This is a genomic window from Mesorhizobium sp. AD1-1, assembly GCF_020164655.1.
Classification (GTDB): Bacteria; Pseudomonadota; Alphaproteobacteria; order Rhizobiales; family Rhizobiaceae; genus Mesorhizobium; species Mesorhizobium ciceri.
The window spans coordinates 169423-226758 of record NZ_JAIUGP010000011.1; the positions used below are offsets into that span (position 1 = coordinate 169423).

51 protein-coding genes, 1 tRNA gene and 1 pseudogene (1 of these 53 only partly in view) are annotated in these 57336 nt (G+C 60.4%); 26 read left to right on the forward strand and 27 right to left on the reverse strand.

Annotated features, from left to right (window positions below; all coding sequences use genetic code 11):
• From LB519_RS21005 to LB519_RS21020, 4 genes are all read right to left on the reverse strand, one after another.
• Positions 1-2111, reverse strand: partial view of a glycogen/starch/alpha-glucan phosphorylase gene (locus LB519_RS21005; RefSeq protein ID WP_024503694.1) — the 5' portion only. Its footprint begins 358 nt before the window's first position; 2111 of the gene's 2469 nt are visible here — the first part of the coding sequence; its start codon is at positions 2109-2111; the stop codon falls past the left edge of the window.
• Positions 2112-2343: 232 nt separating this feature from the next.
• Positions 2344-3153, reverse strand: coding sequence for an ATP-binding cassette domain-containing protein (locus LB519_RS21010; RefSeq protein WP_224621066.1), 810 nt, complete (start codon positions 3151-3153; stop codon positions 2344-2346).
• The gene (locus LB519_RS21015) at positions 3129-4190 is read right to left on the reverse strand and encodes an ABC transporter permease (protein WP_013532703.1); all 1062 of its coding nucleotides are present in this window, start codon (positions 4188-4190) and stop codon (positions 3129-3131) included. Before LB519_RS21015 ends, LB519_RS21010 begins: the two co-directional genes overlap by 25 nt.
• Positions 4191-4349: 159 nt before the next feature.
• Positions 4350-5327 carry a sugar ABC transporter substrate-binding protein gene (locus tag LB519_RS21020; protein ID WP_395316708.1) on the reverse strand — a complete coding sequence of 326 codons (978 nt, stop codon included), beginning with the start codon at positions 5325-5327 and terminating at the stop codon, positions 4350-4352.
• 267 nt (positions 5328-5594) lie between these two features.
• On the opposite strand from LB519_RS21020, the gene LB519_RS21025 reads away from it, so the two are divergent.
• The 4 genes from LB519_RS21025 (at position 5595) to LB519_RS21040 (ending at position 9577) form a co-directional block, all read left to right on the forward strand.
• Positions 5595-6821 carry an ROK family protein gene (locus LB519_RS21025; RefSeq protein WP_024503692.1) on the forward strand — a complete coding sequence of 409 codons (1227 nt, stop codon included), beginning with the start codon at positions 5595-5597 and terminating at the stop codon, positions 6819-6821.
• A complete protein-coding gene (locus LB519_RS21030) occupies positions 6821-7267 on the forward strand; it encodes an RbsD/FucU family protein (protein ID WP_224621067.1) in 447 nt (148 codons plus the stop codon). The genes LB519_RS21025 and LB519_RS21030 overlap by 1 nt, the downstream gene beginning before the upstream one ends.
• Positions 7264-8187 (forward strand): carbohydrate kinase family protein, encoded by a 924-nt coding sequence (locus LB519_RS21035; protein WP_224621068.1) that lies wholly within the window; start codon positions 7264-7266, stop codon positions 8185-8187. The genes LB519_RS21030 and LB519_RS21035 overlap by 4 nt, the downstream gene beginning before the upstream one ends.
• 247 nt (positions 8188-8434) lie before the next feature.
• Entirely contained in the window at positions 8435-9577 is a 1143-nt protein-coding gene (locus LB519_RS21040; RefSeq protein ID WP_224621070.1) for a DegT/DnrJ/EryC1/StrS family aminotransferase, read from the forward strand.
• 14 nt (positions 9578-9591) lie between these two features.
• Here the strand turns inward: LB519_RS21040 and cysQ are convergent, their stop codons facing one another.
• From cysQ to cysD, 3 genes are read right to left on the reverse strand one after another with little or no spacing between them, the layout of a single operon-like run.
• On the reverse strand, positions 9592-10383 hold the full coding sequence (gene cysQ, locus LB519_RS21045) for a 3'(2'),5'-bisphosphate nucleotidase CysQ (RefSeq protein ID WP_224621114.1): 792 nt from the start codon (positions 10381-10383) through the stop codon (positions 9592-9594).
• A 10-nt stretch (positions 10384-10393) separates the two neighbouring features.
• On the reverse strand, positions 10394-12331 hold the full coding sequence (cysN, locus tag LB519_RS21050) for a sulfate adenylyltransferase subunit CysN (RefSeq protein ID WP_024503688.1): 1938 nt from the start codon (positions 12329-12331) through the stop codon (positions 10394-10396).
• A 2-nt stretch (positions 12332-12333) separates the two neighbouring features.
• Positions 12334-13239 (reverse strand): sulfate adenylyltransferase subunit CysD, encoded by a 906-nt coding sequence (gene cysD / locus LB519_RS21055; protein ID WP_013532711.1) that lies wholly within the window; start codon positions 13237-13239, stop codon positions 12334-12336.
• A gap of 484 nt (positions 13240-13723) precedes the next feature.
• Between cysD and LB519_RS21060 the strand changes: the two genes are divergently transcribed.
• On the forward strand, positions 13724-15022 hold the full coding sequence (locus tag LB519_RS21060) for an O-antigen ligase family protein (RefSeq protein ID WP_027164098.1): 1299 nt from the start codon (positions 13724-13726) through the stop codon (positions 15020-15022).
• Complete coding sequence (locus LB519_RS21065) at positions 15019-15954, forward strand: NAD-dependent epimerase/dehydratase family protein (RefSeq protein ID WP_224621072.1); 936 nt, start codon at positions 15019-15021, stop codon at positions 15952-15954. Before LB519_RS21060 ends, LB519_RS21065 begins: the two co-directional genes overlap by 4 nt.
• A gap of 35 nt (positions 15955-15989) precedes the next feature.
• On the opposite strand, the gene LB519_RS21070 is transcribed toward LB519_RS21065, so the two are convergent.
• From LB519_RS21070 to LB519_RS21080, 3 genes are all read right to left on the reverse strand, one after another.
• Positions 15990-16526: a sugar transferase gene (locus tag LB519_RS21070; protein WP_224621074.1), complete on the reverse strand. Its 537-nt coding sequence runs from the start codon at positions 16524-16526 to the stop codon at positions 15990-15992.
• Between the two features lie 122 nt (positions 16527-16648).
• Positions 16649-17584: a glycosyltransferase family 2 protein gene (locus LB519_RS21075; protein WP_224621075.1), complete on the reverse strand. Its 936-nt coding sequence runs from the start codon at positions 17582-17584 to the stop codon at positions 16649-16651.
• Between the two features lie 87 nt (positions 17585-17671).
• Positions 17672-19657, reverse strand: coding sequence for a nucleoside-diphosphate sugar epimerase/dehydratase (locus LB519_RS21080; RefSeq protein WP_224621077.1), 1986 nt, complete (start codon positions 19655-19657; stop codon positions 17672-17674).
• A gap of 312 nt (positions 19658-19969) precedes the next feature.
• Here LB519_RS21080 and LB519_RS21085 point away from each other — a divergent pair, with 312 nt between their 5' ends.
• From LB519_RS21085 to LB519_RS21110, 6 genes are all read left to right on the forward strand, one after another.
• Positions 19970-20857 (forward strand): ABC transporter permease, encoded by an 888-nt coding sequence (locus tag LB519_RS21085; RefSeq protein WP_224621079.1) that lies wholly within the window; start codon positions 19970-19972, stop codon positions 20855-20857.
• 7 nt (positions 20858-20864) lie between these two features.
• Entirely contained in the window at positions 20865-21605 is a 741-nt protein-coding gene (locus LB519_RS21090) for an ABC transporter ATP-binding protein (RefSeq protein WP_224621080.1), read from the forward strand.
• A gap of 157 nt (positions 21606-21762) precedes the next feature.
• Complete coding sequence (locus tag LB519_RS21095; protein ID WP_224621082.1) at positions 21763-22869, forward strand: DegT/DnrJ/EryC1/StrS family aminotransferase; 1107 nt, start codon at positions 21763-21765, stop codon at positions 22867-22869.
• A complete protein-coding gene (locus LB519_RS21100; protein WP_224621083.1) occupies positions 22866-23804 on the forward strand; it encodes a glycosyltransferase family 2 protein in 939 nt (312 codons plus the stop codon). The genes LB519_RS21095 and LB519_RS21100 overlap by 4 nt, the downstream gene beginning before the upstream one ends.
• Positions 23801-24751: a WxcM-like domain-containing protein gene (locus LB519_RS21105; protein ID WP_224621084.1), complete on the forward strand. Its 951-nt coding sequence runs from the start codon at positions 23801-23803 to the stop codon at positions 24749-24751. Before LB519_RS21100 ends, LB519_RS21105 begins: the two co-directional genes overlap by 4 nt.
• Complete coding sequence (locus tag LB519_RS21110) at positions 24741-25121, forward strand: GtrA family protein (protein WP_224621085.1); 381 nt, start codon at positions 24741-24743, stop codon at positions 25119-25121. The genes LB519_RS21105 and LB519_RS21110 overlap by 11 nt, the downstream gene beginning before the upstream one ends.
• Positions 25122-25209: 88 nt before the next feature.
• On the opposite strand, the gene LB519_RS21115 is transcribed toward LB519_RS21110, so the two are convergent.
• From LB519_RS21115 to LB519_RS21125, 3 genes are all read right to left on the reverse strand, one after another.
• Positions 25210-26718 carry a glucosyltransferase domain-containing protein gene (locus tag LB519_RS21115; protein WP_224621086.1) on the reverse strand — a complete coding sequence of 503 codons (1509 nt, stop codon included), beginning with the start codon at positions 26716-26718 and terminating at the stop codon, positions 25210-25212.
• Between the two features lie 57 nt (positions 26719-26775).
• A complete protein-coding gene (locus tag LB519_RS21120; protein WP_224621087.1) occupies positions 26776-27903 on the reverse strand; it encodes an acyltransferase family protein in 1128 nt (375 codons plus the stop codon).
• 309 nt (positions 27904-28212) lie between these two features.
• A complete protein-coding gene (locus LB519_RS21125; protein WP_224621088.1) occupies positions 28213-28656 on the reverse strand; it encodes a class I SAM-dependent methyltransferase in 444 nt (147 codons plus the stop codon).
• Positions 28657-28746: 90 nt separating this feature from the next.
• Between LB519_RS21125 and LB519_RS21130 the strand changes: the two genes are divergently transcribed.
• Positions 28747-28980, forward strand: coding sequence for a hypothetical protein (locus tag LB519_RS21130; RefSeq protein WP_224621089.1), 234 nt, complete (start codon positions 28747-28749; stop codon positions 28978-28980).
• Between the two features lie 38 nt (positions 28981-29018).
• On the opposite strand, the gene LB519_RS21135 is transcribed toward LB519_RS21130, so the two are convergent.
• The 6 genes from LB519_RS21135 to rfbA are packed head-to-tail and all read right to left on the reverse strand — an operon-like array spanning position 29019 to position 38194.
• Entirely contained in the window at positions 29019-30131 is a 1113-nt protein-coding gene (locus tag LB519_RS21135; protein WP_224621090.1) for a polysaccharide pyruvyl transferase family protein, read from the reverse strand.
• A gap of 54 nt (positions 30132-30185) precedes the next feature.
• Positions 30186-34769 carry a glycoside hydrolase family 99-like domain-containing protein gene (locus tag LB519_RS21140; protein ID WP_224621091.1) on the reverse strand — a complete coding sequence of 1528 codons (4584 nt, stop codon included), beginning with the start codon at positions 34767-34769 and terminating at the stop codon, positions 30186-30188.
• Positions 34766-35668: a dTDP-4-dehydrorhamnose reductase gene (rfbD, locus tag LB519_RS21145; protein ID WP_224621092.1), complete on the reverse strand. Its 903-nt coding sequence runs from the start codon at positions 35666-35668 to the stop codon at positions 34766-34768. Before rfbD ends, LB519_RS21140 begins: the two co-directional genes overlap by 4 nt.
• Entirely contained in the window at positions 35665-36735 is a 1071-nt protein-coding gene (gene rfbB / locus LB519_RS21150; protein ID WP_224621093.1) for a dTDP-glucose 4,6-dehydratase, read from the reverse strand. Before rfbB ends, rfbD begins: the two co-directional genes overlap by 4 nt.
• Positions 36736-36757: 22 nt before the next feature.
• The gene (rfbC, locus tag LB519_RS21155; RefSeq protein WP_024503666.1) at positions 36758-37312 is read right to left on the reverse strand and encodes a dTDP-4-dehydrorhamnose 3,5-epimerase; all 555 of its coding nucleotides are present in this window, start codon (positions 37310-37312) and stop codon (positions 36758-36760) included.
• Complete coding sequence (gene rfbA, locus LB519_RS21160) at positions 37313-38194, reverse strand: glucose-1-phosphate thymidylyltransferase RfbA (RefSeq protein ID WP_013532727.1); 882 nt, start codon at positions 38192-38194, stop codon at positions 37313-37315.
• Between the two features lie 256 nt (positions 38195-38450).
• Here rfbA and LB519_RS21165 point away from each other — a divergent pair, with 256 nt between their 5' ends.
• The 5 genes and pseudogenes from LB519_RS21165 to LB519_RS21185 all read left to right on the forward strand — a co-directional run bounded on the left by LB519_RS21165 (position 38451) and on the right by LB519_RS21185 (position 40141).
• Complete coding sequence (locus LB519_RS21165) at positions 38451-38708, forward strand: hypothetical protein (protein ID WP_224621094.1); 258 nt, start codon at positions 38451-38453, stop codon at positions 38706-38708.
• A pseudogene (locus LB519_RS21170) lies at positions 38687-38881 on the forward strand (SOS response-associated peptidase); the annotation flags it as partial. The gene LB519_RS21165 and the pseudogene LB519_RS21170, both read left to right, overlap by 22 nt.
• 559 nt (positions 38882-39440) lie before the next feature.
• Positions 39441-39620, forward strand: coding sequence for a hypothetical protein (locus tag LB519_RS21175; RefSeq protein WP_224621096.1), 180 nt, complete (start codon positions 39441-39443; stop codon positions 39618-39620).
• An 11-nt stretch (positions 39621-39631) separates the two neighbouring features.
• A complete protein-coding gene (locus tag LB519_RS21180) occupies positions 39632-39841 on the forward strand; it encodes a hypothetical protein (protein WP_013532733.1) in 210 nt (69 codons plus the stop codon).
• 6 nt (positions 39842-39847) lie between these two features.
• Positions 39848-40141, forward strand: coding sequence for a hypothetical protein (locus LB519_RS21185; RefSeq protein ID WP_013532734.1), 294 nt, complete (start codon positions 39848-39850; stop codon positions 40139-40141).
• Between the two features lie 22 nt (positions 40142-40163).
• Here LB519_RS21185 and LB519_RS21190 read toward each other — a convergent pair whose 3' ends face one another.
• On the reverse strand, positions 40164-41189 hold the full coding sequence (locus LB519_RS21190) for an NAD-dependent epimerase (RefSeq protein ID WP_064995160.1): 1026 nt from the start codon (positions 41187-41189) through the stop codon (positions 40164-40166).
• Positions 41189-41341: a hypothetical protein gene (locus LB519_RS21195; RefSeq protein WP_198327529.1), complete on the reverse strand. Its 153-nt coding sequence runs from the start codon at positions 41339-41341 to the stop codon at positions 41189-41191. Before LB519_RS21195 ends, LB519_RS21190 begins: the two co-directional genes overlap by 1 nt.
• 474 nt (positions 41342-41815) lie before the next feature.
• On the opposite strand from LB519_RS21195, the gene LB519_RS21200 reads away from it, so the two are divergent.
• On the forward strand, positions 41816-43003 hold the full coding sequence (locus LB519_RS21200) for a Fic family protein (protein WP_224621098.1): 1188 nt from the start codon (positions 41816-41818) through the stop codon (positions 43001-43003).
• A 92-nt stretch (positions 43004-43095) separates the two neighbouring features.
• Here LB519_RS21200 and LB519_RS21205 read toward each other — a convergent pair whose 3' ends face one another.
• Positions 43096-43686 carry a biotin transporter BioY gene (locus tag LB519_RS21205; protein ID WP_027164125.1) on the reverse strand — a complete coding sequence of 197 codons (591 nt, stop codon included), beginning with the start codon at positions 43684-43686 and terminating at the stop codon, positions 43096-43098.
• Between the two features lie 117 nt (positions 43687-43803).
• Here LB519_RS21205 and LB519_RS21210 point away from each other — a divergent pair, with 117 nt between their 5' ends.
• Positions 43804-44712, forward strand: a complete 909-nt coding sequence (locus LB519_RS21210) for an MBL fold metallo-hydrolase (protein WP_224621100.1) — start codon at positions 43804-43806, stop codon at positions 44710-44712.
• Between the two features lie 31 nt (positions 44713-44743).
• Here the strand turns inward: LB519_RS21210 and LB519_RS21215 are convergent, their stop codons facing one another.
• Together LB519_RS21215 and LB519_RS21220 are read right to left on the reverse strand one after the other, a co-directional pair.
• The gene (locus LB519_RS21215; RefSeq protein WP_024503644.1) at positions 44744-45529 is read right to left on the reverse strand and encodes a DUF1499 domain-containing protein; all 786 of its coding nucleotides are present in this window, start codon (positions 45527-45529) and stop codon (positions 44744-44746) included.
• Positions 45530-45609: 80 nt separating this feature from the next.
• Positions 45610-47238: a fatty-acid--CoA ligase gene (locus tag LB519_RS21220; protein WP_224621102.1), complete on the reverse strand. Its 1629-nt coding sequence runs from the start codon at positions 47236-47238 to the stop codon at positions 45610-45612.
• Positions 47239-47420: 182 nt separating this feature from the next.
• On the opposite strand from LB519_RS21220, the gene LB519_RS21225 reads away from it, so the two are divergent.
• The gene (locus LB519_RS21225) at positions 47421-47777 is read left to right on the forward strand and encodes a hypothetical protein (protein WP_013532740.1); all 357 of its coding nucleotides are present in this window, start codon (positions 47421-47423) and stop codon (positions 47775-47777) included.
• A 147-nt stretch (positions 47778-47924) separates the two neighbouring features.
• Positions 47925-48314, forward strand: a complete 390-nt coding sequence (locus LB519_RS21230) for a DUF427 domain-containing protein (RefSeq protein WP_013532741.1) — start codon at positions 47925-47927, stop codon at positions 48312-48314.
• 35 nt (positions 48315-48349) lie between these two features.
• Here LB519_RS21230 and LB519_RS21235 read toward each other — a convergent pair whose 3' ends face one another.
• The 3 genes from LB519_RS21235 to ppdK all read right to left on the reverse strand — a co-directional run bounded on the left by LB519_RS21235 (position 48350) and on the right by ppdK (position 53159).
• The gene (locus tag LB519_RS21235; protein ID WP_013532742.1) at positions 48350-49090 is read right to left on the reverse strand and encodes a polysaccharide deacetylase family protein; all 741 of its coding nucleotides are present in this window, start codon (positions 49088-49090) and stop codon (positions 48350-48352) included.
• A 168-nt stretch (positions 49091-49258) separates the two neighbouring features.
• The gene (locus LB519_RS21240; protein WP_224621104.1) at positions 49259-50362 is read right to left on the reverse strand and encodes a glycosyltransferase family 9 protein; all 1104 of its coding nucleotides are present in this window, start codon (positions 50360-50362) and stop codon (positions 49259-49261) included.
• A gap of 118 nt (positions 50363-50480) precedes the next feature.
• A complete protein-coding gene (gene ppdK, locus LB519_RS21245; protein ID WP_224621105.1) occupies positions 50481-53159 on the reverse strand; it encodes a pyruvate, phosphate dikinase in 2679 nt (892 codons plus the stop codon).
• 222 nt (positions 53160-53381) lie between these two features.
• On the opposite strand from ppdK, the gene LB519_RS21250 reads away from it, so the two are divergent.
• The 4 genes from LB519_RS21250 (at position 53382) to LB519_RS21265 (ending at position 57281) form a co-directional block, all read left to right on the forward strand.
• Positions 53382-53726, forward strand: coding sequence for a VOC family protein (locus tag LB519_RS21250; protein ID WP_013532745.1), 345 nt, complete (start codon positions 53382-53384; stop codon positions 53724-53726).
• A gap of 127 nt (positions 53727-53853) precedes the next feature.
• A tRNA-Gln gene (locus LB519_RS21255) sits at positions 53854-53928 on the forward strand.
• A gap of 221 nt (positions 53929-54149) precedes the next feature.
• Positions 54150-56240, forward strand: a complete 2091-nt coding sequence (locus LB519_RS21260) for an O-antigen ligase family protein (RefSeq protein WP_224621107.1) — start codon at positions 54150-54152, stop codon at positions 56238-56240.
• Positions 56241-56408: 168 nt separating this feature from the next.
• On the forward strand, positions 56409-57281 hold the full coding sequence (locus LB519_RS21265) for a phytanoyl-CoA dioxygenase family protein (protein ID WP_024503632.1): 873 nt from the start codon (positions 56409-56411) through the stop codon (positions 57279-57281).
• Positions 57282-57336 lie beyond the last annotated feature (55 nt).

Consider the following 57336-nt stretch of genomic DNA (forward strand, 5'->3'; position numbering starts at 1 on the left):
AAGATGAAGATGTTGTCGTCGCCGACGCATTCCTTGATCTCGACATTGGCGCCGTCGAGCGTGCCGATGGTCAGCGCACCGTTCAGCGCGAACTTCATGTTGCCGGTGCCCGACGCTTCCATGCCGGCGGTCGAGATCTGTTCGGACAGATCGGCGGCCGGCATCATGATCTCGGCAAGGCTGACATTGTAGTTCGGCACGAACACCACCTTCAGCAGACCGCGCACGGCCGGATCGCGGTTGATGACCTTGGCGACATCGTTGGCGAGTTTGATGATCAGCTTGGCATTGTGGTAGCTGGGCGCCGCCTTGCCGCCGAAGAATTTCACGCGCGGCATCCAGTCGCGCTCGGGATGCGAGCGGATCTGGTCGTAGAGGGCGATCGCCTCGAGGATATTCAGAAGCTGGCGCTTGTATTCATGGATACGCTTGATCTGGATATCGAACAGCGCCGAGGGATCGACCTTGATGCCGAGCCGGTCGGCGACGAGGTTGGCCAGCCGCGCCTTGTTGGCTCGCTTGACGGCGGCGAACTTGTCGCGAAAGGCGGCATCGCCGGCGAAACCGTCGAGATCCTTGATGGCGTCGATGTCATCGAGAAAGCGGTCGCCGATCGCCTCGCGGGCAAGCGACGTCAGCCCGGGATTACACTGGATCAGCCAGCGCCGCGGCGTGATGCCGTTGGTCTTGTTGTTGATGCGATCGGGATAGAGCTTGTGCAGATCGGCGAACACCGTCTCCTTCATCAGGTCGGTGTGAAGCGCCGAAACGCCGTTGATCGAGTGCGAACCGACAAAGGCCAGATTGCCCATGCGCACCCGGCGGTCGCCATTTTCCTGGATCAGCGAGATGCGGCCGATCTGCTCGTCCGAGAACTGGTTGGACGCACGCGCCTCCAGAAGCACTTCGGCGTTGATGGCATAGACGATCTGCATGTGGCGCGGCAAAAGCCGCTCGAACAGCGGCACCGGCCAGCTTTCCAGCGCCTCGGGCAGCAGCGTGTGGTTGGTGTAGCCGAAGGTGCGCTGGGTGATGTCCCAGGCCTGATCGAAGTCCATGCCGTGGACGTCCATCAACAGGCGCATCAACTCCGGCACAGCGATGGCCGGATGGGTGTCGTTCAGGTGGATCGCAGCCTTGTCGGGCAAGGACTTCAGGTCGCCATATTGGCTGAGATGGCGCTGGACGATGTCCTGCAGCGATGCGGTGGAGAAGAAATATTCCTGCCGAAGCCGCAGTTCCTGCCCGGCCTTGTGGGAATCGGCGGGATAGAGCACGCGCGACAAGGCATCGGCCTTGTTGCTTTCGGCGAGCGCGCCGATGTGGTCGCCGGCATTGAACTTGTCGAGCAGGATCGGATCGACCGGCATGCCCGACCAGAGCCGCAGCGTGTTGACGCGGTTGGCCCGCCAGCCGACGACGGGCGTATCATAGGCGACGGCCAGCACATGCTCGGTCGGCTTCCAGACATGGCGTTCGAGGCGGCCGTCCTTGGAGGTGATCGATTCCACCGAACCGCCGAAACCGACCTCGAACGAGCGCTCACGGCGTTCGAATTCCCACGGGTTTCCGTGATCGAGCCAGGTTTCAGGCAATTCGACCTGCCAGCCGTCGTGAATCTCCTGGCGGAACATGCCGTTGGCATAGCGGATGCCGTAGCCATGCGCGGGAATGTCGACGGTCGCCATGCTTTCCATGAAGCAGGCCGCAAGCCGCCCGAGGCCGCCATTGCCAAGTGCGGCATCCGGCTCGAGTGCGGCGATGAGATCGAGATCGACGCCCAGGGACGACAGGGCCTCGCGCATGTTGTCCATCAGGCCGAGATTGGAGAAGGCATCGCGCATCAGGCGGCCGATGAGGAACTCCAGAGACAGATAGTAGACGCGTTTTTCCTTCTGATCGTACGCCTCCTTCGTCGCCTGCATCCAGCGATCGACGATCCGGTCGCGCACGACCTTGATCGAGGCGGTCAGCCAGTCGTACTGGGTCGCAACGGTGGTATCCTTGCCGACCCGGTATTTGAGGGCCACCAAGACTTCACGTGCGAGTGTCTTGGGATCAGGATTTTCGAGCAGTGGAGGAAGGGGTTCGGATGTCATCGCGCTCGTCATGATGCCTCTCGTGCGGTTGCCATGATCATACCGGCTTTCATCGCTCCTCCCAGCCCATGCTAGCTGATACCGCTATATATTCAATCGATTTAAACAAGCCCGAACCGGCACGCCCCCTGCGGCAATTTGGCAATTCGCAAGTGTAACGCGCCAAGACGGTCGCGCGACGCGCTTCAAATTCCTGTTCCGTGCTTGCCGTGCCGCCAACCCTCCAGCACTTGGGCGACATGTATCAGGCCGCCAGCGCTGCCTCGGGCGGAACCTTTGCTCCGGTCATGAAGGCCACGGCATCGGACATCGTATATTGCTTGGGATCGATGACGCAGAGGCGACGGCCGAGCCGGTGGATGTGAATGCGGTCGGCCACTTCGAACACATGCGGCATGTTGTGCGAGATCAGCACGATCGGCAGGCCGCGCTTCTTGACGTCGAGGATCAACTCGAGCACGCGGCGGCTTTCCTTGACGCCAAGGGCGGCCGTCGGCTCGTCCATGATCACCACACGACTGCCGAAGGCGGCCGCGCGCGCCACCGCAACGCCCTGCCTCTGGCCGCCCGAGAGCGTTTCCACAGCCTGGCTGATGTTCTGGATGGTCATCAGGCCAAGCTCGGTAAGCTTGTCGCGGGCGCGCTTTTCCATCGCCGGACGGTCGAGCATACGCAGCCAATCGCCCAGAAAACCCGGTTTGCGGATCTCGCGGCCAAGGAACATGTTATCGGCGATCGAGAGCGCCGGCGACAGTGCCAGATTCTGGTAGACGGTCTCGATGCCGGCTTCGCGTGCCTCCATCGGCGATTTGAAGGCGACGGGTTTGCCTTCAAGCCGGATCTCGCCTTCGTCGGGCACGGCCGCGCCGGAAATCGCCTTGATGAGCGACGATTTGCCGGCGCCGTTGTCGCCGATGACGGCGAGGATTTCGCCGGGATAAAGGTCGAAGTCGGCATTGTCGAGGGCGGTGACACGGCCATAGCGCTTGATCAGGCCACGCGCAGTGAGGATGGGTTCCTGGGTCATGGTCATGCCGACACCTTTCTGATCCATTGGTCGACTGCCACGGCGCCGATGATCAGCACACCGGTGAGCAGCACCTTCCATTGCGGATCGGCGCCCAGCATGTTGAGGCCCATGGAAACGACGCCGACGATCATCGCGCCGAACAGCGTGCCCAGGATGGAGCCGCGTCCGCCGAAGAGGGAAATACCGCCGATCACCGTCGCGGTGATGGCCTGCAGATTGTAATCGGTGACGGCAGCCGACGGCGAGATCGAGCCGTTGCGGCCGATGGAGACCCAGGCCGCGAAAGCGGCGATCAGGCCGGCCAAGGTGTAGACCGTCATCAACACCTTCTTGGTCTGGATGCCCGACAGCTTCGCCGCCTCCTGGTCATCGCCAACGGCGTAGACATGGCGGCCCCACGCCGTGTGATTGAGCACGTACCAGAGGATCATCACGAGCAGGACCGTGGCAATGACGCCGAGCGTCAGCACCGCAGTGCCGACCTTGAAGCTGATGGCAAAGAGATGCAGCAGCGGCGCCTGGGTATCGACGTCGGTGTCGCGGATCGTCTCGTTGGCCGAATAGATGAAGTTCGTGGCCATGACGATGTTCCAGGTGCCAAGCGTCACGATGAAGGGTGGTAGCTTCATGTAGGCGACAAGCACCCCGTTGAGCAGCCCGCAGGCGGCGCCGGCGGCAAGCCCGATCGCCACTGCGAGCGCGCTCGGCATGCCGTAGGAGACCGCGCAATTGCCCATGATCACCGCTGAAATCACCATGATCACACCAATCGACAGGTCGATGCCTGCGGTCAGGATGACCAATGTCTGCGCAGCCCCCAGAATGCCGATGATGGCGATCTGCTGCAGGATAAGCGTCAGCGTGTAGGACGAAAAGAAACGCCCACCGATGGTGATGCCGAAGACGATGATCGCCAGAACCAGGACGATCAGCGGCACCGCGGCCGGCGTCGAATGCAAGAAATGCTGGATACGCTTGACGGCCGATTTGTGCTCGTCAAAAGCAGCGACGCTGGTGTCGCTGCTCGAGAGAACCTTCTCGAATTCCTGAGCTTGAGCCATGTTTTCTCCCCGTAGGCTTCAGCCAAACGCCGACGCCAGTCCACGCCTTTCCGGTCTGCTGCCGGGATTGTTCGCGGTCACGCGAGCCATCGTCCACCCGAAGCGGCCGGGGATCAAGCCCCGACCGCTCAGGTTCCTTGGATGCCGGTCAGAACGGCATCAGCCCCAGCACTTGGCGAGGCCTTCCTTGGTGTCGATAGACTTGACGCCGGTGGCCGGCTTGTCGGTCACCAGGTTGACGCCGGTGTCGAAGAAGTTCTTGCCTTCGGTCGGCTTCGGCTTGGTTCCGTCCTTGGCAAAAGCGGCGATCGCCTCGATGCCGAGTGCAGCCATCTGCAGCGGGTATTGCTGGGAAGTGGCGCCGATGACACCTTCGGCCACCGACTTCACGCCGGGGCAGCCGCCGTCGACGGAAACGATCAGCACCTGGCTTTCGAGGCCGACAGCCTTGAGCGCCTGGTAGGCGCCGACAGCGGCGGGCTCGTTGATGGTGTGGATGACGTTGATGGTGTTGTCCTTCTGCAGGAGGTTCTCCATCGCCTTGCGGCCGCCCTCTTCGTTGCCGTTGGTGACGTCATGGCCGACGATGCGCGGATCGGTCTCGTCGCCGATCTTGTTGGGATCTTTTACATCGATGCCGTAGCCCATCATGAAGCCCTGGTCGCGCAGCACGTCGACAGTCGGCTGCGAAGGCGTCAGGTCTAGGAAGCCTATCTTGGCGTCCTTGGCCTTGTCGCCGAGCGTGGCGGCGGCCCAGGCCCCGATCAGCTTGCCTGCTTCGAGATTGTCCGTCGCGAAGGTCGCATCGGCGGCGTCGATCGGATCGAGCGGCGTGTCGAGAGCGATCACCAGCAGGCCGGCATCACGCGCCTTCTTCACGGTCGGCACGATGCCCTTGGTGTCGGATGCGGTGATCAGGATACCCTTGGCGCCATCGGCGATGCAGCTTTCGATCGCCGCGACCTGGCTCTCGCTGTCGCCGTCGATCTTGCCGGCATAGGTCTTGAGGTCGACGCCGAGTTCCTTGGCCTTCGCGGTCGCGCCTTCCTTCATCTTGACGAAGAAGGGATTGGTGTCGGTCTTGGTGATCAGGCAGGCGCCGACACCGGCCGCGGATGCGGACGAGGCAAACGCCATCAGCCCCAGAGCCGCGGCGGCAAACACGGTCGATTTCAACAATTTTGTATTGGTCACGATTTTCCTCCCAGTGGAACCATTCCGATGCCGGCCAACCGGCACCTGCAGCGCATCCAACGAAATTCTCCCAGCGTGGACGCTGCCTTAACAGACACCAGGCCGAAGCCCCTGTCAATAATTAAATCACTCTTATTTATTATTGACAGCATTGCTTCGTTCACCCATTCTGGCCCAAAAGCATTGAGGGGAAACGACGGGAGGAACAGGGTGGAAACGGCCATTGCGAGGCACGGTTCGCCCGAGGTGAATGACAGTCTCATTCACCGCGGCACCAACCAGAGCGGCATGCGCGACCACAATGAGCGGTTGGTGCTGTCGCTGGTGCGTCAACACGGCAGCCTGGCAAAATCCGACATCGCCCGCATGACCGGACTTTCGGCGCAGACGGTTTCCGTCATCATGCGCGAGCTGGAGGAAGAAAGCCTCCTGCTGCGTCAGGCGCCGTTGCGCGGCAAGATCGGCCAGCCTTCCATCCCGATGGCGCTCAATCCCGAAGGCGCTTTCTTCATCGGCCTGAAGATCGGCCGCCGCAGCGCTGAACTGGTGTTGATCGACTTCCTTGGCAATGTCCGTTCGATGCTACAGCATTCCTATCGCTACCCGGCGCCGCGCGAGACGGTGGACTTCGTCAGCAACGGCATGCGGCAGATGCGCGGCGAGCTCACGCCCGCGCAAGACAAGCGCATCGCCGGGCTGGGCATCGCCATGCCGTTCGAATTGTGGAACTGGGCCGATACCGCCGGCGCCCCGCGCGACGTGATGGACGAATGGCGTCACCGCGACATCAGGGCAGACATCCAGGCGCAATGCGATTTTCCGGTCTATTTGCAGAACGACGCCACGTCGGCCTGCGGCGCCGAACTCGTCTTCGGGCAGGCGGGCGCTGCGCGTGACTTCGTCTATTTCTATATCGGCGCCTTCGCCGGTGGCGGCATTGTGCTGAACGGCCGGCTTTTCGGCGGCCCGACCGGCAATGCCGGAGCGCTCGGCTCCATGCCCGTGCCCGGGCCGGACGGCAAGCCGACCCAACTGATCGATGTCGCTTCCATCGCCATGCTCGAAAAGGCGCTCAATGCGCGCGGCATCGAGGCCTCGCATCTGTGGACCTCGCCGGAAGACTGGGGCGAGATCGGACCCGAACTCGACGGCTGGATCGCCAGCGCCTCAAGGGCGCTCGCTTACGCCATCGTCGCCGCATCCTCGATCATCGATTTCGAAGCGGCGGTGATCGACGGCTGGATGCCGAAGGCGGTGCGCCGCCAGCTGGTCGACGCCATCATTGCGGCAATCGCCACGATCGACGGCGAAGGCTTGAAGCTGCCCGCCATTCGCGAGGGAACCGTCGGTATCCATGCCCGGGCGCTCGGCGGCGCCAGCCTGCCGCTTTCCGAACGCTTCCTGATCGGCTCGACGACGATTTCCAGGAGCGCCTGATGCTGATCGGAATTCCGGCGCTGCTCGGTCCGGAGCTTCTGGCGATCCTGCGCGGCATGGGCCATGGCGACGAAATCGCCCTTGTCGACGGAAACTATCCGGCGGAACAGCAGGCAACCCGGTTGGTACGCGCCGATGGCCACCCTCTTATCCCGGTACTCGACGCGATATTGAGTATCCTGCCTGTCGATGACGCCGTGCCGGAGGCGCTGTTTCGCGCCTCGGTCCGAGGCGATCCCTCGCTTGCCGATCCTGTCCATCATGAGATCGAAGCGATCTGCGCCAAACGGGTACCAGGCCGCAAGGTGGTTGCGCTGGCCGGCGCCGACTTCTATGCACGGGTCAAATCGGCGCATGCCATCGTCGCGACAAGCGAGCCGCGGCTCTACGCCAACATCATCATACGCAAGGGCGTGATCTATCCGCCGGAGACCAAGAAGCCATGATCCTCTGCTGCGGCGAAGCCCTGATCGACATGCTGCCGCGCACGACGACAGCGGGCGAGCCGGCCTTTGCGCCTTATGTCGGCGGCGCCGTGTTCAACACGGCAATCGCACTTGGCCGGCTCGGCGCGCCGGCCGGCTTCTTTTCCGGCCTGTCGTCGGATCTGTTCGGCGGCCAATTCCGGGATGCGCTTGGGGCGAGCAAGGTCAGTTCCACTTATGCACACACCTCGCCACGGCCAACCACGCTGGCCTTCGTCAAGCTCACCAACGGCCAGGCGACGTACACTTTCTATGACGAGAACACCGCCGGACGCATGCTGACGATCGACGATTTGCCGCAGCTCGGCAACGAGATCGAAGCCATGCTGTTCGGCGCCATCAGCCTGATTTCCGAGCCCGCCGGCAGTGCCTATGAAGAGTTCATGCGGCGCGAGCATGAAAGCCGCGTCATGATGCTCGACCCCAACATCCGGCCGAACTTCATCCCGGACAAGGCCAAGCACCTCAAGCGCATTCGCACCATGATGGCGATGGCCGACATCGTGAAACTGTCGGACGAAGACCTGAACTGGTTCGGCGAAGCCGGCTCGCATGAGGATGTCATCCGCAATTGGCTGGACCGCGGCCCGAAGCTGATCGTCGTCACCCATGGCGGCGAAGGCGCGATCGGCTACAGCAAGGAGCACGCCGTCACGGTGATGCCCGAAAGGGTCGAGGTGGTCGACACGGTCGGCGCCGGCGACACGTTCAACGCCGGCATCCTCGCCTCGCTGCATGAGCAAGGCCTGCTGACGAAGGCGGCGATTTCCGGACTGTCGGAAGACGCCATCCATAAGGCGCTGGCGCTCGGCGCGAAGGCGGCGGCAGTGACCGTGTCGCGGGCCGGCGCCAATCCACCCTGGCGACATGAAATCGCCTGAGCAACGCTCAACATAAGTTGAGCCCAATCGATCACTTTATGTTTCGCAGGGGCTCTTTCCAAGGCTATAAGGGCGGGATGGCGCCCGACGAAGCCCGGATTTCCGGCATCTGACTGACATTCGCCGGGAAAACTGGTAACGGACTGCGACACTTCCGCAATTTAGGGCTCCGCCTGCCCGGCTTTCTCGGCAAGCGCAACTCTGGTACCAGCGGCCGATTATCTGGCTAACCCATTTTGAGGCCGACATGCAGTTCATCGATCTAGGCGCGCAGCGCGAACGAATCCGCGACCGGCTGAAGGCCGCGATCGACTGTGTCGTCGACGAGGGCCGCTATATTCTTGGCCCGCAAGTCACCGAATTCGAGAACAAGCTTGCCGCCTATATCGGCACCAAGCATGTCGTGGCCTGCGCCAACGGCACCGACGCGCTGCTGTTGCCGCTGTTTGCAGCCGGCGTCGGCCCGGGTGACGCGGTGTTCGTGCCGAGCTTCACGTTCGCCGCCACCGCCGAAGTGGTGGCGCTGGCCAAGGCCGAGCCGGTGTTCGTCGATGTCGACCCGCACAGCTACAACATCGACATCGCCAGCCTCGAAGCGGCCATTGCCATGATCAAGAAGGAAGGAAGGCTGAAGCCGAAGGCAATCATTCCCGTCGATCTGTTTGGCCTTGCCGCCGATTACGAGGCGATCATGGCGATCGCCAACCGCGAAGGCCTGATGGTGATCGAGGATGCCGCCCAGTCGATGGGCGGTTCGCTCGACGGCAAGATGTGCGGCTCCTTCGGTGCGGTCGGCTCGACCAGCTTCTATCCGGCAAAACCGCTTGGCTGCTACGGCGACGGCGGCGCGATGTTCACCAATGACGATGCGCTGGCCGAACAGCTTCGCTCGTTCGCCTTTCATGGCAAGGGCGAGACGCAGTACGACAATGTCCGCGTCGGCATCAATTCGCGGCTCGACACGATACAGGCGGCGATCCTCATCGAGAAGCTGGCCATTCTCGAAGACGAGATGGTCGCCCGGCAGGTCGTGGCAAAGCGCTATGCCGATGGGCTTGGCGACGTCGTTACCGCCGCCCGCAATCTGGACGGCAGCCGTTCGGCCTGGGCGCAATACGCTATCGAGACGCCGAAGCGCGACGGGCTGAGGGCGCATCTCGGCGAAAAGGGCATTCCGTCTGTCATCTACTATGTGAAGCCGCTGCATGCCCAGGTCGCTTATGGCGACTATCCGCGCACGCCGACCGGCCTTGCCGTTTCGGAAGACCTGCCGAAGCGGATCCTGTGCCTGCCGATGCACCCTTATCTCAGCGAAGCCGACCAGGACCGCATCATCGAGACGATCCGCAACTATATAGGCTCGAATTCGGCGCAGGAAGCGGCCGAGTAAGCTACCGGGCCTTCTCAGGCGGGGCTGACCCCTGCCCCGCCGCTGGCAATGAAATGCGGATTGGCGAAATCCTCGTCGTCGCTTTGCCGGCGCTTCCCATAGACCAGAGGCTGGCCATCGAGCGTGCGCGTCATGCCACCGGCGGCGCGCAGGATGGCGTCGCCTGCCGCCGTGTCCCATTCCATGGTGCGGCCGAAGCGCGGATAGACATCAGCCTCGGCACTGGCGAGAAGGCAGAATTTCAAGGAGGAACCGACCGAGACGATTTCGGCGGCACCAAGGTCGCGAATATAGGCCTCGGTTTCCGGCGTGTTGTGGGAACGGCTGGCGACGACGGCCAGAGGCGCCACGGCCGTTCTCACCGAGATCGGCTGTCGGCCGACGATCTGGTAGCCGCCATCGATTTCGAGAGATTCCGCCCTTCCCGGCAGGCCGGAAAAGAAGCGGCCCGTGCAGGGCGCAAAGACGACGCCGACCTCCGGCACGCCATCGCGAACCAGCGCTATGTTGACGGTGAAATCGGTGCGGCGGTTGACGAATTCCTTGGTGCCGTCGAGCGGATCGATCAGGAAGAAAGCCCCATTTAGGTCGGGCGGCACGATACCGGCGGAAGCTTCTTCCTCGGCCACGCAGGGGATATCGGGAAATGCGGCACGCAGTCCGGCGAGAATGATCTTTTCGCTCTCGCGGTCCGCCTCGGTGACCGGCGAGGCGTCGGACTTGCGGTCAACCGCACAGCCGGCGTGGAACACGCGCATCACCTCGCGCCCGGCCGACAAGGCCAGGCGCTCGAAGATTTCAAGCATCAGCCTGTCGTCAGATGCCGCCGCCGCTATCGTATTGGTCTTCGGCAATGTCGCGCTCGTTCAGCCAGTGTTCCAGGGCGTCGACCATCTCTTCGGCCGATTTGCCGAGTGTCTGCAGATGGATCTCCGGGGTTTCCGGCGCTTCATAAGGGGAATCGACGCCGGTGAAATTCTTGATCTCGCCATTCAGCGCGCGCGCATAGAGGCCCTTCGGATCACGCCTGGCGCATTCCTCGAAGGGCGTATCGACGAACACCTCGACGAATTCTCCGTCGGCCATCAATTCACGTGCCATGCGCCGCTCGGCGCTGAACGGCGAAATGAACGAAACAATGACGATCAACCCGGCATCGGCCATCAAACGCGCCACCTCGGCGACGCGGCGGATGTTCTCGACGCGATCGGCATCGGTAAAGCCAAGATCGCGATTGAGACCGTGACGGACGTTGTCGCCGTCGAGGATATAGGTATGACGGCCGGTGGCGAACAGCTTCTTTTCGAACAGGTTGGCGATGGTCGACTTGCCGGATCCCGACAGCCCGGTGAACCAGAACACGGCGGGCCGCTGGTTTTTCATGTCGGCGCGCACACGCTTGCCGACATCGAGCGACTGCCAATGGATGTTTTCGGCGCGGCGCAGCGAGTGCAGGATCATGCCGGCGCCGACCGTGGCGTTGGAGATGCGGTCGATCAGGATGAAGGCGCCGGTTGTGCGGTTTTCGGCGAAGGGATCAAAGGCGATCGGCGTCCGCGTCGAGATGTTGCAGATGCCGACTTCGTTCATTTCGAGCGACTTGGCCGCTTCATGGGCAAAGTCGTTGACGTTGATCCGGTATTTCAGATCGGTGACGGTGGCGCTGGTCTGGTCGGTCTCGGTGCGCAGGATGTAGGAGCGGCCCGGCAGCAGCGCATGCTCGTCGAACCAGACGATGTTGGCGGCGAACTGGTCGGCGACCTGCGGCCGTGCGGCAGGCGAAACCAGCATGTTGCCGCGCGAGATTTCGACTTCGTCGTCGAGGACGAGCGTGACGGCCTGTCCGGCAGCCGCCTGGGCGAGATCGCCGCCATACGAGACGATCCGCTTGACGCGCGAGGATTTGCCCGACTTGGCGACAACGACCTCGTCGCCGGGCGCAACCGAGCCGGAAGCGACCGTGCCGGCAAAGCCGCGAAAGTCGAGATTGGGACGATTGACATACTGGACCGGGAAACGGAACGGCAGTTCGACCATCGCTTGGTCGACCGACACGGTTTCGAGATGCTCGATCAGCGTTGGGCCGGAATACCATTCCATGCTTTCCGACCGACGGCTGACATTATCGCCATAACGGGCCGACATCGGGATCGGCACAATGGTCTGGAAGCCGAGATCGCGCGAGAATTGCCCGTAGTCTTCGACGATCCGGTCGAAAACCGTCTGATCGAAATCGACAAGATCGATCTTGTTGACGGCCAGCACGACGTGGCGGATGCCGAGCAGCGAGGCGATGATCGAATGCCGCCTGGTCTGTCGAAGCACACCCTGCCGGGCATCGATCAGCACGATCGCCAGGTCGGCGGTCGAGGCGCCGGTGGCCATGTTGCGGGTGTATTGCTCGTGGCCAGGTGTGTCGGCGACGATGAATTTGCGCTTCGGCGTGGCAAAGAAACGGTAGGCGACGTCGATGGTGATGCCTTGCTCACGCTCGGCCTCGAGGCCGTCGACCAGCAGCGCGAAATCGATGTCGTCGCCCGTCGTGCCATGCTTGCGCGAATCGCGTTCGAGCGCGGCGAGCTGGTCCTCGAAAATCTGCTTGGTGTCGGACAGCAGGCGCCCGATCAGCGTCGACTTGCCGTCATCGACCGAGCCGCAGGTCAGGAAGCGCAGCAGCGACTTCTTCTCCTGCGCCGCCAGATAGTCGCGAACGCCGTCGGTGGGGGCGAGGCTCTTTGCCATGATGTGGCGCATGGTCAAAAGTACCCCTCGCGCTTCTTCTTTTCCATCGAGCCGGCTTCATCGCGGTCGATCAGGCGACCCTGCCGTTCGGATGTCCGTGCCGTCAGCATTTCGCCGACGATGGCTTCCAGCGTGTCGGCCTCCGATTCGATGGCGCCAGTCAGCGGATAGCAGCCAAGCGTGCGGAACCGCACGAGCCGGTTCTCCACTGTCTCGTCGGGGCGGAGTTTCATGCGCTCGTCGTCCCGCAAGATCAGCATGCCGTCGCGTTCCACCACCGGCCGTTCCTTGGCGAAATAGAGCGGCACGATCGGGATACTTTCCTGCAGGATGTACTGCCAGATATCCAGCTCGGTCCAGTTCGACAGCGGAAAGACGCGGATCGATTCACCCGATGCGATGCGGGTGTTGAATATCTTCCACATTTCGGGGCGCTGGTTCTTCGGATCCCACACATGCTGGGCATTGCGGAAGGAAAAGATGCGCTCCTTGGCGCGCGATTTCTCCTCGTCGCGACGTGCGCCGCCAAAGGCCGCGTCGAAGCCGTATTTGTCGAGCGCCTGGCGCAGCGCCACGGTCTTCATGACATGGGTGTGGGTGTTCGAACCATGGTCGAACGGATTGATGTTGTCGCGCACGCCGTCTTCGTTGACATGAACCAGGAGATCGAAGCCGAGTTTCTGCGCCATCTGATCGCGAAAGGCGATCATCTCGCGGAACTTCCACGTCGTGTCGACGTGAAGAAAGGGAAATGGCGGCTTGGCGGGATAAAACGCCTTCATCGCCAGATGCATCAACACGGATGAATCCTTGCCGACCGAATAGAGCATGACCGGCTTGGCAAAGGCGGCCGCAACCTCGCGGAATATATGGATGGACTCGGCCTCAAGCCGCTGAAGATGCGTAAGCGCTGTTGTCATGGACCGTGGGCGTTCTTTCGTATTTCCAACAGAAGACCTTGCCTCAAATCATCGAGCTTTTGCGCCCGGTTCGAGCCTTGTTTCTGGACAATCTTCCTCGTGCCGGCGTTCTAGCAGATCGCCGTTGTCAAGAACAATGCAAGACTGGCCCGGCCGCACATGGTTCGAGAATGAATTTTCCACGGATACCATCAAACCCGGAAATTCCTGCCCGCAAGCTCAACAACCGAGAAAACGCGGGGAAAATATTGCTTGAATGACCGGCTACGGCTTTCAAGCGACTTCCCTTGGCCGACCGTCGCCTGCCGCCGATTTTCGGTGGCAATCCACCAGATACACTATCGAAAACGGGGGGCGGCCGCTATACCAGCTTCGGCAGCGGGCAAGCGCTTTATGAGGCCTGGGCAATTTCGAGGCGAGCGCATTCAACTTCGCTAAACAAGATCCGCCGCATGAAACTTGCCGAAAACAGCGAGCCCGAAAATTGAGCCGGCTTTCATCCCTCACACAGCAATTCTCGCCTTCGCGGATCAACAACTACTTCTCCATCCTTTGCTTCTTTTTTCCACCGGTTCTGGGGTCGGTGGTCAGCTTTGTGTTCAATGGCGGAGGCCTTTCGTCCGCGCTGCTGATTGCTTTAGGGAAAAGGCGCTTCAACGCCGACCGGCCCATGATCTGGATGACGGTCGCGATCTATGCCTACTGCGCCGCCAATCTCCTGGCGTCCATCGTCAACAACTCGTTTGTCCGGGATGCGCCGCATCTTATCCCGCTCGTCACCTTCCTGTTTTTTCCCGTGTCCTATTCGACCTGGAGCAACACGCAGAAAACCACGCTTGCCCGCATCGTCGTGCTTTCCAGCATGGCCGCCTGCTTTGTCGCGCTGCTCATGGCCGTCATTCAGCAATATTGGATTGGCGTCAGGGCGGAGGGGGGAGCCGGAAATCCGATCGTCTTCGCAACCGTCGTCTGCCTTGCCGTGGTGACGTGTGTGGCTGGCGCCTTGTCCAGTATTGAGCAAGCCCGGACACCCCTCTTCTACGCGATACTGGCCGGGACGATCGCCGTCATCTATTCCGGCTCGCGTACCATCTGGCTGGCACTGCTGATCGCCGGCATAGCCGTCATGTTGATCAACCGGCACAGGCTCAGGGGCAGGAATGCCGTTCGCCTGCTGCTGCTGCTGGCGGCAGTCGGAGTCGTGATCGCCGCTTCCAGCTTCCAGGCGATATCCGGGCGAGTCGACTTTTTGCGCTCCGATTGGGGTGCGCTTGGAGCTAGCGGCAACTACGACACCTCGTTGGGAATACGTGTTGCGCTTTGGGAGATCGGCCTCAAAGCATTCCATGACATGCCACTGTTCGGGCACGGTGTGGGTGCAACCCAGCTTCTGATCAAACAGGGCTTTCATGAGCAGTTCGCGATGGACACAGGCTTCAACCATTTCCACAACGGCTTCCTGACCGCCTTGGTGCAAGCAGGAATTCTGGGCGCCGTGACGCTGGCAGCGATCTTTATCGTTGCTGCTGGAAATGCCGCCCGGGTCTTGCGAAACAGCAGCGATCCGAACGAGCGGTTCGGCGCCACCATGATTATCGTCGTGGTGATCACCTATCTGACGGCCGGAATGACAGGCATCCTGGTCGGCCATGACATTCTGGACTCGGTGCTGATGGTCTTCCTGGTGAGCGGAACATATCTCGCCTCCGGACGCCATGTTCCTTTGCTGGACGAACCGGCACTTGCACCAGTCACGCAAGACCTGTCTCGGGCAAGGCCATGAAGGTTCTGGTCACGGGCGCGACAGGTTTCATCGGGCGTCTTGTCGTGCGCCACTTACGCGAAGCCGGTGCCGAGCTTCGCCTCGCCTCCCGCCATCCCGAGAGGCTTGGTTCGGAGAACGAGACTGTGCCGATGCCCGGCTTCGATGCGCCGGCCGCCGCCTTTCTGGAACTGACCCGGCATATGACTGACGTCGTCCATTGCGCTGGCCTCAACAATGATCGGGGAAATGCAACCGAAGCCGATTACCAGGCGGCCAATGTGGAACTGAGCGCAAGGCTGGCGCATGCAGCGGTGGCCCAGATAAGCGGACGTTTCATTCATCTCTCCTCGATCCGGGCGGTGATCGGCGCGCACGTCAGCGCAACGATCGACGAGGACACGCTTCCTGCCCCACAATGCGCCTATGGACGCTCGAAGCGCGAAAGCGAGATCACGGTTTTGGACGCCTATGCGTCGCATGGCCGCTCCGACGCCGCCGTGTTGCGCCTGCCTCCGGTCTATGGAAGCGGCATGAGGGGAAATCTGGCAACGCTGATGCGCCTTGCCGATACGCCGCTGCCGCTGCCGACGGGTGCCTTGACCGGAATCCGTTCGCTGATGTCTTCCGAGGCCGCGGTGCGAGCAGTGTCGCACCTGCTCAGCCATTCCGGGCCGCTTCGCCCGATCTATGTCGGCGCCGATGTGCCGCCGGTCGCCGTCGACGCCGTCATCACCGCCTTTCGCAGAGGTTTGGGGCGGCCTGTGCGCCTGATGGCGGTGCCGGCCGGGCTGATACGGCCGGTGGTGGCCGCACTCGGCAGGCGGGCGTTCTGGGACAGCCTGACCGCCACACAGATATGCGACCCCGCCCTGCTGGTATCGCAGGGGTGGACGCCCGAAGCCGGCACGCTTGAGCGGCTGGCCGAGCTGGCGCGGCTCAGCAGATCCTGACTTTCTTGCTTGACCATGATCTTTTCATGGTCTGCTCAGCGGTAGAGCGTTCCAAACAGGATCCGAAGATCGAGCCAGAACGACGCGGTGCGGAGGTAGGCAGCATCCGTTTGCGCCAAGAGTTCCGGGTTAGACATGTCGATGCCCCTGATCTGGGCCAGGCCGGTTATGCCCGGCAGCGCCGCCAAAACCCCCAGCCGCCTGCGACACTCGATCAATTCCGTCTGGGTCGGCAGGCAGGGCCGCGGCCCGACCAGGCTCATTTCGCCCTTCAAGACGTTCCAGAATTGCGGCAGCTCATCCAGCTTGAACTTCCGCAAGACCTTTCCAACCGATGTCACGGAATCCGCCGGCGCCTCATGCGAGGGTAGCGACGGCGTCCCGAGATACATCGTGCGCAACTTGTGGCAGCGGAAAAGCCGACCGTCACGGCCGACCCGCACCTGTGAAAAAATAGCCGGGCCCGGCGACGATGCCCGAACGGCAAGGACGGTGAGCGCCAAGACAGGAGATGTCGCCACCAGCAGCAGAGCCGCACCGGCAAGATCGAAGATTTGCTTGGCTGCCTTCATGAACGGCCGATAGTGCTCCCTGCCGAAGTCCCGAGGCAATGCCGCAGGCCAATGCCGTCAATCCGGTCGACGTAGCATGAGCCGATCTCTTGACCAAGCGCGCCACGCAACCGTCGCAATGTTCAGATGCGCCCCAGGACGAAGGCGAGATAGAGCCCCAGGTTTCCGGAAACGGTCTGCCGATAGACGCCGCTTCGGCGCAAGCCTGCCAAGCGGCGGAAAAGGCCGCCGTCGCGCCCGCGGGTGAAAAGGTCGAGGCACGCCGCCGCGTCCTCGGTCAGGAGGTCGCGATTGACGGCGAGGCCATCCAGGTTGAGGTCCGTCCAGCCGGCGAATTCCCCCTTGAACAGGCGGCCAAGCCGGGACACCCTTGCTTTCCAGGATACGTTGGCGCCGACCAGGTTTGCCGCATGCTGCCGGTAGCGCACCAGCGGCCGCGGATCGTAGCGGACGATGCCACCGGCAGCGGTCACGATGAGATAGGCCCACCAGTCGTGGCTGACGAACCCGGTCCGCATGCAGGCCCTGGCCAGCAGGTCGCGTGCCGCTGCGTTGAGCAGGATGGTGTTGCCGCCGGCGATGCTTTGCACAAGCGCGTTGCGAAAGGTTGGCGGCCGGGCAAACAAAGGCGAATGGCCGACAAGGCTTCCCGTTTCCGTCATGGTCGCGGTTCGCGAACAAAACATCAGCGGGATTTTCGCATCCCGGGTCCGCATCCAGTCGATAGCGCTCTCCAGCCTGTCGGGCTCCCAGATATCATCCTGGTCGCAGAAGGCATAGCAGTCCGCCTCGATGCGTCGATCGACGATCATGGAGCGGAAATTGGCGGCGAAGCCTTGCCGCGGCCCCTCGACGAGCGTCATTCGACCCTTGGGCCGCCAGCGGGATTTCCATGCCTCGATGATGGCGGTCGTGCCATCGACGGAGCCATCGTCGGATATCCACAGGTCGACCAGAGGGTGCGACTGCTCGAGCAGGGACTGCAGCTGCTCCTCGATGAAGGCGGCGCCGTCTTTCGTGCCCATCAGGACCGCGATGCGCAGATCATCTTTGCTCACGAGCAAGATCGCTTTCTGATTCTGATTGGATCTATCTCTTTGATTTGGCGCAATTCCCAAGCGCCGTGCGCTTTTCCCGGAATTGTTCTAGGTCGCCTGCCCGGCCGTCTTCGGAATCGCGTCTTGACGTGCACTTGCCCTGGCCTTCTTGGCGCGGTCGAGACCTGCCAATGCGGCGAGCGCGGCAGCCTTGTCCTGGTTTTTCGCCGACTGCTGCAGCGCCGTGAGCGCGACCTGGACATCCGACCATTCCACGACGTCCGTGCTGAGGCCGAAAATCTTCGAGATGCCGAGTTCGACGAGTTCCTCGTCTTCGCCATGCAGCGTTTCGTGGAGTTTTTCACCCGGCCTTATGCCGGTGAACCGGATCGCGACGTCCTTGTATGGGCTCTTTCCGGACAAGCGGATCATCGTTTCGGCCACTTCAAGGATCGGCACCGGCTTGCCCATGTCGAGCATATAGACGGCATAATCGTCTCCGCTCTGCCGCGACGCGGCATCGGCCGCCGACATGATGACGAGATCGACGGCTTCGGCCACGGTCATGAAATAGCGCGTCATGCGCCGGTCGGTGATGGTGACGGGCCCTCCGGCCTCGATCTGCGCCTGGAATATGGTCGCCACCGAACCATTGCTGCCGAAGACGTTGCCGAACCGCACTGCAATGAACTTGGTGGCCGGGCGACGCCCGCTTGTCTCGCCTGCCGGCGTGCCATGCAAGGCGCTGATGATCTGTTCGGCGGCCCGCTTCGTCATGCCGAGCACTGACGAGGGATCCACCGCCTTGTCGCTCGATATCAGGACAAATTGCGCAACCCCGCACTTGGCGGCGACCTCGGCACAGACGAGCGTTCCGAAGATATTGGTCTGGATGGCCGAATCCCAGTTTTCCTCGAGCAGCGGAACATGCTTGAGGGCCGCGGCATGAAAGATGATGTCCGGCCGGAATTCCGTGACGACACGCGTTATCTGGCGCCGGTCCGCGACATCGACGATGCGGACCTTGAGGCGGTCGTGGTCCTTCTCGTCAACATACTGGCTCAGCTGGAAAATGCCGAACTCGGAGTTGTCGGCGACCAACACCGCCTCGGCTCCGAGTTCCAGCGACCGCCTGACCAGCGTCTGGCCGATAGAACCGGCACCGCCGGTCACCAGAACGCGTTTGCCGCCGACAAAGGCGCCGATGCGCTGGATATCGGACGCGACCGTCGGCCGGCGCAGGATCGTTTCCATCTCGACGGTGTCGAGAACCAGCTTTCCGTGCTGTTCCAACTCCGAAAGGCCTGAGAACTGCACCACATTTATGTCGCCGTGCCGGGCAATGCGCACAAGTTCCGAATAGTCCTCGATTTCGTGCTCGGCGCCGCTGCCGAAAATCAGCAAGTCCAGGCTTTTGGTGCCGGTCGCATAGTCTTCCAGGACATCGATCAGGCGCGGCATGGTCGCCACCACGGGAACACCTTGAATCCGCGTGCCCAACGGTGCGCCGCGCTCGGTGGCCATGATGCCTGCGATGGAATAGTCCGCCGGTTGCGCCGTGCGGGTGAAGCGAATGATCAGGTCGGCCTCGCCGAGCCGGCCGACGAACAGAGCGCGCTTGGCCTGCTGGTCGGTCTTGCGGTTCAGAATCCCCCAGCTCGCGCCGTCACGCAGGAAGCGGTAGAACAGCCGGGGTGCCGATATGATGGTGAAGGAGACGAGGAAGAAGACGATGAACTGACGCTCGTTGAGCCCCGCCACCGGCCGGTAAAAACGCAGCAGCAGCGACGCCATGTAAAGAGTGAACGTCAAAATCGCGCAGCTCTTCAGGATGTTGAAAAAGTCCGGCGTCGAGGCGAAGCGCCACACGGTGGTGTAGAGGCCACTGTAGCGGAACAGCAGATGGCTGATGACGACGATGCCCGCCCATGTCGCCAGACCCTCGTTGGAGAACGCTTCGAACGAAAGATTCGACCGCGAAAGAATAAGGCTGAGTGCCACGGCGACCAGGACCATGACCACGTCCTGGACCATGATGAAGGCGCGCCGCATCTGTGGCCTGAGCCCGAACACAGCTTCAAGGTGGGAATTCATTGGACGGCACTAGACTCCAGGCTCAAGGGCATCGACACCAGCGAAGTGCGAACACGAAGATACTCGCGACCAATCCACCTTAAGTGCCATCCCCGGCCCCCGCCGTGGTGTATCGCATACTGCGGGGCGGAGGGCATAGCTAGATGTTTTTTCGGGAAGAGGCGTCCAGTGGAGAACATGGATCATGCTCCGGTGATTGCCGCAAAGGAAACATGATCCATCGCTAATAAGTAAATCACAGCGTTAGCATATGTTCAGTTTTGCCGCAGTTGACTCTGCTCCTCACCGCGTTACGACGCAATGCGTTGCCATATGCCCATCGAAATGGCTATTAGAGACGGGCTTGGTGGTTCGCTATGGCCAGCGAAGAATAAGGCGCCAGAACAACGGATTGCGATACTCCCAGCTATGATTGCGGCACTAAACGGCGCTTTTGACGACATCTCAAAGGCAATGAGATTACACCGGGTCTGGATCGCGCTTGCCCACGAGGACATTGGCGACCAGCACAGACGAACGACGCTCGGCCCGCTTTGGATGCTGGTCAATTATCTGGCATTCATCGGCACTTTCATCTTCGTTTTCAAGACCAAAGACACGGATTCGGCCGGATACACGGCCTATGCTTCGATCGGCCTGGTTGTCTGGTTCTACCTCATGGAGATGATCAGCCTGAGCGTGCCCCTGTTCTCCCGCGAAGCCAGTTTCATTCAAGGCACGAGGCTGCCACTCTTCGTGTATGTGATGCGGCTGACCGTGCAATGTATCATCCGAGCGAGCTATTCAGTGGCGGGTTGCATCGTCATCCTGCTGCTGAGCGGCTTGGGAATCAGCGCTGAGTGGCTTTTGTCGATCCCGGGGTTGTTGCTGATTGTGCTCGCGACCCCTGCAATCGTAACGGTTTTCGCATTCCTGGGCGCATTCTTTCCCGATGCTCAGTTCATCGTCGGCAACATCATGCGAGTCGGCACGTTTCTTACGCCAGTCTTCTGGGCCTATCACGGGCAAGGCGGTATACAGAACTATGCCTATCATTGGAATCCGTTCACATATTTTCTGGAAGTGGTGCGCGCGCCAATCGCGAGCGGCGAATTCCCAATGCATCCCTTTATAGTGACAGCCTACATCTCCTTGGCTTTCTGGGCGGTTGCGTTGCTGCTCCTGGGCGGATATCGCAAGCGCGTCGTTTTCGTGATCTGAGCTCAAGATGATTTCTATCAAGCTGGACAATGTCAGCCTCGCCTATCGCCTCTACGAAAAGTTGACGCTGACGGCGCCTGACCGGCGCCTGGGTGGTCTTGGGGGCAAAATCGGACGCTCCGGCGGCAAGCAGGTCGTGCAGGCGCTGGAAGATGTCAGCTTTGAACTCAAAGCAGGCGACCGTTTGGGCTTGGTCGGTCCAAACGGGGCCGGCAAGACGACACTGCTCAAGGTGCTGTACGGCATCTATCAGCCATCGGCCGGTACAGTAGCCATTGAAGGCAAAGTCGATGCCTTGTTCAACATCAACATAGGATTTCGCCCCGAAGCGACGGGGCGGCGGAACATTGTTCTGAGGGGTTTGATCAGCGGGTGGACAGAGGCCGAGATCCAAGAAAAAATGCCGGAGATCATCGCCTTCAGCGAACTTGGCGACTTTATCGATGTCCCCTTCAAAACCTATAGCCAGGGTATGGCCGCGCGACTTGCTTTCTCAGCGGCGACAGCGCTCGACCCCGAAATTCTGCTAATGGACGAGTGGATCGGCGCCGGCGACGCCCAATTTCAGGAAAAAGCCAAGCGACGCATGGATGAACTGGCCGAGAAGGCGGGCATCATCGTCTTGGCGACTCACAACGAAAGCCTGCTCGAAAGCGTCTGCACCAAGAGGATGACGCTTAAGAACGGAAGGGTGGAAGCCTTCACGACGAAACCTGCAAAGAGGGCTGAAACGCGAGCTAAGTCTTAAAGGTACTCTTCCCGGGTACTATGTGCTCGCAGTTCAGATTTCTAATTCGTCGCACCTGCTGTAGTTGAGCATGCCAACGTTGCGCCCTGCGCACGTTCCTAGAATGAATTGTGCTCGAGCCGTTGAGTTACCGATGACGAGACAAGAATCTATTCCGATGAATGATCTGAAGCGTCTGTATCAGCGCCACCACGTCGAAATCGAGCGTGAGGTGATGAACACGCTACGTTCGGGATGGTGGCTCAATGGCGCGGTCGGCAAAAGATTTGCGGCAAATTTTTCCAGATTCATAGGTGTGTCGGAATGCGTTCTCGTGGCCAATGGGACGGATGCGCTCGAACTTGCATTGGCTGCGGTGACCAAGCGCGACGGCATACGCGGGCGTGAGGTCATCGTTGCGGCGAATGCCGGAGGCTACGCCAGTTGCGCCTGCTGGCACAACGATCTCATTCCGCACTATGTCGATATCGAACCAGCCAGCCAACTCGTGGCCCCTCAATCGGTGCTGAAAGCAGCCAGCGCAAACACCGCTGCGATCGTTGCCACCCACCTCTATGGTGGCGTCGTTGACGTCCGCGCCATCCGCGACGGACTTGAGCAGGCTGGCCTCTCGCACATTCCAATCTTGGAAGATTGTGCGCAGGCGCACGGGGCGAGAATCGGAAGCGACGTTGCAGGCTCGCTGGGGGATATCTCCACGTTCAGCTTTTATCCGACCAAAAACCTCGGAGCCATGGGGGACGGCGGCGCTGTCCTCACCTCCGACACGGCAATCGCCGGGCATGTACGGCAACTGCAGCAATATGGCTGGAGTTCAAAATATCGTGTCGGCGTGCCCAACGGCCGCAACTCTCGCATGGATGAAGTTCAAGCCGCGATACTGGACGTTCTGCTGGGCGATGTGGATAGACGCAACCGGCAGCGGCGTGGCATCCTAGACCAGTACAAGTCGGTTGCCGGGCGTCGATTGCAGTTCCTGGAAGGTGGCGACGGCGCTGTCGCGCACCTCGCAGTGGCGCTTTGCGACGAGCGGGACGCCTTCAGGGCGTTCATGAAAGAGCGCGGCATCGACACCGACATACACTACCCTGTGCTGGATTGCGACCAGGTCGGCTGGGCGGACTTACCGATGATGGGGAGCGAAAATCTCACCGTTTCGAGGGCCAGTGTCAGCCGTCTCTGCTCGGTCCCCTGCTATCCCAACATGAGGGAAGACGAGGTAGAGCGGGTTTGCCTGGCCCTCCGTGAATGGGAGGCAATGTGACCACACGTTCAATCGTTTTCCCGATCTATCGAAATCAGGCAAACATCCCTTCCCTTCTGCGGGCAGTCGCCGATTTCAACTCCAGATATCATGGCGACATCGAGTTCGTCTTCGTCGTCGACGGGTCGCCGGACGAATCCGGCCCGCTGCTGATCAAGGAAATGAAAGGCTCGGGCTATGATTACAAGATCATCTTCCATAGCCGGAACTTTGGTTCGTTCACTGCTATTCGAACCGGGCTCGAACACGCTTCGGGTGACCAGGTCGCTGCGATGGCCGCCGACCTGCAGGAGCCGCCTGAACTGATCGTCGAATTCTTTTCGAAGCTGGAAAAGGACGAGGCTGACGTCGTGTTTGGGCAGCGAACCGGGCGTAGCGATCCGCCCTTGACCAAATTTCTGTCGAGGGCTTTCTGGTCGGCCTACCGCAGGCTCGTCCTGCCCAGCATGCCGAGTGGCGGAGTGGATATCTTCGCCTGCAACCGTCAGGTTCTGGAAGCGATCCTCTCGATCAAGGAGCCGAACAGCTCGCTTGTCATACAACTGTTCTGGGTCGGCTTCAGGCGGGAATTCGTTCCCTATCGGCGGCGCGAACGAGAGCACGGAACAAGCGCCTGGGGCATGGCGCGGCGGTTCCGATACATGATGGACAGCATTTTCTCGTTCTCTGATTTTCCAATAATGCTCACCCTCTGGGTAGGATTTGCCGGCTGTGTGCTAAGTCTTCTATTTGCAGTCGTTACCGTGATTGCACGGCTGCTTGGCAATATCGACCCCGCTGGCTATACGACGCTGGTGCTGCTGATCACGGGCTTCGGTTCGGCCAGTCTTCTAGTCCAGGGGATTCTTGGTTGCTATCTCTGGCGGGCAGTTGAAAACACCAAGTCGCGCCCACTCAGGATCATCAGCCGCGTCGTTGACGGAACAGCCAAATGACCGCCAAGCCATTTTTCGTGCACGAACGGGGTATCTGCGAAAGCTCCGATGTCGGCGACGGAACGCGCATCTGGGCCTTCGCCCACGTGCTGCCTGGTGCCGTGCTCGGCTCGAACTGCAACATCTGCGATCACGTCTTCATCGAGAACGACGTAATCGTCGGCGACGACGTGACCATCAAGAGCGGCGTCCAGCTGTGGGACGGGGTGCGCCTGGGCAATCGTGTGTTTATCGGCCCGAATGCGACCTTCACCAACGATCGCTTCCCACGCTCCAAGGAATATCCCGAGACGTTTCTGCTGACGACGGTCGAGGACGGCGCGTCCATCGGCGCCAATGCCACAATCCTTCCAGGCATAGTCGTCGGCCGCCAGGCGATGGTCGGCGCCGGCGCCGTAGTGACCAAGAGCGTTCCCGCCAATGCCGTTGTGGTCGGAAATCCCGCCGTCATCATCGGCTATCAGACAGGTCCGCAGATCGTGCCCGCGGTCACCCAGAACTCCCCAGGCACAGTTGGCGAGAAAATGTCGCTTGGGGTCGGCGGCAGCGAACTCTGGCGACTGCCGCATTTCAGCGATCTGCGAGGCGAACTCGCCCCGCTCGAATTCGGTGCAAACCTACCGTTCAAGCCGGCACGGTCCTTTCTGGTTTATGGCGTTCCCTCCGACAAGGTCAGGGGTGAGCATGCGCATCGCGAGTGCCATCAATTCCTGATCGCGGCCCACGGCCGCCTGTCCGTCGTCGTCGATGACGGCCATGACAGAAAAGAGGTATCGTTGACCGAACCGTCGATCGGACTTTACATCCCACCCGGGATTTGGGGAATTCAATATAAATTCCAGCCGGACACCGCGTTGCTGGTCATGGCCTCGCACAGCTATGATGCTGGCGATTATATCAGGGACTATGCGAATTTCCTGGATACGGTCAGGCAGGATGGCCGCTGACCGCATCGGCGGAGACGCCGTCCGGTTCCTTGTCGCCGGCGGCCTGAACACCGCCCTGACCAGCCTTGTCTATTTTGCCGGCCTTGTTGTCCTGCCTTCAAGTTTGTCTTACGCGCTCGCCTGGCTGGCGGGACTTGTGTTCGTGATGGTGTTCTATCCCGATCGCGTGTTTCCCGGAGGTCGCACAGGCATCGCCGATCGACTGGCGATCGGAGCGTCGATTGCGGTCGTGTTCGTGCTGGGACTGGCAACTCTTAAAACGCTTGAGAGCGTGTTGCAAAACACCGTAGTTGCCTTCTTCGTCACCCTTGCCATCACGACCATCGTCAACTTCGTGATTTCTCGATGGATACTCCGCAGATCATGCTGACGCGCCAAACCACAATACGACCAGCAATCAATCTCCAAAAAGGCGAGAATTCCCTCACATTTCGTGCCCAATGTCATCCAAGCAAGCACTACAAGCAGACAATCGCAAGTGGGCCGCGAATGATCACTGACCCAGGCGCCGGCCATGGGGCGCGACCCTTACAGTAGGCTTCCGTGTCCGACAGTTCTGGCTGATAGGGTGCCCGCAAGGGAATTCCTGTAAGCTCGGCAATCATCGGAGAGACCGCCCACTGGTATTCCCAATTCGAGTCGTTGAACCCATGTGTCGCGGTCGGGATAGGGACGCCCGCGTCCGACCTCCGGCCTGCGCCAGCTAAGGTTTTCATGTCTGCGAAGTTCGGTTGCTCCTCCAGCCGGGAAACCAGCCGAACCGCCAAGTTGTGATCTCTTACGCCGACCCGCAATTGATCGATCAATATCTGGTTGTCCTGCGCAACAAACGAGAACACGATCACACTAATGACCAAGGTGTAGACCTTCAGCGGAATCAAGTCTCGGACCAGCAGAGCTACAACGATCACGCCGGCCCACACCACGCCCATGTCAGCCAGCACGCGCGACGGCAGCCAGATAATAGTGAAAAACAGAGGGATGCCCAGCATGGCCAGCCCTGCAACAGCCGGAGTGACCAGGATTACAGCGCCCGCGAGGACGGAGTTGCTGAGTTGCGTCGTCGGGCGCCTGAATAGTTCGAAGACGGTAGCGCCAACCATGAGCAAGGGGATGAGGAGTATCGCCTTTGGGACCATCTGATTGCCGTAAATGGTTCCGGTCAGGAAATGTCCGATGAGGAGCTTGACACCCCACGTCCTCAACCGCTCCGGCATTTCGCCTAAAGAAATCGGTATCGAGAACGGATGAGGGGGCAATCCGTGGGTGGCGATTTTCAGGCAAACCACATAGACGGCGAAACCCGCCACGAACGTCACCAGCCTAGCATAAAAGGAACGATCCCACAGGGAGTAGGCGAGTGGCACATCGTCACCGTTGAGCGAGCGCCGAATGACCCTCAAAGCCAGGTCAAAGCAGATGAAGATGGAAAGGTAGTTTAGCGGCACTTGGTAAAACGTCAGGGACAACGCGAATAGCAATGCTGACACCAGCAGCCTACCGGGGCTGAGGTGCGAGACAAGGATCGCTACCGCGGCCAATGCGAAGGCCAGAATGTGGTAGATCGCGATGTTGCGGAAGGTGATGATTTCGGTAGTGTAGGGATGTGCCGCGATAATGACCAGCAGCATCGTCCTTATCGCAGTCGGCAATTCATTGCTCCAAAGCCGAAGAACGGCGTTGGCGGCCCAGACAGACAAGAACACTGAGGCCACGACCGTGATTAACGGTGCCCGCATAGGGTCGTAGCCTATTACGTCGAAGATTTGCGATAGCCAGTAGGTTCCGAATCGACCCTCATCAAGCAATCTTGGCGCGACCCACTGGAAGCCCTGAACAAAAACCCGATAGTCATCTACCGAATATGTAAAGGCAAAAGCCGCCTGCGCACGAGCCAAGGCTACCAATGCTAGGGCGATTAGAAATGATTGCCGCTCGTCACTCTTGACCAGAAGTTCAGAAAACATTGTGCTGGGACCCAAAGCTATCATGCGTCGAGCGTCTAAGGGCGTCGCATGATTTGGTCAACCGCCCGCCAGAGATCGCCTGGAAAAGCGTTTCGCGAGGCCCATGCCGGGCCGCTCGATGTATCGATAGCTCACCAGCGCCAACGGAATCAGTACCGCAAGAGTGCAGATGGTCGAGACGAAGAACGGGACGGATGCGCCGCTGAACGCTGAATAGATCGCGCGATATAGGCCGCACCTCTCCAAGCCGACCAGAACGACAGGGTGCCAGAGATAGAGGCTGAAGCTGGCGTTCCCGAGGGTCTTTGCAACTGGGTTCACGAACCATGTTGTCGGATAAAGCGAAATGCCGACTACGGCTCCAGCGAAAGCCATCGCCCACGCTACGCGCCCGCCTAAACCAGGGAGATAAGCAGGGAATACGATCAGGCCGACAATCACCAACAGGCTGGCACAGAACAGCGTTTGACCGATTAGAGGCGAGGTTTGACGTAGCTTAAGCCAAACGTGATATCCGGCTATGCCGGCTGCAAAATTCACCATGTGGCCAACCAGCGAATATCCACCAAATGCCGCTATTGGTCCGGTTGTCCCTTGGAACGCAGCATCCCAACTAACTGTGACGAACACGACCACGGCTAGGAAGATCAGTGAGCGCGTGAGATCGGTGACTGCAAAAATCAGCAATGGCAGAATGGCATAGAAGGCCATTTCGATGCCGATCGTCCACGAGGCCATGACGTAGCCGGTCACATACTGAGGCGTCAGATTGAAGATGAACAGTGCAGAGCTGACGACGTACCCGAGAGCAAACGGCGAGGTGGGAAACTGCGCGGCGCCAAACATCCAGTAGAGTGGGAAATAGAACGCCATCATGAAATAAAACAGCGGCGCAATCCGAAGGAAGCGGCGCAAGTAGTATTCCCGCAAATCATCCCGCGAGCCAATCTTGCCGCTATAACCGACACACAATCCGAAAGCGCTGACGATAAAGAACAGCGGCACGCCATAGCCAAAGTGCGATCGGACGAACCCTAGATAATCGGGAATCTCCAGCTTCGTCAGCCAGACCATGTGAAAGAGTACAATCGATAGCGCCGCGTAGCAGCGCATTGCAAGAAGGCCTGGCAGATCAATCCGCGCGGTCTTGTTTTCGGTTAACACAGGGCGTATCTCGATATTCATTCCGTCTCGCTTATAATCTCAAACCAACTCGTCCTACTGCCTGTCTGGATTACCCGCAACCATTCGCTTTCTTCGGCTCCGACCTAAGCTTTCACCGGTCCCCATACACTCGCTGCCTCAACCGCCGCCGGCTTATTACCTCGGCACGTTCACGGCCTTTCGCAAGTCGCTAGGGTAAACGGGCCGCCGAAGATCGTTGGCAAGAGGTAGGGTGTCCGAGGCCCTCCAATCAGGGCTGCCCTCCCCGACCGAGTGCGAGAGCTACTTCAAAGCCCGTAGAATATGATGCCGACTAAGCAGAAAAATGCTCTAGCGGGCTTGCTTCCGCGCCAAATATACTTCTGTGAATTCGCCTATTATGCCGTGCCAGTGATCGTGAAAACGGCACACCTCGACGTCCATTCCTGACCACCGGTGGATCAGTTCCGGAAGGTCATAGCCATAGTGAAATGTTACCAGCGAACCAGCATCGCTCACCGGATTCCCATGATATTCCGGCTCGCCGGTGTGCTGGATCGTTCCGTCCGGCCTGTAGAGCGCACGGCGCTCACTGTCGATCTCGCCCTTATAGGTCGGAACGGTGAAGAGATAAGCGCCGCCTGGTTTCAGCGTGCGGGCAACCTCCTTTGTCACCCGCTCCGGCATATTCACATGTTCCATGACATCAAGTGTAATGACGACATCGAAAGTCGCATCGCCAAAGGTCTGCGCTTCTAGGTTCTCGTTTCGAAAGCCCCTGACGGACGAGCCCAAAGGCTCTCCCGGAAAGTACTGCGATTCAACATATCCGGCACATTCCCGCTTCAACTTCGGAGAGATCCCGCGCGGGGTGGGAGACGATTCATGAATAACAAGGTTGCGCCAACGGGGGATATGTCGCGTGAGCGTAAGAGCCAAAGCGCGCTCGCGCGGGATCGATCCACATCTGGAGCAGAGCAGATGATCACGATACCAATCATAGTTGGCGGAAAATTCGACATTGGCTTCACAGATTGGGCAGCAACCTGCCCGGCGGTAAACTGGATGAGAATCAGAATTCATGGAGCACCATCAGGATTTTCAAAAATGAAGCCGTAAACAGCATGCTGCTTCGGTACGAGCTCAGCTCCACGGTGCTACTCTAGCCGGTGGGCAATCCCATTCTCCGAAAGGAATTGGGCAAAACGATCATATAGAACAGTGTACTTGCGCTGAAACTCATCATAGTTACCAGCCTGCACAAGCTCGTGGACGTCCAATTGTCCCACTTTATCGACCGGGATGTGCGGGATGCTCATAAGTTCCGCCATTTCCGTCGTCCTCGAATCGTGGGAAATTATGGTTGCAGGAACACCGTTGGTTAATGCGATCAGGTTTCCATGGAAGCGCGTCCCTATCGAATAGTCAAACTTCGAGATGTACGCATCCCACTCCGCCAAATCAAAGAACATTTTAGCGTTCTCTTTGACGTGCTTTACATAGAGCGACGGATCCATGTCCATGTTCATCTGCCTGAGCACTGCCTCAGCGACCTCAAAATCATCTTCTCGCCCATCTCTGGAAAGTAGTATTTTCATTTCCGGTTCTTCGTTCTGAAGAACATATGGATATCGTTTGTGAGCGGATAATTTCAAAAGATCAGCCTCAACACGCCGGGCAGCTTCGGGATTGCCCGAATGCAGAAATACGTTGCGTGATCCGTTCACTGCAACTCTCAGCTCGGCGTCTCTTCCTGGCCTCTTTATCTTCAAGTCCGAACGCAATTTGCGAAACAAACTTGGGCATCCAACCTCTCTGACGTTCTTTATCCCAAAATCATTCATGACTTCAGCCGTAAAATGGCCACGCACGCCCACCGTCTTGCTGCGTTCGGATATAATCCGGAGGAAGCGTTTACTGCCCTCGGGAATCTCTGTGACTTTGGCACCAATGATGGACGCTTGCGCACCAAGGCCGGCGACCAGGCATGGCAGCTTGGTCGGCTCGATGAAGTCAGCCAAGTAGGACAAATCAAAATTTTTGAAAATGAAATTTGCTGCGGCGATAGCAATGATGTCGAAACGTTCGTTTGCTTCTTGCGGGGAATAGCCCAATCCCTGACCGAACTCTTCAAAGCGAAGTTCCTCGAACAGGGACTGCCCTATCAGAAGGTTTCCAGTGTTATATCCAATGATTTCGAATTTCTTTTCAAAAGCAATCTGCGGATCAGGATGCGGAGCTATTGGCGCCCCCAGAAAAAGAACTCTCACTAAAATCTCCTCGACGCTCTGTAGACATCTAATTCTCCACAGTCACCAGCGTCGTCATTCTTGAATTGGGATACCAAATCGTTCACTGAGTTCACGACCGTAGATGCTCGCCCGTTCGAGGGCGGCAGGTCCAAGATCGTGGCTGCGGATTGTATGGGCCTGTACCTGCCTGATCTCCTGTAGATGCCTGAGATCGAAATTTCCTATGGTTACGCTCGACTGATGCCGGCGGTGTGAATTGAGCGAACGCGGGGAAAAAGCGATCGAACCATTTTCGAGCAGACGCAAATAAGTCACCCAATCCCCGGCGTTGCGCAACGACATGATCTCTTCGCTGTGTTTGGTCAGCGCATTCCTGAGCGCCTCCCTTCGAAACAAGACGCCGCTGACGTTCGGAATGGTGTTCTTGAGGTAAAGTGCCTCGGCGATTTCCTGGCGGCCTTCCACGACGTAGGGTTTTGTCCAGCGAGACCGGTCGATGTCGGACACATAGTCGAGATAGTGTTCGGACAAGATGCGGCCGGCGCCGTCCATCTGGCGCGACTGGCAATAGCTCATCACCACCTCCTCGCGCTCGAAGGCAGGCAGAAGCTCGGCGATAAAATCGGGATCGGCGAGGTCGTCGGCTTCGGCGATCCAGACATAATCGCCGCGCGCCATTTCGACTCCCCGCATCCATTGGCGGAATACCGAGCCTGAATTCTGCGCGTTGGCGACCAGCCGGTATGGAATGTCGCAACCGGCCAGAAATTTCTCGATGACTTCGACACTCTCATCGGTCGAGGCATCGTCAAGCACGATCAACTCGTAGGGCTTTGTCGTCTGATCGACGATGGAACCTAGACGTGCGTCCAGGTATCGGGCGTAGTTGTAATTCGGCACGATGACCGACACCCGCGGCAACGGCTTTTCGGCGTAAATCAGCAGGTCATGCAGGTAGTGGCTGAAGCTGAACTCCTGGCGGACGATATCGCGGCCAACGCTGGCGAGACGCCGGGCTTCGCCCGCATTGTCGAGCAGATTGGTGATAGCCTTGGCCATCTCATCGGTGTCGAATGAGGGGACAAGGATACCGCAATCCCGCTTCAACAAATCCTGGAAGCCGCCAGCGCCTTCGAAGGCAACGACCGGCACTGTGGCATCCAGCGCCTCGAGCACTACCGAGGGGAACGGATCCTCACGCGAGGTCAAGGCATAGATATCCGCGGCGAAATAGTATTCCTGCGGATTTTCCACCAATCCGACAAAGACGAAGCGGCCCTCCAGTCCCGCTTCCTTCACCCGTCGCATTTGCTTGGCGTGAAAGACGGTGTCGACATGGCCGACCCAGACAGCAACCGCATCCGGCCTGGATGCCATAACCTTGAGGCACGCATCGACGAAAAGATCGAGGCCCTTGCGATGGTCGGCATAGCCCGCGCATAGGATGATGCTTGCATTTGTCGAAAGCCCTAATCTTGCGCGGACCTCCTCGCGGACCTGCTGGCGATCATCGCCGTGGTAGGGCGTACGCAGATAGAGTCCTTGCGGCCTGATTACAGACTGGCTGACCGGCTGGCCAACAAACTCTTCAAATCCGGCTTTGACGATCTCGGCTGGGAAAACGACCGTGTCAGCGCTCTCGACAATGGCTGCGGCTGCGTCAGCAAGACCGTAGGACGCCAATATTCCGGGCAGTTCGTGGACGAGGCAAACACTGCGGAACCCCGCCTGCTTCAGCAGCGGGACGAGCTTTCCGGATACGGTGGTATTCACGACGGCGACCTCGGCACCGTTGTTTCTAATGGTGGCCAGGCGTTTCAACACATCGGCATCGCCTTGTTCAGGCAAGTCGATCCTGTGCACGGTCGCGGCGTGGGCGAAACGGCCGAGCAGCGGCCCGTCGCCCAGCACGATGAGATCGGGCTCAAAACCGAGCTGCTTGAATCCCTTGGCCAGATTGAGAGCCAGCAATTGCGCCCCATGCGGGTGGGCGTCGTGAGAAACGATTGCAATCCTGGCCTTGGACTTCCCCTTCGCCGCCTCCAAAGCATCACGAGTCGCTTGCAGATAGGCGTGGCCGTTGACGCTATCGGGCTCCAGGTGAGCGCCTTCCGCCCACTCATTCCAGGCATTGACGAAAATCAGCCGCTCGGATGGCTCGCTAATATGGGCCAAGGTGTCCCCAATGGCATTATCCAGCCATCTGCGATACAGCGCGGGGGTGTTGTTGATGAACACCGTGCCCCCGCGCTTGCGGCGTGCAGTATTGTCCCAGCCCGGGCAAACCGAACGGAAGAGTTTGTATTTGCGGGATGAATAGGTTTCGCTGCGTTGCGGGAATACCGACCAGTCATAGACGGTCGTGGCAAAATCCTCATGCAGCGGCGTCACTGTATGCGTGACATTTGGCGGCGCGGAATTGTTTGGCGGAAATTCCACGGCGGCATCGAACCCGTAACGATGGGGTGGCACAGATTCGAAGGACTGGGTGTAGGCCAGGAAAATCTCGCCGATGCCGTTCTCCCGGCACCAAGTCCGCCAGCGCCGCGCTGTTTCAGCCGCCGCCGGGAGCAGGCTTGGCCGATAGACGAGCAACAGCGGCTTGCCATCGATGCGGATGTAGCGAGGGTCACGAAGATAGGGCGCGACCTCGGCGATGAACGCGAGATCATCCTGAGGGGAGTGATCCTGAGCGATCAGGATCTCCTGGTCCATTCCGTCCCAGCGGCGCGACCAATTCTCGTTGGCCCAGCAGACGCAGAATGGCATGTCGAGGCTCTTATCCTCGAGCCAGCTTTCGAGCGGCTTTTCCAGGAGCCTCTTGCCGCCGAACCAATAAAAATAGAAGCAGAAGCCTTCCACGCCATAGAGCCTAGCCAGTTCGATCTGGCGATGCTGCACGACGGTATCGCGCAAGTCGTAGTAGCCGAGCGTATCCGGCACGTGCGGCTGGTGGTGACCGATAAATTGCGGCTCAGCGGGCCGGACATTGGACCATTCGGTGAAGCCCTGTCCCCACCATTCATCGTTTTCGGGGATCGGGTGGAATTGCGGCAGATAGAACGCGATGACGCGCACCGGCTTCTGGAGCAGTGGCGGCGCATCGAGAAGCGGCACATAGACTGGTTCGGGCGAGAAGATCGGGCCGGAACTGACCAGCGCCCCGCGCAAGACCATCTCGTTGCTGCCCATAGGCGCTTGGGGCGCCTCCATGCTTCTCCAGGCGCGGTAGGCATTCGTAACGCCAAACAGCGAAGGAAAGGTCGAAAACGCCGCTCTCTTCAATTTTCGCTTGAAGTCGATGGAGAGCGGCAGATTGTGCCAACAAGCGTAGGCACCGCGAATCGCCAAGCGGCGGACCCTTATGCGAACATCGCCGATAGCGCGGACCCAGCTCCCAATCCCGCGTAGAGGCTTGGTCACTCGCCAGGACGTGCTGGCATAAACGGCATCGAGAACCTCGTGCAACCGGGTTTCCTCGGATCGCGCATCGTCGCGATCCGCAAGCAGCGAACTTGTCGCCTTGTACGCCATCGACAAATTTTGTTGCAAGAGTTCGACCTCTTTGTCTCTCGCAATGATCTGTGTCCGTCCTAGCGCAATCTCTTCGTCTCTCGCGCTGACTTGTGCCCTTGTGCTTGAGATCTCGTCTTTGTGGGTCCGGATTTGCTCGCGCATTTCAGCCATCTCGCTGGAGAGAGCCTCGATGCGTGCCCCGTGACGGCCCACCAACTTCCTGTTGGTTCCGATCTCCTCCTCCATGGTTGTTGACTTCAACGACCATGGGTTTCCGGTTTGATCGATCGCCTTGCTCTTCGTGTCGTCGAGAGGAACCACGCTCCCGTCGGCGAGCGCCACCCGGCCGTGCACGTTGCGCGCGCCCAGGACGTTTTCCGGAACAGGCAGCTTCATTACAATGCAAAGCGAGTTCAAGAACTCGACGGAATGAACCGACGCGAGAGAAGCCTCATCGAATGTGACTTTGTGCTTGTCGGCGAAAGTGGCCAAGGCATCGACCCGACGGCGATCCAGTCCCCAATGCTCATGGTTGACCACATCAAGCAGGCGCTTGAAAAACGACATTGAGGAAAGCGGATCGTACAGACCGCCCTCGAACTCCTGCCAATAACTGCAATGCAGATCTTCAGCGATGTACATGCCCCCTTCGGAAAGGTGGGGAAAATATCGCGCGAACGAGCGTATTATATCCGAAGACAGGTGGGATCCGTCATCAATGATAATATCGAATTTTTTCGACATCGAGATGATGTCGCGCTCTGTTTCATCGGTATTGGCGTCACCTATGGCGACCTTTATTTTCCGGCTGCCAAAAACGAGATTTCCGCAAGCCAGATTGACATCACAGCCAACGATTATTTCAGCATTGGGGAAGTATTTCTGCCATATCTCCAGTGATCCCCCGTTCTGAACTCCGATTTCCAGGATTCGAACCGGCCTGTCTCGATACTCCGAAAAAATATGGTCGTAGGTGCTGAGATAGATCGACCATTTATCCGACACTTTGCCGCGATGCGCGTCGTACAGGTCACGAAGTGAAAGGGCCTGCTTTGCAGGCCTTGCCGTTTTCGCTTTGGCGCGTGCCTTGCCAGCGGGCATCCCATCGCGCACGGTCTCGGGTGACGAGTGCTTGTTCATGCGGTCAATGCCTGTTTCGTCTCACCGGCTAGAAGCCGGCGCACCACCGCCTCCGTCGACTGCCGCCAGTCCGGTGCATTCCAGCCGAATGCCTCTGTGAATTTCGTGCTCGATAGCCGGGAATTGGCGGGGCGGGGCGCCTTGGTCGGATAGTCCATCGTAGCAATGTCCCGTACCCGCGCCCAGGGACCACCCAACACGCGGCTTGTGTCGAGGATATGGCGGGCAAAGCCGCTCCAGTTGGCCTCGCCGGTTCCGGCCAGATGATAGATGCCGGATGTGGCGGCGCCCTCGTGCAGCCGTGCCGCCGCATGCAGGATCGCGTCGGCGATATCAAGTGCCGATGTTGGATTTCCCCATTGATCGGCCACCACCGCGATCTCGTCACGGTCGGCGGCCAGCCGCAGCATGGTTTTCACGAAATTCTTGCCGAACGGGCTGTAGACCCATGCCGTGCGCAGGATCAGATGGCGCGGATTGGCTGATGCAACCGCCTGCTCGCCGGCAAGCTTGGAGGCGCCATAGACGCTGCGCGGTGCGGTGGCGTCGGTCTCGACATAGGCGCCAGGGGCGGTGCCGTCGAAGACATAGTCGGTCGATAGATGGATGACGGCAACGCCAAGCAGCGCCGCCGCTTGCGCCACCTTGCCGGCGCCGACGGCGTTCACCGGGAATGCCAGATCGGGCTCGTCCTCGGCCTGATCCACCGCCGTGTAGGCGGCAGCCGACACGACGATATCCGGCTTCGCGGCCGCGATGGCTTCGATCACAGTGTCGGGTCTTGCGAGGTCGAGCTGCGGACGGCCAATGGCGATGACCTCAACGCCGTCGGCCGCCTGGCCGGCCTCCGCAAGGCTCGCCGCGACCTGCCCGTCGCGTCCGGTGACAACCAGCCTCACGCCGCCCCCTTGCGTGCTTCGCCCAGCCGTTCACCGGCATAGCGCTGCTCGCGGATCGGTCCCCACCACCATTTGTTGTCGAGAAACCAATCGACGGTCTTGGCGAGGCCGCTGTCGAAATTCTCATTGGGCGCCCAGCCCAGGTCCCGGCCTATCTTCGAGGCGTCGATGGCATAGCGGCGATCGTGACCGGGGCGGTCGGTGACGAAGGAAATCAGGTCGCGATAACTCTTGCCCCCTGCCCGTGGCCGCCTGCTGTCGAGCAGATCGCAGATCGTCTCGACGACGCCAAGGTTCGTCCGCTCGGAATTGCCGCCGACATTGTAGCTTTCGCCCGACAGTCCCCTGGTCGCGACAAGTTCCAGCGCGCGCGCGTGATCCTCGACGAACAGCCAGTCGCGCACGTTGGCGCCGGCGCCATAGACCGGCAGCGGCTTTTCATCGAGCGCATTGAGGATGACCAGCGGGATCAGCTTTTCGGGAAAGTGATAGGGTCCGTAATTGTTAGAACAATTGGAAAGCACGACCGGCAGGCCATAGGTTTCGTGCCAGGCCCGCACCAGATGGTCCGAAGCCGCTTTCGAGGCGGAATAGGGCGAGGATGGCGCGTAGGGCGTTTCCTCGACGAACATGCCGCCATCGAAGGGAAGATCGCCAAACACCTCATCGGTCGAGATATGATGGAAGCGGAAATGGCTCTTCCTGTCCTCGGGCAGGCCGCGCCAGTACTCCAGCGCGGCGTTGAGCATCTTGTAGGTGCCGACGATGTTGGTCTCGATAAAGGTGCCCGGCCCGTCGATCGAGCGGTCGACATGGCTCTCGGCGGCAAGGTTCATGACGATGTCGATATCGTCGCGCTGGAGGATGTCGAGCACGGCCCTTTCGTCGCAGATATCGGCCTGCGCGAAGCGATAATTGTGTGCGTTCTCGATCGGCCGCAGCGAGGCCAGGTTTCCCGCATAGGTCAGCTTGTCGAGATTGGTCACCCGATAGGCCGGGTTGGCGCATAGATGCCGGCATACCGCCGAACCGATAAAGCCAGCACCGCCCGTCACCAGAAAATTCATGCCGCTGTCCTCAAATAACCCATCAGGCGAACACCTCGGCGGCAGCCAGCAGCGGCGCCTTGAGGTCCTTGTCCGAGAGCTGGAACCCGCCAGTCAATGACGGCCATTCGATGCCGATGGCGGGATCGTCGAAACGGATCGACCGGTCATGCGCCTGCGAATAGGTATCGGTCACCTTATACAGGACCTCGGTGTCGGGCACGAGCGTCACGAAGCCGTGCGCGAAGCCTTTCGGCACCAGAATCTGGTTGCCCTTTTCGGCCGACACTTCGAGAGCGACCCATTTTCCGAAGGTTTTCGAACCGCGGCGAATGTCGACCGCAACGTCGAGAATGCTGCCCCGGATGACGCGCAGCAGCTTGTCCTGGGCGCGCGGCGCAAGCTGATAGTGAAGCCCTCGCAAGACGCCCGCCGCGGCGGAATAGGAATGATTGTCCTGCACGAAAGCCAAGTCTATGCCGGCCTGCGAAAAGCGCTCGGCATTGTAGGTTTCGACGAAGAAGCCGCGCGCGTCGCCATGTCGCTTCGGAACGATTTCCAGAACGCCATCGATGCCAAGGGGCCTGACTTCCAGCACCTAGGCCTCCGACAGGTCGACGACACGCCGGCGCAGATAGGCGGCATATTCGTTCTTGCCCAAATGGTCGGCGCGACGCAGAACCTGGTCCACAGTCAGCCAACCCTGTTCAAAGGCGATCTCTTCGGGACAGGCGACCTTGATGCCCTGGCGGTGCTCGATGGTGCGCACGAAGGACGAGGCCTCATGCAGGCTGTCATGGGTGCCGGTGTCGAGCCAGGCATAGCCGCGCCCCAACCGATGCACATGCAACTGGCCGCGCTCGAGGTAGACGTTGTTGACCGCCGTGATCTCGAGCTCACCGCGCGCCGAGGGACGGATGGCAGGGGCAATGTCGACGACGTCGTTGTCGTAGAAGTAGAGACCGGTGACCGCCCAGTTGGATTTCGGCACCTGCGGCTTTTCCTCGATCGTCAGCGCCGTTCCCGTGGCCTTGTCGAAGGAAACCACGCCATAACGCTGGGGATCCTCGACATGATAGGCGAACACCGAAGCGCCCTTTTCGCGCGAGGCAGCGTCGCGGCAAAGCTGCGACAGCCCATCGCCGAAATAGATGTTGTCGCCGAGAATCATCGACACGTTGTCCTTGCCGATAAAATTGCGGCCGATGATGAAGGCTTCCGCCAGCCCGTTGGGCTGCGGCTGCTCGGCATAGGACAGGTCGAGCCCGAACTCCGATCCATCGCCAAGCAGATCGCGAAAAACCGGCAGGTCACGCGGCGTCGAAATGATCAGAATCTCTCGGATACCCGCGAGCATCAGAACGCTCAGCGGATAATAGATCATCGGCTTGTCGTATATCGGCAGAATTTGCTTAGAGACTGCTAATGTTAGTGGATAAAGACGCGTTCCACTGCCTCCAGCAAGGATAATTCCTTTCAAGAAGCTCTCCTTGACATGCCTGAACCCCCCGGTCCTAGCCGCCCGTGCTTAGGTTCCATGCACTGGCTTGTCAATCTCGGCGTTCGTCAAATGACTGGGTCACGATCCGGCGCCAATCCATGGCCAATTCAGGCGACGCATTGCTATCGTCTTGCCAAAGCCGGCCTGACGGGAACAAGCAGATTGTCATCATGGGCGGCGGTCGACTCGCCTCTTCAAGCCCTACGTCAATCACGCCCACAATGATTATCTGGAATTGGCACTTGAAGGTGGCGTTCCTGTTGTCTTTCTGGTCGCAGCTTACGCGATATTGCTTTTTGCGTTTTCCGTTACGGCACGGCGAGATCCGCTGCAGAAAATGGCGTTTCTCTCAGTATCGTTTCTGCTCGTTCATTCCCTGGTCGATTATCCCTTGCGAACGGCGGCACTGGCAATGACCTTCGCCTATATGAGTGGCGTTATCTTTCACAAGGGACTTGCTGAGCGGCTGAGCATGAAAAAGCTATGCCGGTGATCCTGAGGACGCAAGAGGAAACAGAGACTTGGCTGACAGCGCCATGGTCGGAAGCGAAGCGGCTACAACGCACGGCGCCGGATGATGCTCTTGTGATTGTCGAGAAGCCTGCCACACAGATCAAGTTTCCCGAGCAGGCACCAGTACCGCCAAGCCAAGGCTCGTTGTTCTAGATGGCTGGCCTTCGGATACTCTCGGACGTTTCACCGGGCCTTGCGATTGCCGTCTTTCTTACAATCTTGGTCGTGATGTTTTTTCGTCGTAAGCGGCGCTAAGCAAATCGGCGGCACGTGATTGAAATGTTGGGCTGTTAGCGCCAGTTATTCATCCCTCCAGATCACGCGTCGTACCATGCGGATTTCAACAAGTCGCTTCACGCGTATCTTCATGCCCTCCGATGCGCTTGGCAGCAGAATGTCCACATCAAGCTCGCGGCGTTTGCAGCGCTCGCAGCGCATGTGCCGGTCAACGTCCCAAAACGGAATGTCCCCCACCAATTTGGCGAGGTCCCCGGCGAGCTAGTGGCGTGTAATGTTGCAGTTGATGCACCGGACACGGATTAGCTGACCAACCTCATGCGCTCGGCACAGGGTCTGGACAAGGCGGCGCGGTCGTCTGCTCTGTTCCGGGATCGGCCAAAAATAGGAATGAGTTCCTCGCCGAGTCAATTCACTCTTGACATTTATGTTCCCTTTTTGTTCACTACGCCGATGCAGCGTATGGAGTAATGCCATGGATCGAATTGTGACACTGAGCAGCCGCCAGGAGGCTGCCCTCCAGGCCCACGCCGAGGATTTCATTGCAGTCCACAAGGGTGATGTGATGAAAGCGCTCAAGGAAATGATCGTGCTCAACGGGCACCTTCAGGAACGACTTGACGCACTCACCCCGCAGCGCCGCGCGACGCGTTAGGAGTAGGCACCATGGGCACAATGCACTTCGACACCGAAGCCAAATCCGAACTGCACTCTGAAGCGGTGAAGCTGATCGCCCGCTACGACAGCCCTCTTGAGACCGTGAAGGCGCTCATGGCCTACAACTGTGAGCTTGAGACCCAGATACTCGCCATCGCCCATCGGCATCCGGGGATAGTTTCAATCGGGTACGATCCTACTCCGCCTGTGCTGGAGTGACCTTCAATGAGCCGCCTGATCTTTGCAGGAGAGCTTGAGAGCGCCGCCGACCAGATAGCGGACATATCCCGCGCCGACCTTCAAATTGTACTTCGTAGGGCCGCCCTGATGCTTAGAAACGTCGCCGGCGTCGATCTGGGCACGAGAACAGACGAATTACTTTTTGGAATCGCAGCGGAGATGGAAGTTTCCAAGTCCGATTTGATCAAAACGATCGTCAGCGATTGGCTAATTGCCAATGCTTATCTGCCTGTTCCGCTAGAGCTTGACGAAGGCAACGAGACACCATTTAAAATCTGAGCATGAAACCCGGCGTCTTCCGCTATGCCCGCGCAAAATACGCCTTGTACCACTCGACGAACCGCCCGACGCCCTCGGTCACCGTCGTTGTCGGGCGGTAGCCGACCGCCTGCTCCAGCGCCGAGGTGTCGGCGAAGGTGTCGGGCACGTCGCCGGGCTGCAGCGGCAAGAGTTCGACGATGGCTTTGCGGCCAAGCGCGTTTTCCAGCGCCTCGACATAGGCGGTCAGCTTAACCGGGTTGTTGTTGCCTATGTTGAAGATGCGCCAGGGGGCGCTGCTTGTGGCCGGATCGGGACGGCTGGAGTCCCAGGCGGCATTGCCCGTGGCCGGGTTGTCGCTGGCACGGATCACGCCTTCGGCGATGTCGTCGACATAGGTGAAGTCGCGCGTGTGGTTGCCGTTGTTGAACAGCTTGATCGGCTCGCCCGCAAGGATGTTTTTGGTGAACAGGAACAGCGCCATGTCCGGGCGCCCCCAGGGGCCATAGACGGTGAAGAAGCGAAGCCCGGTCGTCGGCAGCCCGAACAGATGGCTGTAGCTGTGCGCCATCAGCTCGTTGGCGCGCTTGGTCGCGGCGTAGAACTGGAGCGGGTGGTCGGCCGGCCTGTGCTCGGAAAACGGCATATCGGTGTTGGCGCCGTAGACGCTCGAGGTGCTGGCATAGGTCAGGTGCGCAACGGCGCTGTTGCGGCAGGCCTCCAGCATGTTGGTGTAGGCGATGATGTTGCTTTCGACATAGGCATGCGGGTTTTCCAGGCTGTAGCGAACCCCGGCCTGGGCGGCGAGATGGATCACCCGGTCGAATGCGTGGTCGGCAAAGCAGGCGTCGACCACGCTCTTGTCGGCGAGATTGCCGCGGATGAAATGATAGCCGGCATTGGTCTTGCGGCTCGCCTCGTCCAGAAGCCGCAGCCTCGCCTCCTTGATTTCCGGATCGTAGTAGTCGTTGACGTTGTCGATGCCGACGACCTCGTCACCGCGCTCCAGCAGCCGCTTGGCTACGTGATACCCTATGAAGCCGGCCGCGCCGGTGACCAGAACCTTCATCAGAAGCGCCCATCCGTGACATGCCTGGGGAACAGACCCTTGATGTCGTAAATGACGCCGGGGGTCTTGCAAAGAGCCTGCAGGCCGTCGACGCCCAGCGCGCGGAACTGCCTGTGGCCGATGGCCACGATAACGACGTCAATGTCCTTCATTCCTCAGGTCCGGACAATTTTCCTCAAAGGCCACCCCCATCACCAGAATCCGACTGCCAACGACCAAGAGCTACGACAGCGCGGCTGCTCCAGCAAGCATCTATTTCTCGGATCAACAGTGCGGGAACTTTTGATCAACAGCATTGCTTGATGCGATTGAAAAGATACCGTCTGCAACGCACCAACGCCGAACGATAGGGCCAATAATGCGATGTAATTTCCAGCACCGCTTCGGCGATCAACCCCTTGGCAAGTCGCCTGGGAGCCGAGACAGATCGATCTAGAGAGCGGAGATATTGCGTTCCGAAGCAGCTGTATGTCGGTGTCGTCGGGACGGCAACCTAGTCAGATGCGTATGGCCGGCGGAAGCCGGCACGGTACCGATCATCGGCCAGAAGATCGGCCAAATATCCTGGAAAATTCGAAATATATCTTTATAATTACGTATTTAGCAGAAGCCAAGATCGGCCAGACATGGAAGAAAGCGTACAGCACATCGAACCGGCACGCCTGACGGATGTATCCGAAACCATATCGGATGCGCTGGCGGAACTATCGGCCACGTCGGCCATTTTGGGCCAAAGCCTGCACCCACGTACCGCTGCCAATCTCGCCGATCTGGTACGCATCATGAACACCTACTATAGCAACTTGATCGAGGGCCATGACACACGCCCGCGCGACATCGAAAGGGCGCTGGCAGGAAATTTCGATCGAGACGAGAACCGCCGGAGCCTGCAGTTAGAGGCGGCCGCCCATGTTCGCCTGCAAGCCGAGATCGATCGTATGGCCGCAGAGAAGCATTTGCCCGAGCCTGCATCCACAGAGTTTCTACGATGGCTGCATGCGGAATTCTATCGCGATGCGGAATCGCCCATGCTGACCATCAAGGGTTCCGGGCGCGAATTCGTCATGGCTAAAGGCGAGTGGCGGTCGAAGCCAGAGCATGACGTCGCCGTCGGCCGGCATGAGCCGCCTTCGAGCGAGCGCGTCGGCGACTTCATGCAGTATTTTGCCAAGCGCTATCACTTCGTTGGGCTGGGCAAAGCCGGACGGATCCTGGCCATTCCTGCCGCGCATCACCGTTTCAACTACATTCACCCGTTCCCCGACGGCAATAGCCGCGTCAGCCGTTTGATGAGCCACGCCATGGCCCATGAGGCTGGGATCGCCGCGCACGGGCTGTGGTCGATCTCACGCGGTCTAGCGCGCGGCGTGAAAAGCCGCACGGACTACAAGCGCATGATGGATCATGCCGATATGCCCCGCCAGGGTGATCTCGACGGACGGGGCAACCTCTCCGAGCGCGCACTCGGCGACTTTACGCTATGGTTCATGCAGGTGTGCATCGATCAGGTGAACTTTATGACCGGCTTGTTCGATCTCGACACGCTCGCGAAGCGGCTGCGTCGCTACGTCGAGCGCAGTGGCCTCAAACCCGAAGCCGCCCGCCTCCTGGAGGAAGCGCTAATGCGCGGCGAATTTGAACGCGGCGAAGCGTCTCGCATTAGCGGACTACCCGAACGCACGGCGCGTCGCGTGTTCAATGAGGTGATCGCGCTCGGTCTGTTGGCGTCGGAAACACCCAAAGGTCCGGTGTCGCTACGCTTTCCGGCCGACGCATTGGATTCACTGTTTCCGGAGCTGTTTCCAGAAACCTAAGTGTGATTACTTGGCAGACGCCACGCTGAAATCCGCCAATCACCCCATGCCAGCCAAGGCTTGATTGCTCAAGCCGCTGGTCTGCTCGGGCTTCAGCCGCGCTTGAGCAGCGTCCAGACGGCCGGCACCAGGCTTGCCGCGAGAGCCACCTTGATCAGGTCGCCGACGATGAACGGCACGACGCCGAACTGCCACGACTTTTCCGGACCGATGAGCAGCGCCAGCCAGGCAAAGCCCATCGCCATCATGACGACTTCGCCAACCAGCATGGCGTTGAAAAGCTTGATCGGGTGGCGGTCCCAGCCGCGATCCGCCGCCCAGCCGACAATGGCCGCCATGACCACGAAGCCGGCGAGATAGCCGCCGGTCGAGCCGAGCATGTAGGCAATGCCGAGACCCTTTTCAGGCGTGCTCTGGAAGACGGGGAAGCCCATGGCTCCCTCCGCCATGTAGAGCAGCAGGGTGGCGACGCCGAGACGCATGCCGAAGGCGGCGGCAATCAGGAGGACGGCCAGCGTCTGCATCGAAATGTCGACCGGCCCGAGCATCACCTTGGTCTTGGCCGACAAGGTCAGCACAAGCGTTCCGGCGATGGCCAGGAAAAGCTGCGTTGCCAGCCGCGCCGCGCCGCTTTGCGGCAGAGCCAGAGAAACAAGCGGACGCATCGTAGTTGCAATTGCCATGGTATTTCCCCAATCCGATTGCCGCTACCAGATGTTCGCGGCCTCACATCCTCCTATATTGGCTTGCGTGTTATGCGGCAATCGGTTTTGCCGTTTCCCCAAACAAGGCACCGATGCATGGCACTGAAGTTCGATACCGGCTTCGACCCCCTCTATGGCCAGGGGGTGAGCGTCGCGCCCGATGTCCAGCGCATCACGGCCCGCAATCCAAGCCCCTTCACCTTTCACGGCACCAACAGCTACATTGTTGGCCGCGATACGCTGGCGGTGATCGATCCGGGGCCGGATGACGAGGCGCATCTGCGGACCCTGCTCGAAGTGATCGCAGGCCGGCCGGTCAGCCATATCTTCGTCAGCCATACGCATCGCGACCACTCCCCGCTGGCGGCCCGGCTGAAAGAGAGCACCGGCGCCATCGTGCTGGCCGAGGGGCCGCACCGGCCGGCAAGAGCCCTGCATATCGGCGAGACCAATGCGCTCGACGCCAGTGCAGACATGGCTTTCGTTCCCGACATCGCCCTTTCCGACGGCGAGGCGGTCGATGGCGACGGCTGGTCGATCAGGACGGTTCTGACCCCGGGCCACACCGCCAATCATGCGGCATTCGCGCTGGAAGGAACCGGCATCCTGTTTTCGGCCGATCATGTCATGGCCTGGGCAACCTCCATCGTCGCCCCGCCGGATGGGGCGATGGCCGATTACATGGCCTCGCTGGACCGTCTGATCGACCGCGAGGACCGCTTGCTGCTGCCCGGACATGGCGGGCCGGTGACCGCACCGCGCGCTTTCATGCGCGGGCTGAAGACGCACCGCAAAATGCGCGAGCGCGCCATTCTGGAGCGGGTCCGGGCCGGCGACCGGACGATCGTGGACATGGTCAAGGCGATCTACAGGGATACCGATCCGCGGCTGCATGGCGCCGCCGGATTGTCGGTGCTTGCCCATCTCGAGGATCTGACGGCGCGCGGTCTGGTTGTGACCGATTCCGCACCGGCCATCGACGGCATTTTCACGCCGGCCGGATAGGCAACGCAGCCCACTGCCAAGTGCCCGTGCCTCACTCGGCCGGCGCGGCGCCAACCTGACCGGCGACTTCCTGGTCGAGCTCGGCAAGGAAATCGACAATACGCGCGGCATTGTCGCCAAGGTCGTAGCGACCGTAGCGGGACGCCGACCGCATGTCGACGATGACCGTATCGCCATCGTCCGTCACGCGGATCGCCACATCGGCGGGAAGGCCGATCACGAAGCCCTTGGCGACGGCGGTGATGGTCACCTCGCTTTGCCCGGCGAGATCAGGATAGGGTTCCGATAGATCCCAGTCGCGCCGGTCGAGTACAGTTTCGACGGCATTGACGACAGTCTCGAACGGCAGGTCGTAGCTGCGTGCGCTGACCAGCGGATAGCTATCGGTCTGCAGCCGCTGTTCCCCAGGCGTCGACGGCGCAAGCACGTTCATATCCTTCGTGCGGTCGCTCACGTCGAGCGCCGGCGGTTCGTCGAAATCCGTCGAGATATCCCTGAGCGGCGGATAGATCGTCGCCCAGTAGGCGGCGACGCCGTAGGGTGCGAGCACCAGCAGCGCCAGCAGCGCGCCGACCGTCAGGTCGCGACCGCCGCGGTCGCCGAAATTCCAGAGCCGCGAAAAGGCAAACCCGGCAAACAACAGCGCCATCGCCGCCAGCAGCGCGACAATGCCGAGCACCCACAGAAAGACAGGTGTTTCGACGAGATCGAAGCGATGGCCGACAAAGACCGTCAGCAGCAGCACCAACGAAAAAGCGGCCGTGCGCCGCGACCATCCGGCCGCCCTCGACGTTTGCCGTTCAGGAATACTTGCCATCGATTGCCGCACCACCCCAACCCGAACGGAGACTTAGAACCTTTTTGCGATGCCATGAAGCCGAAACATGCGACATCGCGTCAATCCGTCGGCAGGCGATAATTCTTGAACTGCTGGCGCAAGGTGATCTTCTGGATCTTGCCGGTGGCGGTGTGCGGAATTTCACCGACGAAGGCGACATCGTCCGGCATCCACCATTTGGCCACCTTGCCGTCCATGAAGTCGAGAATATCAGCCTTGCTCGGTTCCTTGCCCGGTTTGCGGACGACGACCAGCAGCGGCCGTTCGCCCCATTTCGAATGGTGGACGCCGATGGCTGCCGCCTCGGCGACATCGGGGTGACCGACAGCCAGGTTCTCGAGGTCGATGGTCGAAATCCATTCGCCGCCGGACTTGATGACGTCCTTGGCACGATCGGTGATCTGCATATAGCCGCCGGCGTCGATGTGGGCGACGTCGCCGGTGTCGAACCAGCCGTCCTCGTCGAACTGCTCCACGCCGGCGCCGCCATAATAGGCACGGGCAACGGCCGGCCCACGCACTTTCAGGCGGCCAAATGTCTTGCCGTCCCAGGGTTGCGCATTGTTGTCGTCGTCGGTCACCTTCATTTCGACGCCGAACGGCGGATAGCCCTGTTTCTGCTGGACATCGAGCCGGGCTTCGCCCTCAAGACCAGCATAGTCCGGCTTCAGGGTGCACAGCGTGCCGAGCGGCGACATTTCGGTCATGCCCCAGGCATGGATGACCTGAACATCGTAGTTCTGCTGAAACTTCGTCATGATCGCGCGCGGGCAGGACGAGCCGCCGATGACGACCTTATTGAGATAGGGAAGCTTCTTGCCGGTCTCCTCCAGATGCTGCAGCAGCATCATCCAGACGGTCGGCACGGCCGCACTGAAGGTCACCTTCTCGGTATCGAGCAGTTCATAGATCGAGGCGCCGTCCATCTTGCAGCCGGGCATGACCAGCTTGGCGCCGATCATCGGCCCGCTCTGGCCAAGGCCCCAGGCATTGGCGTGAAACATCGGCACGACAGGCAGGATCGTGTCGCGCGACGACAACCCCATGGCGTCGGGCATGGCAGCGATCATGGCGTGCAGCACGTTCGAACGGTGGCTGTAGACGACGCCCTTGGGATCGCCCGTGGTCCCGGAGGTGTAACACATGCCTGCGGCGGTGCTTTCGTCGAAGGTCTTCCAGGCGAAGTCGCCATCCGCCTCCTCAAGCCACTCTTCATAGGCGACCACATTTGGCAACGTCGTCTGCGGCATGTGTGCCTTGTCGGTCAGCACGATCACCTGTTTCAGCGACTTGACGGCGCCGGCGATCTTCTCGAGCAGCGGCACGAAAGTCAGGTCGACGAAGACTGCCTTGTCCTCGGCATGGTTCATGATCCAGACGATCTGCTCGGGAAACAGCCGCGGATTGAGCGTGTGGTAGATGGCGCCGATGCCCATGATGCCGTACCAGGCCTCGATGTGGCGGGCGGTGTTCCAGGCCAGCGTCGCGATGCGGTCGCCCAACCCATAGCCGTCGCGCTCCAGCCGCTGGGCGACCTTCAGGGCGCGACGATGGATGTCGGCGTAGGTGGTGCGCACGATCGGCCCTTCGATCGAGCGTGACACGATCTCGCGCATGCCATGCTGCCGCTCGGCATTGTCGATGAGCTTATGGCAAAGCAGCGGCCATTCCTGCATCAGTCCCAGCATTCGGTCCTCCCTCACGCTTTTGCGTTGTGCTTTTTGTCCCATTGTGGAGCGAACCGACGGATTGTCCAGCCGCCAATACGGCCGAGCACTGCATTGGGAACAACCGCCACAATCCGGCCATCGTCGGCGTTAAGCTTCGTTAACGGGCAAAGGGGTGCGATTGGCGACTGAAAGAGGTTCGCATGGACGCGCAGCTCGACGACAAGGCTCTCGAGAGTACGCTTGCCGAAAGTCTGGCCGATCTGGTGCCGGACACAAAGACTGTTTCCGAAGATGAATTTGTTGAAGTTGTCGGCGGCGCGCTGGAAGCGGTCGGCGGCACGTTGCTGTTCAAGATGTGCGTCCAGAACCAGGGCGAGGACCAGCACGTCGCAGCCGCGTCAGTCGGCGATGGCGGAAACCGCCAGTTCCTGCTGCTCACCTTGCCGACCGGCGGTGGTTCCCTGAAGGTCGAGACCGTATCGAGAAGCAGCAACCCGGTCGCCGGTATCGCTGCCGCCTATGCCGGTCTCATGGACGTGTTCAAGGCCGCTGCCTGACAGCTGACGACAAGTACCAAGGATATTCGGAGGCGCGATCCGGCAGTGCCGGCCTGGGCAGGTGTTTGCGTGTTGCATGGCGACGGCAGGCCTTGAACAATGCGTTTGCGCGACACATCTCAAAGTCGACGCAAGGAGAGCCGCCGCATGGATCAGATCGCCAACCCCGCACCCGGTTTCCAACGCAACCCGGACAAAATCATCACCATCGAGCCCTATGCCGGCACCGTTACCGTCCGCGCCGGAGACGTGGTCATCGCTTCAACAGCGAAGGCCAAGGTGCTGACCGAAGCTCCCTATCCGGCGGCCTTCTACATTCCGTTCGCCGACATCGATTTCGGCAAGCTTGGCCGCACCGACCACTCGACCCATTGCCCCTACAAGGGCGATGCAAGCTATTGGAGCGTGCTGCCTGCCGGCGAGACCGGCCAGAACGCCATGTGGGCCTATGAACGGCCTTTCGACGAGATGGCTGAAATCGGCAACCACGGCGCATTCTACGCCAGCAAGGTCACGATCGAAGCCAAACCGGACTGAGCCAACGCCGAAGCGGGATACGCTCGGCTGGCCACTCACTCCGTGGTGCCGTTATTGCCGATGCCCTCGGCATCGTCGAGCCGCACAAAGGTCAAGCCCTTGGCCTTGAGCGCCAGCAGCCCCTGCACCACGCCTTCGCCTGCCGCATGGGTCGGCTGGTTGATGTGCGAGATAATGACGTCGCCGTCCTTGGCCGCCGCGATGCGCCGCGCGGTTTCCTTGGCGCCGAGCAAGGAGCCGCCGTCGCCGTTTATCGAGAATCCCGCGACCTTGAAGCCAAGCTTGCGGATCATGGCGATTGCCGACGGGCTGTATTCGGCGGTTGCGCCACGAAACCATTTCGGCGCCGGCTCGCCGGTCCCGGCAAGAGCGGCGGCCCCCGATTCGACCTCGGCCAGCACCGCATCCGGGCTGCCGGCGCTGCGGATGCCGTAGATTTTCCGCGGCGTGTCGACCGCCGGGATGTGGTGACCGCCGTGATTTTCCAGTTCGAACAGATCGGGATGCGCCCGCATGATCTCGACGGCGGCGGCGTTTCGCTTCAGCCAGATGCCGGTCACGAAAATGGTGGCGGGGATCTTGTTGTCCACCAGCGCCGAAAGGATCCGGCTGTCGGTCTGTCCGCCGCAGGCATCGAGCGTGAGTGCCACACGGCCGGCGCCGCTCGCCTGCGGCCTGATGTGCAGCGTCGGCTCGACGAGCGGCGCGGCATGGCCGGCGGATGCCATCGCCAACGACATGGCGATCATCCAGAGATTTTTTTGCAGCAGGCGCATCAAACCGATTTCCTGACCCGTCATTTCAAGCAGGCATCCCAAAGACCCGCATGAAGGCGGAAATCAGGATGATGCATAGCAGAAAAGCGCTCCACGCGACAATGTGACCGTGCCTGTGGCGAAGGGGTCATTCCACCGCGTCGAGAGTCGTGCATGCGACCCATGATCTCAGATGACGCATTCCAGCTGCATTTCGGTGCGCGAAAGAACCTCGCGCACCGCGTCGACCACCGGCTTGACTTCCAGGCCCCAGACGCAGCATGCCTTGCTGGGATCCGGCGCGCGGCAAAGGTCCTCGGCCATGCAGGCGCAAGGCATCGGCGGCTGGAGCGAGATGCTGGGCACGCCGACGGGACCCCAGCGCGACGGCTCCGTCAGACCGAACAGCCCGACAACCGGGGTCCCAGTGGCTGCCGCCATGTGCATCGGGCCGCTCTCATTGCCGAGAAACAGCCGGGCCTGTTTCAGCACCGCCAGCAGGCTTTCAAGCGACAGGTCACCGACGAGATTGACGACCGGCGGCGCGGTCCTGGCGACGATGCGTTCGGCGATCTCGCGCTCGTCCGGGCCGCCCACCAGGACGACGTCCAGGCCGGTCTCGCCGGCAATCTCGACGATCGCTGCTGCAAACCGCTCCGGCTGCCAACGTCGCCCCTCGAAGCTTGCACCCGCATGCACGGCGATGAAGGCATTTGGCCGCAGATGGTGTTTATCCAGGAGCGCCAATGCTTTCGCCGTCTCCAATGGCAGCGGCTGAAGGTTCGGAATCACCGTGCGAAGTTCAATGCCGAGCGCTTCGAGCGGCGAGAGGTAGCGGTACAGGAAATGCTGGCCATCAAAGCCGTAGGGCTTGGCAAGGACGTTGGCGGGCTGCCGCTCCAGCATACGCAAGGGTCTTTCGGAGGGATTGTATCCGACACGGGTCTTTGCGTGGACGAGCCCGGTGAGGATGCGCGACGTCTTCGAATCGGTCAGGTCGATGGTCAGGTCGAAGCGGAAGCGGCGCAACGCCCGCACCGTGGCGTAGAGCTCCTTCCCGCGCTCCAAGGGCGTGCCGCGCATGCGGTCGCGCCTGAATGCGACCACCTCGGAAGCGATACCATGGGCGATCACGAAGCTCTCGAAGCGGGCCTCGCACAGAAAGACGATGCTGGCGCCGGGGAATTCGAGCCGCAGGTTCTTGGCGAGCGCCGAGGCGAGGACGAGATCTCCTATGAACTTGGTTTGAATGACCAGGATCGAGCGGAGCGGCGCGGGAGAGATCTGCAGCATCTGTTTCCGGGAGCAATTTGCGGATGGCCGCAAATTGGGCAGGAACAATGTCGAGATTACGCGGCGCGGCCAGCACGTTCGCGTGAATTGTCTTACAAAACGGTAAGCTGGATGGATCCTATCCGCGGCCTGTTTTCGCAACCAGCACCGCTGCCTGCGCTGCCGCCAGCCTGGCGATCGGCACGCGATAGGGCGAACAGGACACGTAGTCGAGGCCGACCTCTTCGCAAAAGCGGATCGAGGCCGGATCGCCGCCATGTTCGCCGCAGATGCCGAGCTTGATGTCGGGCCGCGTCGCCTTGCCCTTTTGCGCGGCCATGCGCACCAGTTCGCCGACGCCCTCGATGTCGAGCGAGACGAACGGGTCCTGATCGATAATGCCCTTCTGGCGGTAGGTTTCCAGGAACGAGGCCGCATCGTCGCGCGAGATGCCGAAGGTCGTCTGGGTCAGGTCGTTGGTGCCGAAGGAGAAGAATTCGGCTGATTCTGCAATGACATGCGCGCGGATGGCGGCGCGGGGAAGCTCGATCATCGTGCCAGTGAGATAGTCGATCTTGACGCCGGTTTCCTCCATGACGCTCTTGGCAACCGCATCGATGCGCGCCTTGACGTAGTCGAGTTCCTTCACCAGGCCGACGAGCGGCACCATGATCTCGGGGACCACCAGGGCGCCGGCCTTCCTGCCGGCCTCCACGGCCGCCTCGAAAATGGCCCGTGCCTGCATCTCGGCGATCTCGGGGTAGGAGACGGCCAGGCGGCAGCCACGATGGCCGAGCATCGGGTTGAACTCGTGCAGTGCCTCGGTGCGCTGCCTGAGCTTGTCGGGCGACACGTTCATGGCGGCGGCGACCTCGGCGATTTCAGCCTCGGTCTTGGGGAGGAATTCGTGCAGCGGCGGATCGAGCAGTCGGATCGTCACCGGCAGGCCGGCCATGATCTCGAACAGTTCGAGGAAATCCGAGCGCTGCATGGGCAGAAGCTTGGCGAGTGCGGCGCGCCGGTCCTTTTCGGTGTCGGCCAGGATCATCTCGCGCATGGCGACGATGCGGTCGCCGTCGAAGAACATGTGCTCCGTGCGGCAAAGCCCGATGCCTTCGGCGCCGAAGGAGCGCGCCATGCGCGCATCGAGCGGTGTTTCGGCATTGGTGCGCACCCTCATGCGCCGCACCGCGTCCGCCCATTCCATGATGGCGGCAAAATCGCCTGACAGTTCAGGCTGCAGCATGGCAACCGCGCCCTTCAGCACCTGGCCGTTGCCGCCATCGATGGTGATGATGTCGCCTTTGCGGAAGGTCTGCCCCATCGAGAGCAGCGTGCCGGCCCTATAGTCGACGCGCAGCGAGCCGGCACCCGAGACGCAAGGCTTGCCCATGCCGCGCGCCACCACCGCGGCGTGGCTGGTCATGCCGCCGCGCGTGGTCAGGATGCCTTCCGCCGCATGCATGCCGTGGATGTCTTCGGGACTGGTCTCGATGCGCACTAGGATCGCCTTGCGCCCTTGTGTCTTCAAGTCCTCGGCGTCAGCTGAGGAAAAGACGATCTCGCCGGTAGCGGCACCGGGCGAGGCCGGCAGTCCGATGCCGATGACGTCGCGCGCGGCCTTGGGGTCGATGGTGGGATGCAGCAACTGGTCGAGCGAGGCCGGGTCGATACGGGCAACGGCTTCCTCTTTCGTGATGAGCCTGTCGCGCGCCATCTCGACGGCAATTTTCAGCGCCGCCTTGGCGGTGCGCTTGCCGGAGCGGGTCTGCAGCATCCACAATTTGCCGCGCTCGATGGTGAATTCGAGATCCTGCATGTCGCGGTAGTGCTTCTCCAGACTATCGGAGATGGTGACGAAGGACTGGAACGCGTCAGGCATCAGCTTCTGCAGCGACGGCTTGTCCGAGCCTGCTGCGATACGCGCCGCTTCGGTGATGTTCTGCGGCGTGCGGATGCCGGCAACGACGTCCTCGCCCTGCGCGTTCACCAGGAACTCGCCATAGAGCATCTTTTCGCCGGTCGATGGGTTGCGCGTGAAGGCAACGCCGGTGGCCGAGGTTTCGCCCATATTGCCGAACACCATGGCCTGGACGTTGACCGCCGTGCCCCAGCTTTCGGGAATATCGTGCAGGCGGCGATAGGTGATGGCGCGGTTGTTCATCCAGCTCGAGAACACGGCTGATATCGCGCCCCAGAGCTGCTCATGCGGATCCTGCGGAAACGGCCTGCCAAGCTCTTCCTCGACTTTGGCCTTGTAGAGCGCGATGACGCCCTGCCATTCGAGCGCCGTCAGTTCGGTGTCGAGCTCGTGCCCGAGCCCGCCCTTCTGGTCCTCCAGGATTTCCTCGAACACTTCGTGGTCGAGACCCATGACGACATCGGAATACATCTGGATGAAGCGGCGGTAGCTGTCATAGGCAAAGCGCGCATCGCCGGAATCGGCGGCCAGCGCCTCGACCGTCTCGTCGTTCAGGCCGAGATTGAGGACGGTGTCCATCATGCCGGGCATCGAGGCGCGAGCGCCAGAACGCACCGACACCAGCAGCAGTTTCGACGGGTCGCCGAACCGACGACCGGTCAGCCGGCCGATGTGATCGAGCGCGACCGCGACATCGGCTTCCAACCCGGCCGGATAAATACGGCCGTTGGCGTAGTAGGCGTTGCAGACCTCCGTGGTGATGGTGAAGCCCGGCGGCACCGGCAGCCCCAGGCTGCACATCTCGGCTAGGTTGGCGCCTTTGCCGCCCAGGAGATTCTTGTCGCTGGCACGGCCCTCCGCCGCACCATCGCCAAAGGTGAAAACCCATTTGGTCATGCATCGCTCTCCGGTTGCAGGAGATTGGAAAGATTGGCGAAACGGAAAGTTCCGCCGGTCCGCCCTTGGAGCGATATGATGCTGCAGTGCGAAAGGCAAGGCGTCGGCAAAGCCGCCCGGCCACTACAATCGATTAAGCAAAGCCGTGCCTCAGGATGCGGCAAAAAGACTTGCTATGCTGGGGATTCTGGAGTAGAACATACAGTGAACAAAGAGGTGGCTATGAAACTGTCCGGAAAACTCGACTATCTGGAAATGCCGGCTACGGGCGGAACGCTGGACCGGCTGAAGGCCTTCTACAGTTCCGCCTTTGCCTGGTCGTTCACTGACTATGGGCCGACCTATTCGGCCTTTGCCGAAGGCCTGGACGGGGGTTTTCAGGCCGACGCCGCCGAAGCGCCATCGAAGCCGCTGCCGGTGCTGTACAGCAGGGATCTGGAGGCGACCCTCGAGGCTGTCGAAAACGCCGGCGGCACGGTCGTCAAACCGATCTTCGCGTTCCCTGGCGGCCGCCGTTTCCACTTTGCCGATCCGGCCGGCAACGAGATGGCGGTGTGGTCCGAATAGCCAGCTGGTGCCGTCTGGCGGCGTTGCTTTTGCTGCCCAAACAGGCGTTCTCACCACCATTCATGGGGCATTGTGCTTTTTGGCTGCTCTGCTAATAACGCGCCGCACAAGCGACTCTGACGGCAATTGGGGCGTCGCCAAGTGGTAAGGCATCGGTTTTTGGTACCGACATTCCCAGGTTCGAATCCTGGCGCCCCAGCCATCCCGCTCAGGTCCGTTCCGGACACTTAGGACCGAGAGTACCTTTGCGATCTTCCATGAAGCCGATCGGCTAACAGTTCGATTGTGTCATAAATTCAGATGAGCCAAAGCCGTCGCGGCAAATTCAGGTCTTGCACATGATCTGGACAGTGTCGCCTTGAACATCTCCTTCTTTCCATACATAGGTCGGCCGGGTGGGTGGCGGCTCAACATGGAACTTCAATGAACCTTCCTATCTTCGCCATCAACCTCGATCGCGAGACCCAGCGCTGGAGCGAATTGCTCGCCAGCGCCGAAGCGGCAGGCCTGACCTTGCAGCGCATTGCCGCCGTCGACGGCCATGCGCTTGCCAAAGAGGCCTGGACGGAGATCGATCTGCCAGCCGCACGCAAGCTGAGCGGGCGCGACATCCTTTCCGGCGAATATGCCTGTTACCGCAGCCATATCCAGGCGCTGGAAACGTTCGTGGCCGGTGGCAGCGCCCATGGCCTGATCGTCGAGGACGACGTCCTCTTCAGCGAAGACACCATGCGGCGCATCGAGGCCGTCATCGCGGCGGTGCCGGATTTCGACGTCATCAAACTGATCAACCATCGCATCAGCTTCTTCATGCGCGCCGTCGAGACGGCGGAAGGCGACGAGATCGGTCGTGCGCTGCATGGCCCGCAAGGCTCGGCCGCCGCCTATCTGGTGACGCGGGAGGGCGCGCAGGGTCTGTTGTCGGCGCTCGCCGTCATGAAAATGCCATGGGACGTCGCGCTCGAACGCTTTTGGGATACCGGTCTGAAGGTCTATTCGGCCCGCCAAAACGTGCTTGGCTTCGCCGCCAGCAGCGAGATCTCCGGCATAGCCGGTCCCTCGGGAAGCTACAAATCCGCAAGGTTGGGGGGGCCGAGCCGGCTACGTGCCGGGGTGTTGCGGGCCAGTGACGAGCTGCGCCGCCTGCATCACGTCCTGCTGCGGCCCCCTTTGCCGCGAGATACCCTGGACTATGCCAAGGACAACGCGCCGCGCCACACCTTGCTTCTGTTGCTTGCGGCACTCGCCGTTCTCGCCATGGTTTCCGCGGTGTGGCGCGAGGCAGACACCTACCGCTATGCGGGCCTGGCGCTGGCCCTGGTCGCGGTCATCCGCTGGTTCAGGGTGGATTTGTGGACCTACAGCAAACCACTGATCGGTTGGGTCGGCTTCCTGTGTCTGGGCTGGTCGCTCTATGTCTTCATCCGACTGGCGATCGTCTATTTCGGCACCCACCAGTTGGGTGGCGCCGAAGGCATTTACATGTTTCCGCTGTTCTATGCGACGACCGGATTCGCCTTTCTGCTGTTTGTCAGGCAGCCCGCACGGCTGGTCCTCTGGTTCATGATCCTCAGTCTTGTCTTCCTGGCGGCGGACACCGCCTGTTCGAACATGTTTCAGGATATCCAACCGGCCCCGTGGCTTTTCAACAATCCCATCCACGCGTCGGTGGCGGCCGGTTTCATCTTCCTCTGCACGCTGCAATTCATGGCTTACACGGCCCAGAGAACGGACCTCGGGAAAGCAACCAAGAACCTTTATTGGGCGCTGTCGACAGCCGTCCTGCTGCTTGCCGTCGTCAATATCATCGAGATGCGGTCAAAGGGCGTGTGGCTTGCGCTTGCGCTTGCGCTGCTCCTGTTGACGGTCATGACCCTGGCGAGAGGCCATCGCCGCGAACTGTTGGTTTCGGGTGGCGTGCTGGCGATCGTGGCGGCCGGCATTGTCGCAACACACAACATCTTCTCGTCCACCGCCGGCGACACCATGACCTTCGTCAAAACCCTGGTTCCGGATGTGTTCAGGCATGGCGTCCTTCCCGCATTCGACCGCGCCATCGCGAGCGATGCGGTTCCGCTTGCAGCCAAGGAAAGGCTGATGCTGTGGGCGGATGCGATCGATATCTGGAAACGCCACCCGATCTTCGGAGCCAGTTCCAGCTGGCTGACCGAGTGGGAGAACAGAACCTATCATCCCATGATCTTAAACGTCTTCCACAATGGTTATCTGGAAATTGCCGTGCGCTATGGTCTGGTCGGACTGGTGTTCTTTGCCTTTCTCTACACCTGGTCGGCCAGGCAGGTTCTGCTGGCCATGCGAGCCAAGCTTGTCGCTCCGGCGGCATGGTCCTGCTACATCTCCACACTGGTTTTCTTCGCCCTCAGCATCCTTACCAATTCCAACAACCGGCTGGCCATGGGTGAGGCCTTCATGTGGTTTGCCGCGGCGTTCGGCTTCTATTGTTTTTATGTTCGCCAGCAGAAGAACCTTGTCGCGCCGCGAACCTATTTTTAGGGCCTGCCGGCGCAGCACGTATCTGATCAGCCGGTTGCGGCCAATGCACCTTTGAGGCCCCGCTCAATTTCCCGATAATCGGGAAAGTCGATGCCAAAATCCACGGCTTATCGCCGGCAACCCGTTTGTTACGATCGACACAGATCACAGACGGGGGTTGTCACGGATATGCTGACGGACAGGCAGGCACGCGAAGCGGTGGAGCAGTACCGCGAGGAAGGATATGCGGTCGTTCGACAATTTGTCGACGGCGACGAGATGATCCGGCTGAAGAAGGAAACCGATGCGGTCTATGCCGAAGGCCTCAAGCATCACGCCACTTTCCGGCACGGCAACCTGAATTTCCAGATCCTGCCTGAATCGGACTTTGGCCAACGCTATGTGCTGCAGGCTTACTGGTTTTCCTGGATCAATTCCTATTTCGAGCAGTTCCGCCGCAATCCCGACTATCTGAAGCTGCTCGAGGGTCTGATCGGCCGCGACATAAAACAGATCGCCCAACAGCTGCACTGGAAGCCGCCCGGCGCCAATGTCACGGGTTATCGCTTCCACCAGGATCTGCGCTTCCGTAACCAGGCCGCCTTCGACAATGTCGCCGACGCCACCGTGACAACAGGCCTCGCGGTCGATCGGGCGACGCTGGACAATGGCTGTCTTCAGGTCGTGCCCGGCAGCCACAAGCTCGGCTATCTCGGCCTGTCGGACGAGGGAACCGGCGAGCTGATGAAAGGTCTGACCGCCGAAGAAGAGTTGCGCAAGGTCGGCATCGACCCGGCGACCATCGTTCCGCTGGTGCTGGAGCCGGGCGATCTTGCTTTATGGGGGCTGCTCACCGTGCACGGCTCCTCGCCCAACAGGTCACAGCACGACCGCGCCTTTGCACTGTCCAGCTATGTGCGGGCGGATACGACGCAACGTGGCGAATGGGCGTTCAGGGACGGTGTTTCGGTGCCGCTCGGCAAGACACCGGCACTGTGCAAATACGAAAAGCTCTTCGAGGAGCCGGGACCGATGTACGACACCACCGCCTGGTGGAAATGACGCTGCCGCGTCGGGCGACGGGGGCAGCAGGGGCCGGGGGTTAGCGCCCGGCCCC

Excerpts from the sequence above, each read along its gene's own strand:
- LB519_RS21010 (WP_224621066.1), bottom strand. The coding sequence starts at position 3,153 with ATGGATCAGAAAGGTGTCGGCATGACCATGACCCAGGAACCCATCCTC.
- LB519_RS21015 (WP_013532703.1), bottom strand. The coding sequence starts at position 4,190 with ATGGCTCAAGCTCAGGAATTCGAGAAGGTTCTCTCGAGCAGCGACACC.
- LB519_RS21020 (WP_395316708.1), bottom strand. The coding sequence starts at position 5,327 with ATGGCGTTTGCCTCGTCCGCATCCGCGGCCGGTGTCGGCGCCTGCCTG.
- LB519_RS21030 (WP_224621067.1), top strand. The coding sequence starts at position 6,821 with ATGCTGATCGGAATTCCGGCGCTGCTCGGTCCGGAGCTTCTGGCGATC.
- LB519_RS21035 (WP_224621068.1), top strand. The coding sequence starts at position 7,264 with ATGATCCTCTGCTGCGGCGAAGCCCTGATCGACATGCTGCCGCGCACG.
- LB519_RS21040 (WP_224621070.1), top strand. The coding sequence starts at position 8,435 with ATGCAGTTCATCGATCTAGGCGCGCAGCGCGAACGAATCCGCGACCGG.
- cysQ (WP_224621114.1), bottom strand. The coding sequence starts at position 10,383 with ATGCTTGAAATCTTCGAGCGCCTGGCCTTGTCGGCCGGGCGCGAGGTG.
- cysN (WP_024503688.1), bottom strand. The coding sequence starts at position 12,331 with ATGCGCCACATCATGGCAAAGAGCCTCGCCCCCACCGACGGCGTTCGC.
- cysD (WP_013532711.1), bottom strand. The coding sequence starts at position 13,239 with ATGACAACAGCGCTTACGCATCTTCAGCGGCTTGAGGCCGAGTCCATC.
- LB519_RS21065 (WP_224621072.1), top strand. The coding sequence starts at position 15,019 with ATGAAGGTTCTGGTCACGGGCGCGACAGGTTTCATCGGGCGTCTTGTC.
- LB519_RS21070 (WP_224621074.1), bottom strand. The coding sequence starts at position 16,526 with ATGAAGGCAGCCAAGCAAATCTTCGATCTTGCCGGTGCGGCTCTGCTG.
- LB519_RS21080 (WP_224621077.1), bottom strand. The coding sequence starts at position 19,657 with ATGAATTCCCACCTTGAAGCTGTGTTCGGGCTCAGGCCACAGATGCGG.
- LB519_RS21085 (WP_224621079.1), top strand. The coding sequence starts at position 19,970 with ATGCCCATCGAAATGGCTATTAGAGACGGGCTTGGTGGTTCGCTATGG.
- LB519_RS21090 (WP_224621080.1), top strand. The coding sequence starts at position 20,865 with ATGATTTCTATCAAGCTGGACAATGTCAGCCTCGCCTATCGCCTCTAC.
- LB519_RS21095 (WP_224621082.1), top strand. The coding sequence starts at position 21,763 with ATGAATGATCTGAAGCGTCTGTATCAGCGCCACCACGTCGAAATCGAG.
- LB519_RS21105 (WP_224621084.1), top strand. The coding sequence starts at position 23,801 with ATGACCGCCAAGCCATTTTTCGTGCACGAACGGGGTATCTGCGAAAGC.
- LB519_RS21110 (WP_224621085.1), top strand. The coding sequence starts at position 24,741 with ATGGCCGCTGACCGCATCGGCGGAGACGCCGTCCGGTTCCTTGTCGCC.
- LB519_RS21115 (WP_224621086.1), bottom strand. The coding sequence starts at position 26,718 with ATGTTTTCTGAACTTCTGGTCAAGAGTGACGAGCGGCAATCATTTCTA.
- LB519_RS21120 (WP_224621087.1), bottom strand. The coding sequence starts at position 27,903 with ATGAATATCGAGATACGCCCTGTGTTAACCGAAAACAAGACCGCGCGG.
- LB519_RS21130 (WP_224621089.1), top strand. The coding sequence starts at position 28,747 with ATGAATAACAAGGTTGCGCCAACGGGGGATATGTCGCGTGAGCGTAAG.
- LB519_RS21140 (WP_224621091.1), bottom strand. The coding sequence starts at position 34,769 with ATGAACAAGCACTCGTCACCCGAGACCGTGCGCGATGGGATGCCCGCT.
- rfbB (WP_224621093.1), bottom strand. The coding sequence starts at position 36,735 with ATGAATTTTCTGGTGACGGGCGGTGCTGGCTTTATCGGTTCGGCGGTA.
- LB519_RS21175 (WP_224621096.1), top strand. The coding sequence starts at position 39,441 with ATGGATCGAATTGTGACACTGAGCAGCCGCCAGGAGGCTGCCCTCCAG.
- LB519_RS21180 (WP_013532733.1), top strand. The coding sequence starts at position 39,632 with ATGGGCACAATGCACTTCGACACCGAAGCCAAATCCGAACTGCACTCT.
- LB519_RS21185 (WP_013532734.1), top strand. The coding sequence starts at position 39,848 with ATGAGCCGCCTGATCTTTGCAGGAGAGCTTGAGAGCGCCGCCGACCAG.
- LB519_RS21190 (WP_064995160.1), bottom strand. The coding sequence starts at position 41,189 with ATGAAGGTTCTGGTCACCGGCGCGGCCGGCTTCATAGGGTATCACGTA.
- LB519_RS21195 (WP_198327529.1), bottom strand. The coding sequence starts at position 41,341 with ATGAAGGACATTGACGTCGTTATCGTGGCCATCGGCCACAGGCAGTTC.
- LB519_RS21200 (WP_224621098.1), top strand. The coding sequence starts at position 41,816 with ATGGAAGAAAGCGTACAGCACATCGAACCGGCACGCCTGACGGATGTA.
- LB519_RS21205 (WP_027164125.1), bottom strand. The coding sequence starts at position 43,686 with ATGGCAATTGCAACTACGATGCGTCCGCTTGTTTCTCTGGCTCTGCCG.
- LB519_RS21210 (WP_224621100.1), top strand. The coding sequence starts at position 43,804 with ATGGCACTGAAGTTCGATACCGGCTTCGACCCCCTCTATGGCCAGGGG.
- LB519_RS21215 (WP_024503644.1), bottom strand. The coding sequence starts at position 45,529 with ATGGCAAGTATTCCTGAACGGCAAACGTCGAGGGCGGCCGGATGGTCG.
- LB519_RS21220 (WP_224621102.1), bottom strand. The coding sequence starts at position 47,238 with ATGCTGGGACTGATGCAGGAATGGCCGCTGCTTTGCCATAAGCTCATC.
- LB519_RS21225 (WP_013532740.1), top strand. The coding sequence starts at position 47,421 with ATGGACGCGCAGCTCGACGACAAGGCTCTCGAGAGTACGCTTGCCGAA.
- LB519_RS21230 (WP_013532741.1), top strand. The coding sequence starts at position 47,925 with ATGGATCAGATCGCCAACCCCGCACCCGGTTTCCAACGCAACCCGGAC.
- LB519_RS21235 (WP_013532742.1), bottom strand. The coding sequence starts at position 49,090 with ATGCGCCTGCTGCAAAAAAATCTCTGGATGATCGCCATGTCGTTGGCG.
- LB519_RS21240 (WP_224621104.1), bottom strand. The coding sequence starts at position 50,362 with ATGCTGCAGATCTCTCCCGCGCCGCTCCGCTCGATCCTGGTCATTCAA.
- ppdK (WP_224621105.1), bottom strand. The coding sequence starts at position 53,159 with ATGACCAAATGGGTTTTCACCTTTGGCGATGGTGCGGCGGAGGGCCGT.
- LB519_RS21250 (WP_013532745.1), top strand. The coding sequence starts at position 53,382 with ATGAAACTGTCCGGAAAACTCGACTATCTGGAAATGCCGGCTACGGGC.
- LB519_RS21260 (WP_224621107.1), top strand. The coding sequence starts at position 54,150 with ATGAACCTTCCTATCTTCGCCATCAACCTCGATCGCGAGACCCAGCGC.
- LB519_RS21265 (WP_024503632.1), top strand. The coding sequence starts at position 56,409 with ATGCTGACGGACAGGCAGGCACGCGAAGCGGTGGAGCAGTACCGCGAG.